The sequence below is a fragment of the Polaromonas sp. genome (assembly GCF_036676035.1).
Lineage (GTDB): Bacteria > Pseudomonadota > Gammaproteobacteria > Burkholderiales > Burkholderiaceae_C > Polaromonas.
Genome location: NZ_JAKFDR010000114.1, coordinates 1 through 55,093 on the forward strand (window position 1 = coordinate 1; position 55,093 = coordinate 55,093).

General features: G+C 64.2%; 57 protein-coding genes and 1 riboswitch (1 of these 58 cut by a window edge). Of the genes, 38 read left to right on the plus strand and 19 right to left on the minus strand.

The genetic code is table 11. The features are described from left to right. Positions 1-159 precede the first annotated feature (159 nt). The 4 genes from V6M61_RS17385 (at position 160) to V6M61_RS17400 (ending at position 3,487) form a co-directional block, all read left to right on the plus strand. Positions 160-1,152: a KpsF/GutQ family sugar-phosphate isomerase gene (locus tag V6M61_RS17385; protein ID WP_332777850.1), complete on the plus strand. Its 993-nt coding sequence runs from the start codon at positions 160-162 to the stop codon at positions 1,150-1,152. A gap of 248 nt (positions 1,153-1,400) precedes the next feature. Beyond that, entirely contained in the window at positions 1,401-2,009 is a 609-nt protein-coding gene (locus tag V6M61_RS17390; RefSeq protein ID WP_332777985.1) for a KdsC family phosphatase, read from the plus strand. Further along, a complete protein-coding gene (gene lptC / locus V6M61_RS17395; protein ID WP_332777851.1) occupies positions 2,006-2,689 on the plus strand; it encodes an LPS export ABC transporter periplasmic protein LptC in 684 nt (227 codons plus the stop codon). Before V6M61_RS17390 ends, lptC begins: the two co-directional genes overlap by 4 nt. Before the next feature lie 21 nt (positions 2,690-2,710). Beyond that, positions 2,711-3,487, plus strand: coding sequence for an SDR family oxidoreductase (locus V6M61_RS17400; protein WP_332777852.1), 777 nt, complete (start codon positions 2,711-2,713; stop codon positions 3,485-3,487). Positions 3,488-3,688: 201 nt separating this feature from the next. On the opposite strand, the gene V6M61_RS17405 is transcribed toward V6M61_RS17400, so the two are convergent. The 3 genes from V6M61_RS17405 to V6M61_RS17415 form a co-directional block, all read right to left on the minus strand. Next, entirely contained in the window at positions 3,689-4,120 is a 432-nt protein-coding gene (locus tag V6M61_RS17405; protein WP_332777853.1) for an RNA recognition motif domain-containing protein, read from the minus strand. A gap of 658 nt (positions 4,121-4,778) precedes the next feature. Next, positions 4,779-4,991 carry a zf-HC2 domain-containing protein gene (locus V6M61_RS17410; RefSeq protein WP_332777854.1) on the minus strand — a complete coding sequence of 71 codons (213 nt, stop codon included), beginning with the start codon at positions 4,989-4,991 and terminating at the stop codon, positions 4,779-4,781. Positions 4,992-5,017: 26 nt separating this feature from the next. Beyond that, on the minus strand, positions 5,018-5,581 hold the full coding sequence (locus V6M61_RS17415; protein ID WP_332777855.1) for a sigma-70 family RNA polymerase sigma factor: 564 nt from the start codon (positions 5,579-5,581) through the stop codon (positions 5,018-5,020). 204 nt (positions 5,582-5,785) lie between these two features. On the opposite strand from V6M61_RS17415, the gene V6M61_RS17420 reads away from it, so the two are divergent. From V6M61_RS17420 to V6M61_RS17440, 5 genes are all read left to right on the plus strand, one after another. Continuing rightward, positions 5,786-6,091: a BufA1 family periplasmic bufferin-type metallophore gene (locus tag V6M61_RS17420; RefSeq protein ID WP_332777856.1), complete on the plus strand. Its 306-nt coding sequence runs from the start codon at positions 5,786-5,788 to the stop codon at positions 6,089-6,091. A 12-nt stretch (positions 6,092-6,103) separates the two neighbouring features. After that, the gene (bufB, locus tag V6M61_RS17425; RefSeq protein WP_332777857.1) at positions 6,104-6,985 is read left to right on the plus strand and encodes an MNIO family bufferin maturase; all 882 of its coding nucleotides are present in this window, start codon (positions 6,104-6,106) and stop codon (positions 6,983-6,985) included. Next, complete coding sequence (locus V6M61_RS17430) at positions 6,982-7,842, plus strand: HvfC/BufC family peptide modification chaperone (RefSeq protein ID WP_332777858.1); 861 nt, start codon at positions 6,982-6,984, stop codon at positions 7,840-7,842. Before bufB ends, V6M61_RS17430 begins: the two co-directional genes overlap by 4 nt. Beyond that, positions 7,839-8,312 (plus strand): DoxX family protein, encoded by a 474-nt coding sequence (locus V6M61_RS17435; RefSeq protein WP_332777859.1) that lies wholly within the window; start codon positions 7,839-7,841, stop codon positions 8,310-8,312. The genes V6M61_RS17430 and V6M61_RS17435 overlap by 4 nt, the downstream gene beginning before the upstream one ends. 152 nt (positions 8,313-8,464) lie before the next feature. Then, positions 8,465-9,853: an esterase/lipase family protein gene (locus V6M61_RS17440; RefSeq protein WP_332777860.1), complete on the plus strand. Its 1,389-nt coding sequence runs from the start codon at positions 8,465-8,467 to the stop codon at positions 9,851-9,853. Between the two features lie 42 nt (positions 9,854-9,895). Here the strand turns inward: V6M61_RS17440 and V6M61_RS17445 are convergent, their stop codons facing one another. Beyond that, a complete protein-coding gene (locus V6M61_RS17445) occupies positions 9,896-11,110 on the minus strand; it encodes an ammonium transporter (protein WP_332777861.1) in 1,215 nt (404 codons plus the stop codon). 445 nt (positions 11,111-11,555) lie between these two features. After that, positions 11,556-11,736: riboswitch (yybP-ykoY riboswitch) on the plus strand. A 3-nt stretch (positions 11,737-11,739) separates the two neighbouring features. Between V6M61_RS17445 and V6M61_RS17450 the strand changes: the two genes are divergently transcribed. From V6M61_RS17450 to V6M61_RS17530, 17 genes are all read left to right on the plus strand, one after another. Beyond that, positions 11,740-12,306 carry a TMEM165/GDT1 family protein gene (locus V6M61_RS17450; RefSeq protein ID WP_332777862.1) on the plus strand — a complete coding sequence of 189 codons (567 nt, stop codon included), beginning with the start codon at positions 11,740-11,742 and terminating at the stop codon, positions 12,304-12,306. A 147-nt stretch (positions 12,307-12,453) separates the two neighbouring features. Beyond that, the gene (gene metX / locus V6M61_RS17455; RefSeq protein ID WP_332777863.1) at positions 12,454-13,620 is read left to right on the plus strand and encodes a homoserine O-succinyltransferase MetX; all 1,167 of its coding nucleotides are present in this window, start codon (positions 12,454-12,456) and stop codon (positions 13,618-13,620) included. Continuing rightward, positions 13,617-14,225 carry a methionine biosynthesis protein MetW gene (gene metW / locus V6M61_RS17460; protein WP_332777864.1) on the plus strand — a complete coding sequence of 203 codons (609 nt, stop codon included), beginning with the start codon at positions 13,617-13,619 and terminating at the stop codon, positions 14,223-14,225. Before metX ends, metW begins: the two co-directional genes overlap by 4 nt. A gap of 291 nt (positions 14,226-14,516) precedes the next feature. Then, on the plus strand, positions 14,517-15,413 hold the full coding sequence (locus V6M61_RS17465; RefSeq protein WP_332777865.1) for a chromate resistance protein ChrB domain-containing protein: 897 nt from the start codon (positions 14,517-14,519) through the stop codon (positions 15,411-15,413). Beyond that, complete coding sequence (gene chrA / locus V6M61_RS17470; protein WP_332777866.1) at positions 15,410-16,786, plus strand: chromate efflux transporter; 1,377 nt, start codon at positions 15,410-15,412, stop codon at positions 16,784-16,786. Before V6M61_RS17465 ends, chrA begins: the two co-directional genes overlap by 4 nt. 55 nt (positions 16,787-16,841) lie before the next feature. Further along, positions 16,842-17,618: a FadR/GntR family transcriptional regulator gene (locus tag V6M61_RS17475; protein WP_332777867.1), complete on the plus strand. Its 777-nt coding sequence runs from the start codon at positions 16,842-16,844 to the stop codon at positions 17,616-17,618. Between the two features lie 224 nt (positions 17,619-17,842). Continuing rightward, entirely contained in the window at positions 17,843-18,739 is an 897-nt protein-coding gene (ltnD, locus tag V6M61_RS17480; protein ID WP_332777868.1) for an L-threonate dehydrogenase, read from the plus strand. Between the two features lie 38 nt (positions 18,740-18,777). Continuing rightward, positions 18,778-19,743 (plus strand): TRAP transporter substrate-binding protein, encoded by a 966-nt coding sequence (locus tag V6M61_RS17485; protein WP_332777869.1) that lies wholly within the window; start codon positions 18,778-18,780, stop codon positions 19,741-19,743. Positions 19,744-19,764: 21 nt separating this feature from the next. After that, a complete protein-coding gene (locus tag V6M61_RS17490) occupies positions 19,765-20,277 on the plus strand; it encodes a TRAP transporter small permease (protein ID WP_332777870.1) in 513 nt (170 codons plus the stop codon). A gap of 82 nt (positions 20,278-20,359) precedes the next feature. Further along, on the plus strand, positions 20,360-21,652 hold the full coding sequence (locus tag V6M61_RS17495; protein ID WP_332777871.1) for a TRAP transporter large permease: 1,293 nt from the start codon (positions 20,360-20,362) through the stop codon (positions 21,650-21,652). A 39-nt stretch (positions 21,653-21,691) separates the two neighbouring features. Next, positions 21,692-22,723 carry a D-erythronate dehydrogenase gene (denD, locus tag V6M61_RS17500; RefSeq protein ID WP_332777872.1) on the plus strand — a complete coding sequence of 344 codons (1,032 nt, stop codon included), beginning with the start codon at positions 21,692-21,694 and terminating at the stop codon, positions 22,721-22,723. Further along, entirely contained in the window at positions 22,723-24,006 is a 1,284-nt protein-coding gene (gene otnK, locus V6M61_RS17505; protein ID WP_332777873.1) for a 3-oxo-tetronate kinase, read from the plus strand. Before denD ends, otnK begins: the two co-directional genes overlap by 1 nt. Further along, complete coding sequence (locus V6M61_RS17510) at positions 24,003-24,695, plus strand: class II aldolase/adducin family protein (RefSeq protein ID WP_332777874.1); 693 nt, start codon at positions 24,003-24,005, stop codon at positions 24,693-24,695. Before otnK ends, V6M61_RS17510 begins: the two co-directional genes overlap by 4 nt. 7 nt (positions 24,696-24,702) lie before the next feature. Further along, positions 24,703-25,512, plus strand: coding sequence for a 2-oxo-tetronate isomerase (otnI, locus tag V6M61_RS17515; protein WP_332777875.1), 810 nt, complete (start codon positions 24,703-24,705; stop codon positions 25,510-25,512). A 149-nt stretch (positions 25,513-25,661) separates the two neighbouring features. Then, positions 25,662-26,525, plus strand: a complete 864-nt coding sequence (gene asd, locus V6M61_RS17520; protein WP_332777876.1) for an archaetidylserine decarboxylase — start codon at positions 25,662-25,664, stop codon at positions 26,523-26,525. A gap of 116 nt (positions 26,526-26,641) precedes the next feature. Beyond that, positions 26,642-28,141 (plus strand): M20 family metallopeptidase, encoded by a 1,500-nt coding sequence (locus V6M61_RS17525; RefSeq protein ID WP_332777877.1) that lies wholly within the window; start codon positions 26,642-26,644, stop codon positions 28,139-28,141. Positions 28,142-28,182: 41 nt separating this feature from the next. Then, positions 28,183-29,079: an alpha/beta hydrolase gene (locus tag V6M61_RS17530; RefSeq protein WP_332777878.1), complete on the plus strand. Its 897-nt coding sequence runs from the start codon at positions 28,183-28,185 to the stop codon at positions 29,077-29,079. A gap of 203 nt (positions 29,080-29,282) precedes the next feature. On the opposite strand, the gene V6M61_RS17535 is transcribed toward V6M61_RS17530, so the two are convergent. From V6M61_RS17535 to V6M61_RS17545, 3 genes are all read right to left on the minus strand, one after another. After that, the gene (locus V6M61_RS17535; RefSeq protein WP_332777879.1) at positions 29,283-30,608 is read right to left on the minus strand and encodes an MFS transporter; all 1,326 of its coding nucleotides are present in this window, start codon (positions 30,606-30,608) and stop codon (positions 29,283-29,285) included. A gap of 129 nt (positions 30,609-30,737) precedes the next feature. Then, positions 30,738-31,508 carry a 16S rRNA (uracil(1498)-N(3))-methyltransferase gene (locus tag V6M61_RS17540; RefSeq protein ID WP_332777880.1) on the minus strand — a complete coding sequence of 257 codons (771 nt, stop codon included), beginning with the start codon at positions 31,506-31,508 and terminating at the stop codon, positions 30,738-30,740. A gap of 85 nt (positions 31,509-31,593) precedes the next feature. Next, positions 31,594-32,820: an aminoglycoside phosphotransferase family protein gene (locus V6M61_RS17545; RefSeq protein ID WP_332777881.1), complete on the minus strand. Its 1,227-nt coding sequence runs from the start codon at positions 32,818-32,820 to the stop codon at positions 31,594-31,596. A 108-nt stretch (positions 32,821-32,928) separates the two neighbouring features. Here V6M61_RS17545 and V6M61_RS17550 point away from each other — a divergent pair, with 108 nt between their 5' ends. The 3 genes from V6M61_RS17550 to rsmA all read left to right on the plus strand — a co-directional run bounded on the left by V6M61_RS17550 (position 32,929) and on the right by rsmA (position 37,760). After that, positions 32,929-35,370, plus strand: a complete 2,442-nt coding sequence (locus V6M61_RS17550) for an LPS-assembly protein LptD (protein ID WP_332777882.1) — start codon at positions 32,929-32,931, stop codon at positions 35,368-35,370. Continuing rightward, positions 35,363-36,781, plus strand: coding sequence for a peptidylprolyl isomerase (locus V6M61_RS17555; RefSeq protein ID WP_332777883.1), 1,419 nt, complete (start codon positions 35,363-35,365; stop codon positions 36,779-36,781). Before V6M61_RS17550 ends, V6M61_RS17555 begins: the two co-directional genes overlap by 8 nt. A 220-nt stretch (positions 36,782-37,001) precedes the next feature. Then, the gene (gene rsmA / locus V6M61_RS17560) at positions 37,002-37,760 is read left to right on the plus strand and encodes a 16S rRNA (adenine(1518)-N(6)/adenine(1519)-N(6))-dimethyltransferase RsmA (protein ID WP_332777884.1); all 759 of its coding nucleotides are present in this window, start codon (positions 37,002-37,004) and stop codon (positions 37,758-37,760) included. Here the strand turns inward: rsmA and V6M61_RS17565 are convergent. Next, a complete protein-coding gene (locus V6M61_RS17565) occupies positions 37,730-38,659 on the minus strand; it encodes a LysR family transcriptional regulator (RefSeq protein ID WP_332777885.1) in 930 nt (309 codons plus the stop codon). The two genes, rsmA and V6M61_RS17565, sit on opposite strands and share 31 nt — an antisense overlap. A gap of 114 nt (positions 38,660-38,773) precedes the next feature. On the opposite strand from V6M61_RS17565, the gene V6M61_RS17570 reads away from it, so the two are divergent. Beyond that, complete coding sequence (locus V6M61_RS17570) at positions 38,774-39,565, plus strand: phytanoyl-CoA dioxygenase family protein (protein WP_332777886.1); 792 nt, start codon at positions 38,774-38,776, stop codon at positions 39,563-39,565. A 250-nt stretch (positions 39,566-39,815) separates the two neighbouring features. Here the strand turns inward: V6M61_RS17570 and V6M61_RS17575 are convergent, their stop codons facing one another. From V6M61_RS17575 to V6M61_RS17605, 7 genes are all read right to left on the minus strand, one after another. Continuing rightward, entirely contained in the window at positions 39,816-40,217 is a 402-nt protein-coding gene (locus V6M61_RS17575) for a barstar family protein (RefSeq protein WP_332777887.1), read from the minus strand. A 53-nt stretch (positions 40,218-40,270) separates the two neighbouring features. Next, positions 40,271-40,684 carry a ribonuclease domain-containing protein gene (locus V6M61_RS17580; RefSeq protein WP_442957807.1) on the minus strand — a complete coding sequence of 138 codons (414 nt, stop codon included), beginning with the start codon at positions 40,682-40,684 and terminating at the stop codon, positions 40,271-40,273. 180 nt (positions 40,685-40,864) lie between these two features. Further along, positions 40,865-43,177, minus strand: a complete 2,313-nt coding sequence (locus tag V6M61_RS17585; protein WP_332777889.1) for an NADP-dependent malic enzyme — start codon at positions 43,175-43,177, stop codon at positions 40,865-40,867. Between the two features lie 234 nt (positions 43,178-43,411). Then, positions 43,412-44,578 carry an FAD-dependent oxidoreductase gene (locus V6M61_RS17590; RefSeq protein WP_332777890.1) on the minus strand — a complete coding sequence of 389 codons (1,167 nt, stop codon included), beginning with the start codon at positions 44,576-44,578 and terminating at the stop codon, positions 43,412-43,414. Continuing rightward, positions 44,575-44,820, minus strand: a complete 246-nt coding sequence (locus V6M61_RS17595; protein WP_332777891.1) for a DUF2061 domain-containing protein — start codon at positions 44,818-44,820, stop codon at positions 44,575-44,577. The genes V6M61_RS17590 and V6M61_RS17595 overlap by 4 nt, the downstream gene beginning before the upstream one ends. 52 nt (positions 44,821-44,872) lie before the next feature. After that, positions 44,873-45,037 (minus strand): rubredoxin, encoded by a 165-nt coding sequence (locus tag V6M61_RS17600; protein ID WP_305634861.1) that lies wholly within the window; start codon positions 45,035-45,037, stop codon positions 44,873-44,875. A gap of 175 nt (positions 45,038-45,212) precedes the next feature. Further along, positions 45,213-45,701 (minus strand): rubrerythrin family protein, encoded by a 489-nt coding sequence (locus V6M61_RS17605; protein ID WP_332777892.1) that lies wholly within the window; start codon positions 45,699-45,701, stop codon positions 45,213-45,215. Between the two features lie 210 nt (positions 45,702-45,911). Here V6M61_RS17605 and V6M61_RS17610 point away from each other — a divergent pair, with 210 nt between their 5' ends. From V6M61_RS17610 to V6M61_RS17625, 4 genes are all read left to right on the plus strand, one after another. Next, positions 45,912-46,262 carry a TA system antitoxin ParD family protein gene (locus tag V6M61_RS17610; RefSeq protein WP_332777893.1) on the plus strand — a complete coding sequence of 117 codons (351 nt, stop codon included), beginning with the start codon at positions 45,912-45,914 and terminating at the stop codon, positions 46,260-46,262. 1 nt (position 46,263) lies between these two features. After that, positions 46,264-46,908, plus strand: coding sequence for an AAA family ATPase (locus V6M61_RS17615; RefSeq protein ID WP_332777894.1), 645 nt, complete (start codon positions 46,264-46,266; stop codon positions 46,906-46,908). A 310-nt stretch (positions 46,909-47,218) separates the two neighbouring features. Further along, positions 47,219-47,806, plus strand: a complete 588-nt coding sequence (locus V6M61_RS17620; protein WP_332777895.1) for a hypothetical protein — start codon at positions 47,219-47,221, stop codon at positions 47,804-47,806. Between the two features lie 115 nt (positions 47,807-47,921). Further along, on the plus strand, positions 47,922-48,500 hold the full coding sequence (locus V6M61_RS17625) for a hypothetical protein (RefSeq protein ID WP_332777896.1): 579 nt from the start codon (positions 47,922-47,924) through the stop codon (positions 48,498-48,500). Between the two features lie 303 nt (positions 48,501-48,803). Here V6M61_RS17625 and V6M61_RS17635 read toward each other — a convergent pair whose 3' ends face one another. Genes V6M61_RS17635 through murU form a run of 4 tightly spaced genes read right to left on the minus strand, consistent with a single transcriptional unit; the run spans position 48,804 to position 51,487 of the window. Further along, positions 48,804-49,088, minus strand: coding sequence for a type II toxin-antitoxin system RelE family toxin (locus V6M61_RS17635; RefSeq protein ID WP_332777897.1), 285 nt, complete (start codon positions 49,086-49,088; stop codon positions 48,804-48,806). After that, the gene (locus V6M61_RS17640) at positions 49,078-49,329 is read right to left on the minus strand and encodes a type II toxin-antitoxin system Phd/YefM family antitoxin (RefSeq protein WP_332777898.1); all 252 of its coding nucleotides are present in this window, start codon (positions 49,327-49,329) and stop codon (positions 49,078-49,080) included. The genes V6M61_RS17635 and V6M61_RS17640 overlap by 11 nt, the downstream gene beginning before the upstream one ends. A gap of 60 nt (positions 49,330-49,389) precedes the next feature. After that, a complete protein-coding gene (locus V6M61_RS17645) occupies positions 49,390-50,778 on the minus strand; it encodes an aminopeptidase P N-terminal domain-containing protein (protein WP_332777899.1) in 1,389 nt (462 codons plus the stop codon). A 7-nt stretch (positions 50,779-50,785) separates the two neighbouring features. Further along, positions 50,786-51,487, minus strand: a complete 702-nt coding sequence (gene murU / locus V6M61_RS17650; protein WP_332777900.1) for an N-acetylmuramate alpha-1-phosphate uridylyltransferase MurU — start codon at positions 51,485-51,487, stop codon at positions 50,786-50,788. 182 nt (positions 51,488-51,669) lie between these two features. Here murU and V6M61_RS17655 point away from each other — a divergent pair, with 182 nt between their 5' ends. The 4 genes from V6M61_RS17655 to V6M61_RS17670 all read left to right on the plus strand — a co-directional run. Next, positions 51,670-52,722: an SPFH domain-containing protein gene (locus tag V6M61_RS17655; RefSeq protein WP_332777901.1), complete on the plus strand. Its 1,053-nt coding sequence runs from the start codon at positions 51,670-51,672 to the stop codon at positions 52,720-52,722. Positions 52,723-52,792: 70 nt separating this feature from the next. After that, positions 52,793-54,307, plus strand: a complete 1,515-nt coding sequence (locus V6M61_RS17660) for a DUF4178 domain-containing protein (protein WP_332777902.1) — start codon at positions 52,793-52,795, stop codon at positions 54,305-54,307. Positions 54,308-54,382: 75 nt separating this feature from the next. Further along, a complete protein-coding gene (locus V6M61_RS17665) occupies positions 54,383-54,604 on the plus strand; it encodes a DUF350 domain-containing protein (RefSeq protein ID WP_332777903.1) in 222 nt (73 codons plus the stop codon). A gap of 127 nt (positions 54,605-54,731) precedes the next feature. After that, positions 54,732-55,093, plus strand: partial view of a polyamine aminopropyltransferase gene (locus V6M61_RS17670; protein WP_332777904.1) — the 5' end (the start) only. Its footprint extends 1,171 nt past the window's final position; only the first 362 of its 1,533 coding nucleotides appear in the window; its start codon is at positions 54,732-54,734; the stop codon falls past the right edge of the window.

Consider the following 55,093-nt stretch of genomic DNA (forward strand, 5'->3'; position numbering starts at 1 on the left):
TGTACTGCGCTGGACGAGTCGCCGCCAGAGGCGACGGCTCTTCAGCCCGTCCAAGCCCGCGCAGGCGGGCTTGGAGCCGCGGGCCTCAGCCCCGAGGGGGCTGTGCTTGCTTGGGGCGGCCCTTCGCTGCGCACGGCGGCCTCTCTATAGAATGCACCCATGAGTATTGATGCCGCCAACTTTGACGCCGGCCAGGCGCTGGCCCTGGCCAAAAAAACCTTTGAGATAGAGGCCGCCGCCGTGCTGGGGCTGGCCGGCCGTGTCGGCCCGGAGTTTGCCCGGGTGGTGCAGGCCATACTGGCCTGTCGCGGCCGGGTGGTCGTCATGGGCATGGGCAAAAGCGGCCATATCGGCCGCAAGATTGCCGCCACACTGGCCTCCACCGGCACGCCCGCCATGTTTGTGCACCCGGCCGAGGCCAGCCACGGCGACCTGGGCATGATCAAGGCGGTGGACGTGGTGCTGGCGATCTCCAACAGCGGCGAAAGCGAAGAGCTCAACGCCATCCTGCCCGTGCTGCGGCGCCTGGGCGTGCCGCTGATGGCGATCACCGGCGGCGCCCAGTCCACGCTGGCCCAGTATGCCGACATCACGCTCGACAGCAGCGTGGCGCAGGAAGCCTGTCCGCTGAACCTGGCGCCCACGGCCAGCACCATGGCCCAACTGGCCATGGGCGATGCGCTGGCGGTCGCCCTGCTCGATGCACGCGGTTTCAAGGAAGAGGACTTTGCCCGCTCGCACCCCGGCGGTGCGCTGGGCCGCAAGCTGCTGACCCATGTCAGCGATGTGATGCGCAGCGGCGACGCGATTCCGCAGGTGAGCCCCGGGACCAGCTTCACCGACCTCATGCGCGAGATGAGCGCCAAGGGCCTGGGCGCGTCGGCCGTGGTCGATGACGCCTGCCGCGTGCTGGGCATTTTCACCGACGGCGATTTGCGCCGCCTGATCGAAAAAGGCGTCGACCTGCGCGCCAGCAAGGCCGGCGATGTGATGCACCCGAATCCGCACACCCTGCGCGCCGGTGCGCTGGCCGTGGAGGCGGTGGCGCTGATGGAGCAGCAGCGCATCACCAGCGTGCTGGTGGTCGATGAGGCAGGCGTGCTGTGCGGCGCGCTCAACACCAACGATCTGATGCGGGCAAAAGTAATTTAATGGCCCCCACGCTTTTCACTTCGTGTAATGCGCTGGACGAGTCGCCGCCAGAGGCGACGGCTCTTCAGCCCGTCCAAGCCCGCGCAGGCGGGCTTGGAGCCGCGGGCCTCAGCCCCGAGGGGGCTGAACTTGGCTTGGGCGGCCCTTCGCGGCGTTCGCCTCCCACGCTCGGCACTGGTGTGTCCTCGCTGCCCCCCGAGGGGGCTAATTTTCCTAGGGGCGGCCCGTCGGAAAATTGCGCATCTTCGCTGAATGCTTCCCCAGGCTCTCCCGCGCTGAACTTTGCGCCGGAGTTGCTGCTGCGCGCCCAGCCGGTCAAGGTCGTCTTCTTCGATGTCGACGGCGTGCTGACCGATGGTGGCCTGTATTTTGGCGAGTACACGCCGGGCGATGCCCGGACCACGCAGCCTCTGGATGCGGCCGCGGCCGGCGAAACCCTCAAGCGCTTCAATGTGCTCGATGGCCATGGCCTGAAGCTGCTGCAAAAGGCCGGCATCACGCCGGCCGTGATCACCGGGCGCGACAGCCAGGTGCTGCGGGCCCGGCTCAAGGCGCTGGGCATTGTCCATGCGCACTTTGGCACCGAAGACAAGCGCCCGGCGGCTGAAATCACGCTGAAGGCGCTGGGGCTGGACTGGAGCCAGGCCGCCGCCATGGGCGACGACTGGCCGGACCTGCCGGTCATGCGCCGCGTGGCGCTGAGCTGCGCGCCGGCCAACGCCCACCTCGAAGTGCGGGCCGTGGCGCATTGCGTGACGCAGGCCCGCGGCGGCCATGGCGCAGTGCGCGAGCTGTGCGACCTGCTGCTGGTGGCCAGCGGCCACTATGCCCGCCTGCTGCAGGAGTACCTGCAATGACCGGTGCAGCCTCCGCCGGCGCGGTGTTGCAGGACGCGTGGGCGCGGGCCCTGCGCTTGTGGGACCGCCTGGCCATGTACCTGCCGCTGGTGCTCATGGGCGCGCTGGCGCTGGGCACGTACTGGCTGGTCCGCAACACCCCGATATTCAGCACCCCCGAGGTGGCGGCCGAGGCGACCCACGAACTGGACTACTTCATGCGCCGCTTCACCGTGAAAAATTTCGACGACGCCGGCCGGCTGAAAAGCGAGATCGCCGGAACCGAGGCCCGCCATTACCCCGATACCGACACGCTGGAAATCGACCAGGCCCGCATTCGCAGCATCAGTGCACAAGGCAAGCTGACCACCTCGACCGCCAACCGCGCGCTGAGCAATGCCGACGGCTCGGAGGTGCAATTGATGGGCAACGCGGTGGTGGTGCGCGAAGCGAGCCGCGACGCCAGCGGCAAGGAAACGCCCCGGCTGGAGTTCCGGGGCGAGTTTTTGCACGCCTTCCTGGACGAGGAACGTGTCCAGTCGCACAAGCCGGTGCTCTTGATACGCGGCAGCGACCAGTTCACCGGCGACAACTTTGCCTATGACAACCTCGAACGGGTGGCCGACCTCAAGGGGCGCGTCAAGGGCTACCTGGTGCCCAGGGCCGCCGGCAAGGCCACTGCGCCGCCGCCCGCGCGCTAGCGAGCCGGGCCGCAGATCCGCATGTCCCCACTCGTTTTCATCACCGGCGCCTCCAGCGGCATCGGCCAGGCGCTGGCCCTGCGCTTTCACCAGGCGGGCTACCGGCTGGCGCTGGTGGCGCGTCGCACTGCGGAGATCGAATCATGGGCCAGTGCCCACAACATCAGCGCCGGCCGCTATCGAATTTATAGCGCCGATGTGTCCATCGCGGACAGCATCGTGGCCGCCGGGCGTGCCTGCATCGCCGCCCAAGGCGTGCCTGACGTGGTGATTGCCAACGCCGGCATCAGCATGGGGGTGGACACCGCCATGCGTGAAGACCTTGACGTGATGCGGCAAACCTTTGCCACCAACAACCTGGGCATGGCGGCCACCTTTCATCCCTTTGTGACGGCGATGACGCAGCGCGGCTCGGGCGCGCTGGTGGGCATTGGCAGTGTGGCCGGCATACGCGGCCTGCCGGGGCACGGCGCCTACTGCGCCAGCAAGGCGGCGGTCATCAGCTACTGCGAGAGCTTGCGAGGCGAGCTCAAACCCAGTGGCGTCAAGGTCGTCACCCTCTGTCCAGGCTATATCGACACGCCGCTGACGCGGCAAAACCGCTATTCAATGCATTTCCTGATGCGGCCCGAGGCCTTTGCCGAGCGGGCCTTTGCGGCGATTGCGGCGGGCGCCAGCTACCGCGTGATTCCGTGGCAGATGGGCGTGGTGGCCAAACTGCTGCGCCTGCTGCCCAATGCCCTGTTTGACAAGCTGCTGTCGGGCCGCCCGCGCAAGCACCGCCAAAACCAGATCTGATCTTTGGGAGCCCCATGTGCACAGGCATGGGTGCTGCAAAAACAATAGCTGTCAGCGTCTTCTCCACAAGGGCCGGAAAGCAAAAAGGCTTCAAAACCTGGGTCTTGAAGCCTTTTAAGCTTTGAAGGCAAACTCCAGCCGGGGCTGGAGTCGCTGGCCCTTAACTATTCGTTATGGGCCAGCAGCTTGGGGTGTAAGGGCTTAGTAGCCGCCGCGACCACCGCCGCCACCGCCACCACTGCGGCCACCGCCGCCGTAGGGGCTGCGGAAACCGCCGTCGCTGCCGCCGCCACCACCGTAGCCGCCGCCACTGCGGCCACCACCACCGTAGCCGCCACCACCGCCGCCGCCACCAAAGCCGCCGCCGCTACGCGGAGGGCGGGCTTCCATGGGGCGGGCTTCGTTCACGACCACGCTGCGGCCGCCCAAAGGCTGGCCGTTCATGCCATTGATGGCTGCTTGCGCTTCCGCATCGCTGCCCATTTCCACAAAGCCAAAGCCTTTGGAGCGACCCGTGTCGCGTTCCATCATGACTTTAGCGCTGGTGACAGCGCCGAATTGGCTGAAAGATTGTTGCAAGTCTTCGTCGCGCACCGAGTAAGGCAGGTTGCCGACGTAAAGTTTGTTGCCCATGAAGGGACTCCTCTAAAACACAAAAACAAAAGCGATGGGGTCCCGAAAGCACAACAAATCTTTAAACGTACCGCTGTAGCGCGCGAAACTGACCGATCACCTAACTTGTGCGGATGCTGCCATCCACACCCTACGCATTATGCGCCAGATACGATAAAAGCATGCAACTATCGTTATTACCAATGCGGCCGGCCGATGCGGCAAAACTGCTTTTAAAGCCGCGCCAGCCCTCACTTTGCGGGCGCCTGGGGTGCCGGCAATGCCACCAGGAACCGGGGAAATCATCGTGAAATCCCGCCTGTTGCCAGGGCAGACCAAGCCCTGATGGGTGCCAAGAGGGTTTCTTCAGATGGTTTTCATGGAGCCTTAAAGTTTGATTTGGTCGATAAAAACCAGATAGTCAGCGCACACATACGCAGTGATGCTAACGGTCTTGAGGCAAGGCCCGAGCGCTGAGCTTCAAGGCCTTGCCACAGCGGGCCGCCTGTCAGCGCTTGCGCAGTGCAGGCCGTCGCCGGCGCCTTGTCAGGCAAGGCAAATATTTACATAAATATTTTCAAGCGCACTGGCTGGCGCATCAAAAAGCAGAGCAAGCAAGCCCCGATTCAAGGGCATTTGGCTAAAAACTGGGGCTTGGCAGGTGCTCGCCTTGGCCGAATCACGGCCCATCGTCAGAATAATGGCGCCAGCGTGCCATGGCTGCGCGTATGGTCAGCACCTGGTTTTCAAAATTGGGGCAGGCCTTGCAAGCCAGCAGATGCAGCTTCAGGGCGACGCGATCGGGCAGGCTCAGCGCGCGGTCTTCGCGCGCGATCAGCAGTGCGACAGCCTGCCGGCAGGTGCGTCTTAGCAAAGTGATGTTCGGTTTCACGCCAAAAGAGCCGATGGGTTATGGGTTTAGGTGCTGTGTTTGCCAAACCAGTGAATGTTCAGGCATTCCTGCAGACGCAAACGGGCGCGGTGCAGCTGGACATAAAGATTGGTCGGGGTCAGGGCCAATTCCTTACACACGTCTTCAGACGACAACTCCAGCCACTCACGCATCAAAAACACCCGGCCCAGCGCGGGCGGCAGGCGTTCCACACAAGCGTCCAGCACCTGGAAAAACTGGCTTTGCTGCAAGGTCTTGTCGGGGTCGCCCCAATCGTTGGGAGGGCTGGCAAAGTGGCCGTCGGCCGTGAAGGCCAGCCGATCCAGCTCATCGCCCTCGTCGTCCATCCCGAGGTCGGGCGTGGCCACTTCACGGGCATGGCTGCGGATCAGGTCAACCACCTTGTGCTTGAGAATGCCGATCAGCCAAGTCTTGAGCTGGGAGCGGTTGCCAAAGCTTTGCGGTTTGGACAGCGCCGCCAGCAAGGTTTCCGACACCGCATCTTCCGCCCAGCTGTCGTTGCGCAGCTGCAGGCGCGCAAAGCGTAGCAGGTAGGCACGGTGTTCGGCGATCTGGTGTTCTAGGGCCATGGCGCTAAGGGGTTTTAAGCGCGCATCATCGCACACGCGCTGGCGAAATGCTGAAAAAACAAGGGTTGCGGCAGCGCCGACAGTTGGCAAAATGTTCAGCCGGCTTGTAAGAAGCGGCCGTTTGGCCAGACTAAGCTTTAACCAGCACCGCGGCATGAGGCGCGGGCTGGTTAACATCCAACCTCAACTTTCAGGAGCATCCAAATGAACCAACAAGCCATGATCGCCGCGGCGGCGGCCTCCCTGCTGTCCACCCTGCTGGTCGCCACGCCCGCCCTCGCGCAGGAAAAGGGCAAGGAAAAATGCTACGGCGTGGCCCTGGCAGGCCAGAACGACTGCGCCAGTTTCTCGGGCCTGCACTCCTGCGCCGGCCAGACCAAGGCCAGCAATGACATTGCCGACTGGAAATACGTGGCCAAGGGCACTTGCGCCGGCATGAAAGGGCTGACTGCCGCCCAGGCCAAGGAAAAAATCGAGATGATGAAAAAAGACGCAGGCAAGAAGGGCTGACCGGAGCCTCCCATGGCAGGCATAGGCTGGCGTCATCCGCACTACGGCGAGCTGCTGGAGCGGGCCGCGGGCCCGCAACGGCCGGCGCTGGACTTTATCGAAGTCCACGCCGAGAACTTCTTTGCCGAAGGCGGCGCGGCGCTGGCCGTGCTGGCCCAGGGCCGCGCGCAGTATCCGGTGAGCCTGCACGGCGTGGGCCTGGCTTTGGGTTCGGCCGCCGGCGTCGATGCCTGGCATCTGGAGCAACTGGCGCGCCTGGTGCAGCGCATAGAACCGCTGCGCGTGAGCGACCATGCCTGCTTTGCCCGCGCGCCTCTCGGCGCTTATGGCGGTCAGACCGTCCACGCCGCCGACCTGCTGCCCATTCCCTTTCACAGCGAGGCGCTGGACGTGCTGGCCGCCAATGTGCAGCGCGTGCAGGACCGGCTCAAGCGTGCGATTGCGGTGGAAAACCTCTCGGCCTACATCGCCTGGAACAACAGCGAGATGGCCGAACCCGAATTCCTCGTCGCCCTGGCCAGTCGCACCGGCTGCGGCCTGCTGGTGGACGTGAACAACATCTATGTGAATGCGCTCAATGCACGCTTGCAGGACGCGGCCGTCGATCCGCTGGCCCAGTGCCGCGACTGGCTGGACGCGATTCCCGCCGCGGCCGTGGCCGAAATCCACCTTGCCGGCCACAAGGACTGCGGCGACATCGTGATTGACGACCATGGCAGCCGCGTGATCGCGCCGGTCTGGGCCCTGTACCGCCATGCGCTGGCACGCTTCGGCCCCGTGCCCACGCTGATCGAGTGGGACACCGAACTGCCCGCGCTGGACGTGCTGCTGGACGAGGCGGCCCAGGCCGACCGCATCGCGAGCGAGCTGGCCGAACCGGAGGTGGCGACATGAGCGCTCTCGCATTACAGCAGCAGACCCTGTTACAGGCGCTGTTCGGTGCACCGCAGGAAGCTAGCAAATTGATAGCTCCTCATGCCCATGGAGCCTGGGCTAGAGGCCTAAAAGCCTATCAAAGCAACGGCCATGCGCTGGCTCAGCGCAGCCTGCAGGCGACTTACCCGGTGCTGGCCCAGCTGCTGGGCGAAGAAAGTTTCGAGGCCCTGGCCTGCGCGCTGTGGCATGCCCAGCCGCCGCCGCGCGGCGATCTGGCGCTGTGGGGCGAGACCCTGCCGGCCTTCGTGGCAGTCAGCGCGCAGCTGGCCGACGAACCCTATCTGGCCGATGTGGCGCGCGTGGAATGGGCGCTGCACCGTGCGGCCAGCGCGGCCGACGCCCAGCCCGAGCTCGCCACGCTGGCGCTGATGACGGCGCACGAGCCCGCGCAGCTGGCTCTGCGGCTGGCGCCCGGCACGGCCGTGGTCGACAGTTTTTACCCGGTGGCCAGCATCGTCACGGCGCACCTGGAGGGCCAGCCCACGCTCGAGGAAGCCGGCCAGCGCCTGCGCGCCGGCCTGGGCGAGGCCGCGCTGGTCTGGCGCCAGGGCTTCAAGCCGCGCGTGCGCGCCGCGCAGCCGGGCGAGGCGGCTTTCGTGGCGGCGCTGCTAGACCCCCACGCTCGACACTGCGTGTCCTCGCTGCCCCCCGAGGGGGCGCAACCCGCCTTGGGGCGGCCCGGCGGCGGCTGGAGCGGGGGCTCGCTGGCGACAGCGCTGGAGCGAGCCGGCCCGCTCGACTTCCCATCCTGGCTGGCGCAGGCGGTGCATAGCGGCCTGTTGCTGGCCGTCACCGCGAATGGAGGCACATCATGAACACCCTGCTGCAACGCGCACTGGACCTCTGGTGCGCCCTCACCCGCGCGCTGGACCGCCTGCAGCCGCCAGCAGCCCTGGCCGCCCGGCTCTACATCGCCCAGGTCTTCTTCCTCTCGGGGCTGACCAAGACCCGCGACTGGGAGACCACGCTGGCCCTGTTTACCGATGAATACCATGTGCCCCTGCTGCCGCCGGCGCTGGCAGCGGCCATGGGCACCACGGGCGAGCTGGGGCTGTCCGTGCTGCTGGTGCTGGGCCTGGGCGGGCGCTTTGCCGCGCTGGGCCTCTCCGTGGTGAACGTGGTGGCCGTCATCAGCCTGAGCGAGATCGCGCCGGCGGCCTTGCAGCAGCATGTGTTTTGGGGTGCGCTGCTGGCGGGCCTGGCGATTTACGGCAGCGGCTCCTGGTCGCTGGACCGGTTCATCGCGCCGCGTCTGCTGAAGCACCAGTCCGGCACCAGGCTTTAAGGAAAAACGCCTCTAGCCCTTATTGGATGGGCGCAATTAGCTATTAAAAGCATAGCTACCCATTGATGCAATGAATCGGCAGATCGCCGGCCCTGACTAGCTATCGCCCACGGGTTGAACTGGCCATAATGAGGCGCAACAGGAGCGCACGCATGGCTGGCTACTCTGGCACACCTTTGGCGAACAGGCTCGCAATCATGGCATGCAGCACGGTGCTGCTGGCGGCGGGCCTGCTGGGCTGCAGCGAGTCACCGCGCCCCGACCTGAAACGGCTCTACCAGCTCAGTACCACCGACGCCGAAGCAGCGCCGGTCATCCTGATCCCCGGCGCCTTTGGCACCCGCCTGCGCGACCGGGTCAGCGGCGAAGAAATCTGGCCGGGGCCGTGGTGGCGCATTCTGTTTTCGTCCTACCCGGAGTTGGCCCTTGACATCGATCCGGCCACCAATGCGCCACGGCCTTCGCCGCTGGAGGCCTCGGGCATTGCCGAGCAGGCGCTGCGGCGCGATTTTTACCGCCCGATTCTGCAAACGCTGACGCAGTTTGGCGGCTACGCGCGGGCTCAGCCCGGCACCCCGGCGCGCAAGGGCGAGCGACGCTACTACGTGCTGTCCTACGACTGGCGGCAAGACACCTTGCACAGCGTGCGGGAGCTGGACCGCCTGATCGAGGCCGTGCGCCGTGACTACGCCGACCCGGCCCTGCGCGTCGATGTGGTGGCGCACAGCATGGGCGGCCTGATCGCGCGCTACTACCTGCGCTTTGGCACCCGCGATGTGCTGGACGGCACACCCCAGCAGGTGAGCATGGCCGGGGCCCAGCGGGTGCGCAAGCTGGTGTTGCTGGGCACGCCCAATCTGGGATCGGTCAGCTCATTGCACGCTTTCATCGGTGGCGAAAAGGTCATCTGGGGCCGTATTTCGCCGCGCACCCTGGCCACCTTTGCCAGCGGCTACCAGCTGTTTCCGCACCCGCTCAACAACTGGCTGGTGGATATCGCGGGCCAGCCGCGCCACGACGACTTGTTCGACGCCAAAACCTGGCAGCGCATGGCCTGGTCGGTTTATGAGCCCAGCCTGGCTGGCGCGGCCGACGCGCCGGTGCGGCAGCGCTACTTCGTTTACCAGCTGGAGCGTGCACGGCGTTTGGCCTGGATGTTGTCCGTGGCCGAACCGGTGTCGCCGGTGCGCTACGTGCTCTTTGGCGGTGGCTGCCATCTGACGCCGGCACGGTTGCTGGTGGAGCAAATCAATGGACGTGACACGGTGCGACTCACGCCATCAGAGATTGCAGCGCCACGGCCCGGTGTGCCCTACGACGAGCTGATGATAGAGCCCGGCGATGGCCGCGTCACCAAACCGTCCCTGCTGGCGCGCGAGACGCTGGACCCCGGCGCGCCGCAGAACGAGGACAGTTTTCTGCCGGTGGCTTATGCCTTCTTCCTGTGCGAGGACCACGCCTTGCTGACCAGCAACATCAACTTTCAGGACAACCTGCTCAACGTGCTGCTGTCACGCCAGCCGTCTCCCGAGGGCAAATAGTGGACTCATGTCGTGCCCTGTTGCACGCCAAGGCCGGTGTTCCTACCAGGTCGCTTCGCGCTCAGATGTGGCGCTGATTTTGTGGACCGACAGGTCGGCGCCGTCAAATTCTTCTTCCTGGCTCAGGCGCAGCCCCATGCTTGCCTTGAGCGCACCATAAACGACAAAGCCCGCCAGCAGTGCCCAGACCACGCCCATGGCACTGCCGATCAGCTGTGCGCCAAAACTTACACCACCCAGGCCGCCCAGCGCCTGGCTGCCAAAAATGCCAGCCGCGATACCGCCCCAAGCGCCGCACAAGCCATGCAGCGGCCAGACGCCCAGCACGTCGTCAATCTTCCATTTGTTTTGCGTCAGCGTGAACATCACGACAAACACGCCCCCGGCCACGCCGCCGGTGACCAGCGCGCCCAGCGGATGCATCAGGTCAGAGCCGGCGCACACGGCCACCAGACCGGCCAGCGGCCCGTTGTGTACAAAGCCGGGGTCGTTTTTGCCAAAGACCAGCGCTGCCAGCGTGCCGCCGACCATGGCCATCAGCGAGTTGACGGCGACCAGGCCGGAAATCTTGTCTATGGTCTGGGCGCTCATGACATTGAAGCCAAACCAGCCGACCGTCAAAATCCAGGCGCCCAGCGCAAGGAACGGGATGTTGGAGGGCGGGTGGGCCGCTATCACTTCCCGCCCTGCGCCATCCTTGCGGTAGCGATTGCTGCGGGCGCCCAGCAGGATCACGGCCGGCAAGGCCAGCCAGCCGCCCACCGCATGCACCACGATGGAGCCGGCAAAGTCATGGAATTCGGCGCCGGTCAGCGATTTGATCCAGCCCTGCACGCCAAAATGCTGGTTCCAGACAATACCCTCAAAGAAAGGGTAGACAAAGCCGACGATGACCGCTGTTGCAATCAGTTGTGGGTAAAAACGGGCGCGTTCGGCAATACCGCCCGAAATAATCGCCGGAATGGCGGCCGCAAAGGTCAGCAAAAAGAAGAACTTGACCAACTCGTAGCCGTTTTTGGCGGCCAGCTGCTCGGCGCCGACAAAAAAGCTGGTGCCATAGGCCACGCCGTAGCCGACCACAAAATAGACCACGGTGGAGACCGAGAAGTCCACCAGAATCTTGACCAGGGCATTGACCTGGTTCTTTTTGCGGACCGTGCCCAGCTCCAGAAAGGCAAAACCGGCGTGCATGGCCAGCACCATGATGCCGCCCAGCAGAATGAACAAGGCGTCCGAGCCCTGTTTTAGTGCTTCCATAGATTCCCTCTTGAATGAAATGTTGTCTTTTGGTGCGTTTTTTGACTGATTTTGAAAATCGCACCAAATACAAGCAATAAATGCGCCAAAAAGTGGCGGCAGGCGGTTTCTCCATCAAGCTTGCGCGCGAAACGCACTTGATAACGGTGGGTATAACTTTTGAGCAAGCCAGGACTTATCCACAGAAAACACTGGCAAACCAAAGTTGTTCATGTTGGGCAGGGGACTTGGCTGGACACTAAACACAAGGTTAAACAATGGTCAAGTGCTTGATTAATAAGGGAAAAATAAGGATATGCACAGAAAGCGACGGTCCTTATTACTACTACTAATTTAAATAAGAAGATTAAAGATAAATACGGAAGAAAGCCTCGCCGCCAAAAAATCTGCCCAGGATCGCGTGACGGCCTTGCCGGGCGAAGCCCAAACGCCGGCGCTTACAATGCGTGCTGTCATTGGGGAGTAGCCAGCCTTTCACGCGTTGAAAGGGGCTTGCGTCAACAGACTTGTCTCGCATGGACATGGCGCAAGCGGTCTTCGGATCACGCGAGACCTTTGACTGCACAGCCTTCCGCTTCAGGCCGGGGATGCCGTGCAGTCATGGGTTTTGTTCCGGCCGGAGTCTTTTCATGCAAGCTTTCCTCGTCTCCACCGGCATCGTTGCCCTCGCCGAAATGGGCGACAAAACGCAACTTCTCGCGCTGGTGCTGGCCGCACGGTTTCGCAAACCCTGGCCCATCGTCCTCGGCATCCTGGTTGCCACCATGGCCAACCACGCCATGGCCGGTGCGCTCGGCGCCTGGGTCACCACCTTCATCGGCCCGCAGGTTTTGCGCTGGATTTTGGGGGCCTCTTTCATCGCCATGGCGTTGTGGATGCTGACTCCTGACAAGCTCGATAGCGACGCTGAGAAGCCGCCGCCCCGTTTTGGCGTGTTCGGCACCACGGTTGCGGTGTTTTTTCTCGCGGAAATGGGTGACAAAACCCAGATTGCCACCGTCATGCTGGCCGCGCAGTATGAAGCCTATGCGGGCGTGGTGGCCGGCACCACCCTGGGCATGATGCTGGCCAATGCGCCGGTGGTGTGGCTGGGTGAGCGGGTCACGCGCCTGCTGCCGCTGCGCGTGGTGCACAGCGTTTCGGCGCTGATTTTTGCCGGGCTGGGTGTCACTGCGTTGCTGCTCAAAGCAGCCTGAGTCAGGAATCTCGGGCCAAGTTGCTATACTTGGCACAGCGCCGATTTGCTCAGCTTGCGGGCGCTTAAAAAGTACAGCTAAAGACGACGCCATGGACCCGGACTCGCTTTAGCGAAGCCGGGTTTTTGTTTTTCTACAGGTGATTTTTTGACTTTAGTCGCAACACCCTTGACCATGCATTTCGCGCAGGCCCTGCCGCTGCAAAGTGGCGCGTCCATCCGTGCCTACGACCTGAGTTACGAGACCTACGGCACGCTCAATGCCGACAAGTCCAATGCGGTGCTGATCTGCCACGCGTTGAATGCCTCCCACCATGTGGCGGGCGTCTACCTGGACGAACGCGGCACGGCCATTAACAAATCCGAAGGCTGGTGGGACACCATGATTGGCCCCGGCAAACCGGTGGACACCGAGCAGTTTTTCGTCATCGGTGTCAACAACCTGGGCTCCTGCTTTGGCTCGACCGGGCCGATGCAGATCAACCCGGACAGCGGTGAAATCTATGGCGCCGACTTTCCCGTGGTCACGGTGCAGGACTGGGTCAATGCGCAGGCGCGCCTGCTGGATGCGCTGGGCATCCAGACGCTGGCCGCGGTGATGGGCGGCAGCCTGGGCGGCATGCAGGCCCTGAGCTGGACCTTGCAGTACCCGGACCGGGTGCGGCACGCCGTGGTGGTGGCCAGCGCGCCCAACCTGACGGCCGAAAACATTGCTTTCAACGAGGTGGCGCGCCGCGCCATCGTGACCGACCCCGATTTTCACGGCGGCCATTTTTACCGCCACGGCGTGCTGCCCAAGCGCGGCCTGCGCATCGCCCGCATGATTGGCCACATCACCTACCTCAGTGACGACGTGATGAATGAAAAGTTTGGCCGCAAGCTCAGAAGCCTGGTGGCGGCCGATGGCACGGTGAGCAACGACGACGATATCCGCTATACCACCCAAGAGGTCGAATTCCAGATCGAAAGCTACCTGCGCTACCAGGGCGACAAGTTCAGCGAGTACTTCGATGCCAACACCTATTTGCTGATCACCCGCGCGCTCGATTACTTTGACCCGGCCAAGGACTTTGGCGGCGACCTGACCCGCGCGCTGGCGGTGGCCCGCGCCAAATTCCTGCTGGTGAGCTTTAGCACCGACTGGCGGTTTTCTCCCGCGCGCAGCCGCGAGATCGTCAAGGCCCTGCTCGACAACCAGCACGATGTGAGCTACGCCGAGATCGATGCGCCGCACGGTCATGATGCCTTTTTGCTCGATGACCCCCGCTATCTGGGCGTGGTGCGCTCCTATTTTAAGAGCAAGGTGGCCGCATGAACCAGTCTGTTGAAATTAACGCACAGCCCTCGGCGGCTCTGCTGTCCATCGCCCGGCTGGTGCCGCCCGGCTCGCGCGTGCTCGATCTGGGTTGCGGCACCGGCGAGCTGCTGGCCCACCTGATCCGCGAGCGCGGCTGCTCGGGCTATGGCATCGAGATCAACGATGCCAATGTGCAGGCTTGCGTGGCGCGCGGCGTCAACGTGATCCAGCTCAACCTCGACGAGGGGCTGAGCATGTTTGGCGATGACTCGTTCGACGTGGTGCTGCAGATCGATACGCTGCAGCACCTGCGCAATGCCGAAATCATGCTGCGCGAAACCGCCCGCGTCGGGCGCATCGGCGTGGTGGCTTTCCCCAACTTCGCCCACTGGCCGAACCGCCTGGCCGTGCTGCGCGGGCGCATGCCGGTGACCAAGGTGCTGCCCTACCAGTGGTACGACACCCCCAATATCCGTGTCGGCACGCTGCAGGACTTTGAAGCGCTGGCGCTGCAAAACCAGCTGCAGATCCTGGACTCGTTTGGCCTGCAGGATGGCCGGGAGATCCGCTTCTGGCCGAATGCCCGTGCCAGCCGCGCGGTCTTCAAGTTCCGCCGCGCTTGATGCCGTCATTCGGGCTGGCGCCGCGAAGGGCCGCCCCGAGCAAGCACAGCCCCCGAGGGGCTGACGTCCGCGGCTCCAAGCCTGCCTGCGCAGGCTTGGACGGACGGAAGAGCCGCTGCGTCTGGCAGCGGCACGTCCAGCGCATTACACGAAGTGAAAAGCGTGGGGGCAGGGGATGGCGGACCGTCGGCGCTGGTGCTACTATTCGGGCATCGGGATTTCAGCCTCCCGACTCTTCACAGATAGACGGTGTCCCGTCCAAGCGCTGGCAATTGACTTGGAGTATTTTCCGTGGACACCTCTTTCATTCCTGTTTCTTCTCTTCCGCTTTCTATTTCACCGCAAGAGCTCGCCGTCCGCATGGGCCGCGCGGATGCCCCGTTGCTGCTCGATGTGCGACGCGAGGCCAAATTCCTTGAAAGTCGGCACCTGCTGGCTGGCGCGCGACGTTGCGCACCCGAAGACGTGGCGGCCTTTGCGGTCTCACAGCCGCCTTGCGAGGTGGTTGTTTACTGTGTCTATGGCCACAATGTCAGCGCCGATGCCGTGGCCATACTGCGTGCGGCGGGCTGGAACGCACGCGCGCTGGCCGGTGGCATAGCGGGTGGCGAAGACGGCGTGGATACACCGCAAGACATCGCGCAGTGGCGTGCGCATCGCCTGCCCACCGTGCTCAAGCGGCCCGATTGGGGCGTCACCGGTGAGCAGGCTTCGCGCTGGATCACGCGCGAACGCCCCAAGATCGACCGCATCGCCTGCCCCTGGTTGATACGCCGTTTTATCGATCCGCGTGCGGAGTTTTTCTATGTGCCCACGGCCAAGGTGTTTGAAGAGGCAGCGCGTCTGGGAGCGGTGGCTTACGACATTCCGGGCGCGCCGGTCTCGCACGAGGGCGAGCTGTGCAGCTTTGACACCCTGCTGCGGGCGTTTGAGTTGAGCGATCCGGCATTGGGGGCGCTGGCTGGCATTGTGCGCGGCGCAGACACCGACAGGCTGGAACTGGCGCCGCAATCCGCCGGCTTGCTGGCCTTGTCGCTGGGCTTGTCGCGCCTGCATGAGGACGACCACGCCATGCTGCAGGCGGCTCTTCCGCTGTATGACGCGCTGTATGCCTGGTGCCGGGACGTGCAGGCCGAGACGCACAGCTGGAAGCCCGAGACCATGCAAGTGAAAGGGTACGCAGCGTGAGCGATAGCCCTCAAACCGTCCTCGCCCCTTCTGTGGTGAGCTTTGCGCAGGCGTTCAGGTTCTGGCTCAAGCTGGGCTTCATCAGCTTCGGCGGGCCCGCCGGGCAAATTGCCATCATGCACCGCGAACTGGTGGAGCAAAAACGCTGGATCTCGGAAAAACGCTTTCTGCATGCGCTGAACTACTGCATGCTGCTGCCCGGACCCGAGGCGCAGCAGCTGGCCACCTACATTGGCTGGCTGATGCACCGCACCTGGGGTGGCGTGGTGGCGGGCGCCCTGTTTGTGCTGCCCTCGCTGTTCATTCTGATCGCGCTGAGCTGGATCTACGTGGCCTTTGGCGACGTGGCGCTGGTTGCCGGTCTGTTCTACGGCATCAAGCCGGCGGTGGCGGCGATTGTCTTGCAGGCAGTTCACCGGATAGGCGGCAAGTCATTGAAAAATCCGGCCAAAGCCCCCATTCCCTGGGCGGTGGCAGCTATCAGTTTCATAGCAATTGCGGCGCTGCACGTGCCCTTTCCGTGGGTTGTTTTGGGTGCGGCGCTGACCGGCTGGCTGTGCGCGAAGTTCGCGCCCGGGCAGTTTGCCGCCGGGGGCGCGCACGGGACGGCGCAGGCGGCGCACAGCCCGGCGCTGATCGACGACCACACCCCCACACCCGAGCATGCACGCTTCAAGAAATCGCGGCTGGCCACGGTGCTGGCGATTGGCGCCGTTCTTTGGCTGGCCCCAATGGGCGTGCTGCTGGCCGCGCAGGGCTGGAACGGTACGCTCACGCAAATGGGCTGGTTCTTCACCAAGGCGGCGTTGCTGACTTTCGGCGGAGCCTACGCGGTGCTGCCCTATGTTTACCAGGGGGCGGTGGAGCAGTTCCAGTGGCTCACCGGTCCACAGATGATCGACGGCCTGGCGCTGGGCGAAACCACGCCCGGCCCGCTGATCATGGTGGTGGCCTTTGTCGGTTTCGTGGGCGGCTGGGCCAAGCAGGTGCTGGGGCCCGAGGCGCTGTTCCTTGGCGCGGCGCTGGCGGCCACGGTGGTGACCTGGTTCACCTTCCTGCCTTCGTTTCTGTTCATCCTGGCCGGCGGGCCGTTGGTGGAGTCAACCCACGGGAAGCTGCATTTCACGGCGCCGCTGGCCGCCATCACCGCCGCGGTGGTCGGGGTCATTGCCAGTCTTGCTCTGTTTTTCATAGCGCATATCGCTTTCAAAACGGGGGCTGCAGCCGGTTTTCTTTCCAATGTGGAGTGGCCCGCGCTGGCCATCATGGTGGCGGCAGGCGTCGCGCTGCTGCGTTACAAGGTGGGGGTGATTCCGGTGATTGCGGGCTGCGCGCTGGTTGGCTTGGCGCTGCGGCTGTCGGCTTGGGCTTGAGCCAGGAGTTTGCCCGGCCGGTGGGTTAAAGTTGTATGATAAATTTCGATTTCATATGACTCGCCACTTCAAGTCCATCACGCCCGGCGCCCATCTCTCGGACCGGGTTGCCGATACGCTCGCCGCAGAGATTCGCGCGGGCCGCCTCACGGTGGGCGACAAGCTGCCGACCGAAGCCGTGCTAGGCGAGCAGTTTTCGGTCAGCCGCACGGTGGTCAGGGAGGCGGTTTCGCGGCTGAAGTCGCTCGGGCTTGTTGACTCGAGGCAGGGCAGCGGCGTGTACGTGAAGGACGCGGGCTTTTCGCCGCTGAACTTCGACGCCCGCTACGCGGTGTCCAAGCAGGCGGTGATCCAGATGGTCGAAGTGCGACGGGCGCTGGAAGCCGAGGTCGCCGCACTCGCCGCCCAGCGGCGCACGCAGGCCGACGTCAAGCGCATTCGCCAGGCTATCGCCGCGCTGGAAAAGGCCGTGCACGCCGGCGGCGACGGTGTGAACGAGGACGTCAAGTTTCACCGCGCCATCGCCGAGGCGGCTCGCAATCCCTTCCTCATCGGCACGCTCGAGTACCTGGGCCAGTTTCTGCAAGGGGCCACGCGCGTCACCCGGGCCAACGAAGCGCGGCGCGCCGACTTCGCCAAGCAGGTGGCCGACGAGCACGAACAGATTTCCCAGGCGATCGAGGCCGGCGACGTCGCCGCGGCGCGGCGATCGGCGGCGCGCCACATGGACAATGCCATCAAGCGCATCGAGCAGGCCGACCCGGCCTTCTGGCCCGAGGAGGGCGTACAGCTGGCGCGCCCGCTGGTCACGGGCCTGCGTCCCAGCGCCTGAAGCGCGCCAGGCGCCCGCCGCCGCCATCGGGGAAAACCCCGAGAGGGATGGTTCCGTAAATTTGTATGATAACCATACGAATTTAGACAACGGAAGCGGTTTGCGAAACGCTGCCAACGACAGGCGAGGCCATGAAAAAAATCAGCCCGCTGATCCTGGCCGCCAAAGCAGCCACCTGGCGCAAGGCAATGGCCTTCGCCAACATCAAAACGGATTGAGAACCAATGAACAAGACCAACGTGGGTGTCATCGGCCTGGGCGCGATGGGCCGGGGCATCGCCCAGACTTTGAGGAGCGCCGGCTATGCGGTGCATGTGTGCGATGTCCGTGCGCAGGCGGTGCAAGACTTCGTGGCCGAAGGCGGCGTGGCCTGCAGCAGCCCGGCGCAGTTGGCCGCGGCCTGTGAGGTCGTGGTTTCGGTGGTGGTCAACGCCGCCCAAACGGAAAACGTGTTGTATGGCGAGCAGGGCGCCGCGTCCGCCATGAAGCCGGGCAGCGTGTTCGTGATGTGCTCGACCGTCGATCCCCATTGGTCGATCGCGACGGAGGCGCGGCTTCACGAGCTCGGCATTCATTACGTGGACGCCCCGATTTCCGGCGGCGCGGCCAAGGCCGCGGCCGGCCAGATGACCGTCATGAGTTCAGGCCGGCCCGCCGCGTATGAACGGGCCGGCGACGTGCTCGACGCCATGGCCGGCAAGGTTTATCGCCTGGGCGACTGCGCAGGCGCGGGCAGCAAGGTCAAGGTCATCAACCAGCTGCTGGCCGGCGTGCACATCGCCGCCGCGGCCGAAGCCATGGCCCTGGGGCTGCGTGAAGGCGTGGACTCGCAGGCGCTGTACGAAGTGATCACCAACAGTGCCGGCAACAGCTGGATGTTCGAGAACCGCATGGCCCACGTGCTGGCCGGCGACTACACGCCGCTGTCGGCGGTGGACATCTTCGTCAAGGACCTGGGGCTGGTGCTCGACATGGCACGCGCCAGCAAATTTCCTTTACCCTTGTCGTCCACCGCGCACCAGATGTTCATGCAGGCGTCCACCGCAGGCTTCGCGCGTGAGGACGACAGCGCGGTGATCAAGATTTTCCCGGGCGTCGAGCTGCCGCCACCCAGGCGCTGAGCGAACGTCCATTTTTTTAACCACAGGAGACATTCACCATGAAGATCAAAACCTTGGCCGCCGGGCTGGCCGCCGCCGCACTGTGCGCCGCGCAGGCGCAAACCGTTGTGAAAATCGGCTACGCCACCACGGCGACGTCGCACTATGGCGTGGGCACCAACGCCTTTTGCGAAGAGATCGACAAGGGCTCCCAGGGCCGCTACAAGTGCCAGCAGTTTCCCAGCGGCGCGCTCGGCGGCGAACGCGAAATGGTCGAGGCGGTGCAGTTGGGCACGCTGGACCTGGTGAACACCTCCACCGGCCCCGTGGGCAACTTCGTGCCCGAGGTCAAGGTCGTGGACATCCCCTTCCTGTTTCGCGACTACGAGCATGCACGCAAGGTGCTCGACGGCCCGATCGGGCAGGATCTGCTCACCAAGTTCCCGGCCAAGGGGCTGGTGGCCCTGGCCTGGACCGAAAACGGCTTTCGCCACATGACCAACAACAAGCGGGCCATCGTGAAGCCGACCGATGCGGCCGGCCTGAAGATGCGCACCATGGAGAACAAGGTGCACATGGAGGGCTACCGCGCCTTCGGCATCCAGCCCACGCCCATGGCCTTCCCCGAGGTGTTCGGCGCACTGCAGCAAGGCACGGTGGACGGCCAGGAGAACCCGATTCCCGTGATCCTGGCTTCCAAGTTCGTGCAGGTCCAAAAGCACCTGTCGCTGACAGGCCACGTCTATTCCCCGGCCCTGATCATCACCTCGCCGCGCCTGATGGCCAAGCTGAACGAGGCTGACAAGAAGGTGTTCTACGAAGCGGCGAAGAAGGCCGCCGTGGCGCAGCGCAGGAAAGTGAACGAAGACGAGGCCAACGGCATCGCCCAGCTGGAAAAGGACGGCATGAGCGTGGTCAAGTCGGTGGACGGCCAGAGCTTCCGTGACGCGCTCAAACCCGCTTATGCAAGCTATGCCAAGGAATTCGGCGCCGACAACATCCGCCGCATCCAGGACTTCAAGTAAAGCAGGCCAGTGCCGCGCGCCATGAAAACCTTCGAACACTACTTCCTTGCAAGCAACCGCTGGCTGCTGATCGTGACGCTGGCGGTGATGGCTGTCATCATCTTCGCCAACGTCGCGCTGCGCTACCTCACCAGCCAGTCCATCGAATGGGCCGAGGAAGTGGCGCGCCACCTGATGATCTGGCTTACCTTCCTGGGCTGCGGCCCGGTGCTGCGCTACGGCGGCCACATTGCCGTCGAGAACCTGCAGGACGCGCTGCCGCCCCGGGCGGCGGTGGCGCTGCGCGCAGCCATTGCCTTGCTGCTGCTGGGCTTTTTCATCTTCTTCATCTGGTTCGGCATGGACTACATGGAGCGCACCCAGTACCAGCAGACGCCCGCCACCCAGATCTCGTTTGCCTGGATTTATGCCGCCTTGCCCGTGGGCGCAGCGCTGATGCTGATCCACTGGCTGCTGATGGCGCGCGGCTACATCCTGCGCCGTGAATTCGCCGCCGACGCCCATTTTGACGCCAACGCGAGTGCTTCACTATGAGCGCCGCGCAGAACCGCTTCAAGCAAGCTCGCGCCCCCTCGGGGGGCAGTGCAGCCGCCCCGGCGGCAAACGTGGGGGCCTTATGAGCGCCAGCGCTGTTCTCCTTATTACCGCCTGCATCTACCTGGCCGTCGGCGTGCCGGTGGCCTTCGCGCTGGGCCTGTCCACGGTCACGGCCCTGCTGCTCACGGCCCAGTTCCCGATGCTGGTGATGCTGAAGGAAACCTTCACCGGCATCGACAGCTTTCCGCTGATGGCCGTGCCGTTTTTCATCCTGGCGGCCGAGCTCATGAGCGGCGGCTCGCTCACCGATGTGCTGCTGCGCTTCGCCGGCCAGTTCGTCGGCCACCGGCGCGGCGGGCTGGGCTACACCAACGTGGTGTCGCTGACCTTCTTTTCGGGGATCTCCGGCTCGGCGCTGGCCGATGCGGCCGGCCCCGGCTCGATGCTGATCAAGATGATGGACAAGGCCGGCTACGACCGCTCCTACGCGGCGGCGCTGACGGCCTCCACCGCCATCGTGGGCCCCATCATCCCGCCGTCCATCATCATGATCATCTATGCGCTGGCGGACGACAACGTCTCGGTCGGGGCGCTTTTCGTGGCCGGGCTGGTGCCCGGCCTGCTGATCGCCGCGGCCATGTGCGTGGTGAACTGGCATGTCTCCAAGCGTCGCAACTACCGCGGCGATGGCGAGCATCCGTCGATGAGCGAGATCCTGCGCACCACCTGGAAGGCGCTGCCGGCCATCCTGCTGCCGGTGGTGATCCTGGGCGGCATGCGCGCCGGCTGGTTCACGCCGACCGAGGCTTCGGTGGTGGCGGTGTTCTACGCCCTGCTCTGCGGCAAGTACGTGTACCGCACGCTCGAATGGAAGGCCGTGCCCGACATCCTGGCGCGCTCGGCGCTGCTCACCGCCTCGGTGCTGATCATCATCGCCATGTCGGCCTCGTTCGCCTGGGTGCTCACCATCGAGGGCATGCCGCAGCTGGTGGCCAACTGGATCGCCGACATGCACCTGGGCGTGTGGGGCTTCCTGATCGTGGCCAACATCTTCCTGCTGCTGTTCGGCATCTTCATCGAGCCGCTGCCCGGCGTCATGGTGCTGGTGCCCATCCTCGCGCCGGTGGCGGCCAAGCTCGGGGTCGACCCGATCCACTTTGCAATGATCGTGATCTACAACCTGACGCTCGGGATGATCACGCCGCCGGTGGGCGGGCTGCTGTTCGTCACCTCCAACGTCTCGCGTGTGCCGCTGGCGGACTTGACGCGCGAACTCAAGCCTTTTCTCTGGGCGCATGGCGTGGTGTTGATGATCCTGACCTTCGTGCCGGCCGTCAGCAACTGGCTGCCCCATGCCCTGGGCTTCAAGTAGCCGATGCCGGCTTTGCTTTGCATGAAAGACAACCATCCCATGAACATCCTGATCACCGGCGGCTGCGGCTTTCTCGGCGCGCGGCTGGCGCGCACCCTGCTGGCCCAAGGCACGCTGTCGCTTGCGGGCGCGGCTGCCCAGCCCATCACGCGCATCACGCTGGCCGACCGCGTGCCGCCGCCCGACGACCTGGCCCAGGACCCGCGCATTGCCTTCGCCGGCGGCGACCTCAATGAGCAGCTGGAAAAGGGGCAACTGCCCCTTGCCGGCACCGCGCTGATCTTTCACCTGGCCGCGGCCGTCAGCGGCGAATGCGAGGCCGATTTCGACCTGGGCATGCGCAGCAATCTGGACGCCACGCGCGCACTGCTCGAAGGCTGTCGCGCGCTCGGCACCAAGCCGGTGCTGGTGTTTTCGAGCTCGGTCGCGGTGTTCGGCAATTCGCCCGAGCAGCCGCTGCCGGCCGTGATCGAAGACACGACCCTGCCCACACCGCAGGGCAGCTACGGCGTGCAGAAATTCATGGGCGAGCAGCTGGTGGCCGATTACACGCGCAAGGGCTTTGTGCAGGGCCGCAGCGTGCGGCTGATGACGGTGTCGGTGCGCCCGGGCCGGCCCAACGGCGCGGCGTCGAGCTTCCTGAGCGGCATGATCCGCGAGCCGCTCGCGGGCGTGCGGGCCACGGTGCCGGTGCCGCCGGATACGGCGGTGGCGCTGTCCTCGCCGGCCAACACGGTGCGCGGCCTGCTGCGCGCCGCCCAGGCGAGCGGCGCCGAATGGGGCGCCCGCACGGCCGTCAACCTGCCGGCGCTGACCACCACGGTGCGCGAGATGGCCGCGGCGCTGGAGCGCGTGGCCGGGCCCGCCGCCACGGCGCTGCTTGACTGGGACATCGACGAAGGCATCAAGGCCATCGTCGGCAGTTGGCCCAGCCGGGTCGAAACGGCGCGTGCCCAGGCGATCGGCCTGCAGGCCGACACCGGGTTCGAAGCCGTGATCCGCGACTATGTGCGTGAAAACCCGGGCGCCGTGAAGCTGGCGCTGCAACCAGGGCTGCAACAAGAATTGTGATGAGCAAGATTCTTCTCGGCTGCATCGCCGACGACTTCACCGGCGCCACCGACCTGGCCAACAACCTGGTGCGCAGCGGGATGCGCGTGGTGCAGGCCATTGGCATCCCATCGCAACCCATCGCTGCCGATGCCGACGCTGTGGTCATCGCGCTGAAGTCGCGCACCATCGCGAAAGCCGAAGCGGTGGAGCAGTCGCTGGCCGCGCTGCGCTGGCTGCAGGACCAGGGTGCGCAGCAAATCTACTTCAAGTACTGCTCCACCTTCGACAGCACACCGGCCGGCAATATCGGCCCGGTGACCGAGGCCTTGATGGACGCGCTGGCGAACGTGGAAGGTGGGGACTTCACGATCGCCACGCCGGCCTTTCCCGACAACCAGCGCAGCGTGTTCAAGGGCCACCTGTTCGTGGGCGAGACGCTGCTCAGCGAGAGCGGCATGCAGAACCATCCGCTCACGCCGATGACCGACGCCAACCTGGTGCGCGTGCTGCAGGCGCAATGCGAGCGCAAGGTGGGCCTGATCGATTACCGCGTCGTGGCCCAGGGCGAGGCCGCGATCCGCTCGCGCATAGCCCAGCTGCGCGGCGAGGGCGTGGGCCTTGCCGTTGTCGATGCACTCTCCAACGACGACCTGCTGCGGCTGGGCCCGGCGCTCAAGGGCATGCCGCTGGTGACGGCCGGCTCGGGGGTGGCGATCGGCCTGCCGTCCAACTTCGGCATCGCGCCGTCCTCCCATGCCAGCGAGCTGCCGGCCGCCACGGGCCTGCAGGCCGTGGTGTCGGGCAGCTGCTCGCTGGCCACCAACCGCCAGGTGCTGGCCTTCATCAAGGCCGGGCGCCCGGCGCTGGGCATAGACCCCTTGCGCATCGCGGCCGGCGTAGACGTTGCCGCCGAAGCGCTGGCCTGGGCCGAGCCGCTGATTCAGAAAGGTCCGGTGCTGGTCTATTCCACGGCGGACTCGAACGCGGTGAAGTCGGTGCAAGGCCGCCTGGGCGTCGAGGAAGCCGGCGCCATGGTCGAGCGCACCGTCGCGGCGATTGCGCGCGGCCTGGTGCAGCGCGGTGTGCGCCAGTTGGTGGTGGCCGGCGGTGAGACCTCGGGCGCCTGCGTGCAGGCGCTGAACATCACGCAAATGAAGATCGGCCCGCAAATCGATCCCGGCGTGCCCTGGTGCCATGCGTCGTCCGAAGCGGCTGCCGGAGAAGGTGTGCACATCACCTTGAAGTCGGGCAACTTCGGCAGCGACGACTTCTTCACCCAAGCCTTCACAATGCTGCAATGACTGAAAACCAGGCCCGCGAAGAAATCTGCCGCATCGGCCAAAGCCTGTTCGAGCGCGGCTATGTGCACGCCACGGCCGGCAACATCAGCGTGCGGCTGGACGATGGTTTCCTGATCACCCCCACCGATGCCTGTCTGGGCTTTCTCGACCCGGCCAAACTGGCGCGGCTGGACGCCAGCGCCAAACAGTTCAGCGGCGAACCTGCTAGCAAAACCATAGCGCTTCACGCAGGTATTTATCGGGCTGCGGCCCGATTTGATGCACAGACAAGCTGCGTGATCCACACCCACAGCACGCACTGCGTGGGCTTGAGCCTGCAGGCCGCGGGTGCCGAGCTGCTGCCGCAGGCTGACAAACAGCGGGAGTTGTTGCCCGCTGTGACGCCTTATTTCGTGATGAAGGTTGGCCATGTGCCGCTGATTCCCTATCACCGCCCCGGCGACCCGCAGGCGGCGGCCTTGGTGGCGCAAACCATAGTCCGCTATGGCGAACAAGGCGCACCGATCCGCGCCGTGATGCTGGAGCGCCTGGGTCCCAACGTCTGGCACCAGACGCCGGCCGCGGCCATGGCCACCCTCGAAGAACTTGAAGAAACCGCCAGGCTCTGCTTGCTGGCCCACCCGAAACCCGAGCCGCTGACTGAAACCCAAATCGACGAACTGCGCCAGACCTTTGGCGCGCGCTGGTGAAAACACAATGCCTCAATTTGCCGCCAACCTCTCCATGCTCTACCCCGAGCTGGACTTCCTCGACCGCTTCGAAGCCGCCGCCAAGGACGGTTTCAAGGGCGTGGAGTACCTGTTTCCCTACGCCTGCGACCAGCAGGAACTCGCTGCGCGCCTGAAAGCCCACGGCCTGCAGCAGGTGCTGTTCAACGCCCCGCCGGGCGACTGGGACCAAGGCGAGCGCGGCCTGGCCTGCCTGCCGGGGCGCGAGGCCGAGTTCCGCGAAGGCATGGCCAAGGCGCTGGCCTACGCCGCCGCGCTGAGATGCCCGCGCGTCCATGTCATGGCCGGCCTCGTGCCCGCCGGCGTGGAGCGCGATGCGGTGCGCCCGACCTATGTGAGCAACCTGCGCTGGGCTGCGGCCGAGGCCGCGAAGCAGAACGTGGACTTGCTGATCGAGCCGATCAACACCCGCGACATCCCGCGCTTCTTCCTGAACCGGCAGGACCATGCGCATGAACTGATCGCCGAGATCGGCGCGCCCAACGTCAAGGTGCAGTTCGACCTCTACCACTGCCAGATCGTCGAGGGCGATGTGGCGATGAAGATCCGCCAGTACCTGCCCACCGGCCGCGTCGGCCATTTTCAGATCGCCGGCGTGCCCGAGCGGCACGAGCCCGACGTGGGCGAGATGAACTACCCCTACCTGTTCAAGCTGATCGACGAGGTCGCCCGGCAATGCGGCTGGACCGGCTGGGTCGGCTGCGAATACCGGCCCGCGCGCGGCGCGCAGCCCGGCGGCACCTCGGCGGGCTTGGGCTGGTTGAAGCCCTGGCGCTGATTTGGGTGGACTCTGGCGGGCGCTCGTCTCGGGCTTCATTCCCCTGTCATCAATGAGCTGCCGCATGGATTCCCGCCTTCGCGGGAATGACGGGGGGTTTGGAGCGCCCCGATAGAATCGCGCTATCTTTTTCACTACCGGTAGCGCCCGTGTCAGACCGTTTAGCCGCCCTGCTCCAATACTTCATCCCCAAGCTGGCGCTCACGGCGTTTGCAGGCTATGTGGCCGGGCGTGAGCGCGGCTGGGTCACCACTGAAATCATTCGCCGCTTTGTCGCCAGGTACCAGGTCAACATGGACGAGGCGCTTGAGAGCGACATCGCCCACTACGCCACCTTCAATGACTTTTTCACCCGCGCCCTGAAACCCGGTGCGCGGCCCTTGGCGGCGGCCGACCTGATTTGCCCGGTGGACGGTGCCATCAGCCAGTTTGGTGCGATTGAGCACGACCAGATTTTTCAGGCCAAGGGCCATAGTTATTCCACGACTGCGCTGGTCGGCGGTGATGCGGCGCTGGCGGCGCAGTACCAGGACGGCAGCTTTGCCACGCTCTACCTGAGCCCCAAGGACTACCACCGCGTCCACATGCCTTGCGACGGGCGCCTGACGCGCATGATCCATGTGCCGGGCGAGCTGTTTTCAGTCAATCCGCGCACGGCGCGCGGCGTGCCCGGCCTGTTTGCGCGCAACGAACGCGTGGTCTGCGTGTTTGAGTCCGCGCGCGGCCCGTTTGTCCTGATTCTGGTGGGCGCCACGGTGGTCGGCAGCATGGCCACCGTGTGGCACGGCGTGGTCAACCCGCCGCGCGTGAAGGACATGCGCGACTGGCGCTACCAGGATGCCCAGGATGCACCCGTGACCCTGAAGCGGGGCGAGGAAATGGGGCGCTTCCTGCTCGGCTCCACCGTGGTGATGCTGTTCCCCAAGGGGCCCTTGCAGTTCAACCCCGCCTGGGCGCCCGGGCGGGAGATACGGCTCGGCGAAGCCATGGCCAGCTATAGCGCTGTGACCTGACCCGCGCGGCCGTGGGCGGTGGCGCAGCGCCTGTTACAAGGGTACAGTACGCGGTGATAGAAAAAACCAGGACGGGCCGCGTCGCGCCTGTGCCTGCCCAACTGCCGGAGTCCCTCATGAACGCCCCCTTGCACCGCGAAATTCCCGCCAGCATCCTCAATGCCGCCCAGGCCCTCTCGGAAGTCACCGCCAAGTGGGACGGCGATATCGTCAGGCAGCTCACCGACTACATTGCCGTGCCGGCCAAGTCGCCCATGTTCGAGAAAGACTGGGCCCAGCTGGGCTATCTGGAGCGCGTGCTGCGCACCGCAGCGGACTGGGTCAAGGCGCAAAACGTGGCGGGACTGACGCTGGAGATCATCCAGCTGCCGGGCCGCACGCCGGTGCTGTTTTTTGAAGTGCCGGCCTCCTCAGGCGCGACGGAGGGCGCAACGCCGGCCAGCAGCACGCAAACTGTGCTGATGTACGGCCACCTCGACAAGCAGCCCGAGTTCAACGGCTGGCGCAATGACCTGGGCCCCTGGACCCCCAAATACGAAGACGGCAAGCTCTATGGCCGCGGCAGTGCCGACGACGGTTATGCGGTGTACGCCAGCATCGCCGCGATCCAGGCCCTCAAGAGCCAGAACGTGGCGTACCCGCGCATCGTCGGCCTGATTGAAACCTGCGAGGAAAGCGGCTCCTACGACCTGCTGCCCTATGTCGACGCCTTGCGCAGCCGGCTCGGCGACGTGGCGCTGGTGGTGTGCCTGGACTCGGGCGCCGGCAACTACGACCAGCTGTGGCTGACCACCAGCCTGCGCGGCAATGCGGCCGGCGTACTGAAGGTTGAAATTCTCACCGAGGGTGTGCACTCGGGCGACGCCAGCGGGCTGGTGCCCTCGAGCTTTCGCATCATGCGCCAGGTGCTGGACCGGCTGGAGGACAGCAAGACCGGGCGCCTGCTGCCGCAAAGCTTTCACTGCGAGATTCCGGCCGAACGGCTGGCGCAGGCGCAGGCCACCGCGCAAATCCTGGGCGACGAGATTTACAAGCGCTTTCCGTGGGCGCACTACGACTGCGAAGGCGCGGGCTCTTTTGCGCTGCCGACCACCACCGACCCGGTGGAGGCGCTGCTTAACCGCACCTGGCGACCGACGCTGAGCGTGACCGGGGCCGAGGGCTTCCCGGCGCTCAAGGATGCCGGCAATGTGCTGCGGCCCTACACCGCCTTCAAGCTGTCGCTGCGCTTTCCGCCGCTGGTTGACGCGGCCCAGGCGGTGCAGGAGCTCAAAACCCTGCTCGAAGACAACGCGCCCTACCAGGCCAGGGTCACCTTCGACGGCGTCAGCGGCTCCACCGGCTGGAATGCACCCAGCACCGCCCCGTGGTTTGAAAAAGCCCTCAACGACGCCTCGCAGGCCTGCTACGGCGCGCCCTGCGGCACCATTGGCCAGGGCGGCACGATTCCGCTGATGAGCATGCTCAGCAAGGGTTTCCCCAAAGCGCAAATGATGGTGTGCGGCGTGCTGGGCCCCAAGAGCAATGCCCATGGGCCCAACGAGTTTTTGAACGTGCCTTACGCCAAAAAACTTACCGCTGCCGTGGCGCATGTGATGGCCAGCCTGCCCGGCTGATCCCAGGATTCCGCCCTTTTTCAATCTCACCGCCCGAATTCATGAACGCTACGGTCCTGGCCCCCTTCACCGCTCGCGATGGCGAGAACCTGGCCATGTACGAGTGGCCGATTGATACCTGGGAAGAGCACGGCGCACCGCCGCCGCGCGGTGTGGTGCTGATTGTTCACGGCCTGGGCGAGCACGCCAGCCGCTACGAGCATATAGCCCGCCAGCTGCTCGACTGGGGCTTTGCCGTGCGCGCCTACGACCAGCGCGGCCATGGCGAATCGGGCGGCACGCGCGGCGCCCTGCCCAGCGACGCGGCCTTGCTCGACGATCTGGCGGAAGTAGTCGATGACACGCGCCTGCGCTGCGCGCGCCTGCCGCAGGTGGACCCGGCGAAACCCCTGCCCTTCATCCTGCTGGGGCACAGCATGGGCGGCCTGGTGGCGAGCCGTTTCGTGGCGCTGAACATGCGGCCGGTGGACGGGCTGGTGATGTCCTCGCCGGCGCTGGATGCGGGGCTTAATCCGCTGCAAAAACTGCTGGTCGCGACGCTGCCCCACATCGCGCCCAATCTGTGCGTCAACAACGGGCTCGACGCCCGCTATTTGTCGCACAAGGCGCAAGTGGTTGAAAAATACCTGGCCGACCCGCTGGTGCACAGCAAAATCTCGTCGCGGCTGGCCCGCTTTATCGCCACCGGCGGCCCGGCCACGGTGGCCGCGGCCGCTCACTGGCGCACGCCCACACTGCTGATTTATGCGGGTGCCGACAAACTCGTCAACCCCGCTGGCAGCCGCGCTTTTGCGCAGGCCGTGGCCCGCTCGGCGAGCGTCAAACCCGGGACCGTGACCACCAGGTGCTTTGACGCGCTGTACCACGAGATCTTCAACGAGGTCGACGCGACGCCCGTGTTTGCCACGCTCAAGGCCTGGCTGGATGCGCGCTTCTAGTTTTGAAGTAAAAGAAGGCCGTTACCCGGCGTGTATTGTGCGCCGACAGCTGTTTACTCAGCAGTCCGAAAGTAGTGTGCGACATACTTTGTCATCCTGAGCGCAGCGAAGGATCTCGGCATGCTGGCCAAGATTCTTCGCGTTGCTCAGAATGACAGCATGGGTGGCGTCGCCTTCGTGACGGACTGCTGAGTAAGTGACGGTCAAACGTTCTGCGGCCTGCGTTGCCCCATGGCAAACCAGCCCAACGCCAGAGCGGTCAGGCCCAAAGGCAGCAGCGCGCCCAGGTTGAGCAGTGCCCAGCCCTGCGTGGTGACCAGCACGCCCGAGGCCAGTGAGGACAGGGCCAGCACGGCGAACACGCAGAAGTTCAAGGCGCCCTGTGCCCGGTCTTTTTCTTCCGGGCGGTAGGCGGTCAGCGCCAGCGTGGTGCTGCCGGTGAACAGGAAGTTCCAGCCCAGGCCCAGCAAAAACAGCGCCAGCAGAAACTGGTGCAGGTCCACGCCCGACAAGGCAATGAGCACGCACAGCACATTGAGCGCCAGGCCGACGGCCATGATCGTCAGGGCTCCCCACTTCTTGATCAGATGCCCGGTGAAAAAACCCGGTGCAAACATGCCGATCACATGCCACTCCAGCACCAGTGCCGTATCCGAAAACGACAGCCCGCAGACCTGCATGGCAATCGGCGTGGCCGCCATCAGCAGATTCATCACGCCAAAGCCCAGCGCGCCCGCGGCGGCGGCCACCAGGAACACGGGCTGGCGCATGATCTCGGCCAACGGCCGGCTTTCATGCGCCCCCACGCTCGTCACTTCGTGTACTTCGCTGGACGTGCCGCTGCGAGACGCAGCGGCCCTTCCGCCCGACCAAGCCTGCGCAGGCAGGCTTGGAGCCGCGGGCGTCAGCCCCGAGAGGGCTGGCCTTGCTTGGGGCGGCCCGGCGCGGCGGCCGTGGCCACCGCCGGATTCGGCCGGCGGAAAATGGATGAATGCCAGCAAGCCCATGGACAGCAGCGCCACGGCGCTGAGGGCCAGGTAGGCGCCGGCAAACGGCACGTCGGTCAGGCTGCGGGTGTGCGCGGCCAGGTTCGGGCCGGCGACCGCGCCGATCAGGCCGCCGGCCATCACCAGCGAGACCGCTTTTTCACGAAATGCCGGCGCGGCCAGCTCGGCCGCCGCAAAACGGTACAGCTGTGCATTGGCGTTGTAATAGCCGGCCACCACCGTGGCGGCCACCAGCAGCCAGAAGTTTTTGCCGTAGGCCGCATAGGCGCACAGCCATGCCGAGGCGCAGGCCACAGCCAAGCCCAGCTGAAACGAGATTTTGCGCCCGAAGCGGCTCTGGGTTCTGGCCACCAGAGCGGTCGACAGCGCGCCACCCACCACATAAGCCATGATGGGCAGCGTGGCCATCCAGCCCAGCGGCGCCAGGCTCAGGCCCACCAGCCCATTGATGGCGATGAAGGTGACGTTGTTGGTGAGAAACAAGCCCTGGCAGATGGCCAGGAGCCAGAGGTTACGGTTCATGAAGCTTTGAATGGTCGCGGGATTTAGCCGGCGACCAGCCCGCCCGCTTTGACATCTCGACGCATGGCGCCCAGCACATCTTACGTGAGCGCGGTGACGCTCAAGCGTTGCTCACCGGTTGACAGCCGCTCAGGGCGGGGTCAGGACCAGCAGGGACAAGCCGGCCAGCGGGGCGGTTTCGGCGCGCAGCACGCGCGGGCCCAGCGTGACGGGCGCAAAGCCGCCCGCCATGGCAGCGTCTTCTTCCGCCGCCGACAGGCCGCCTTCCGGGCCGCTGAGAAAGGTCACCGGGCCGGCGGCGGGGTGGGCAGGCAGAAGCTGTGCCAGCGGCTGGGTGCCTGGCCGCAGGGACAGCAGCAGCCGGGTGGCGGCGGGGCTCTCAGGCTGAAGGGCGGCGGCCCACTGCGCGAAGGCAAGCGCTTCATGAATCACCGGCACGCGGTTGCGGCCGCACTGCTCGCAGGCGGCAATCGCCACGCCGCGCCAGTGCGCGAGTTTTTTGGCGGCCCGCTCGCCCGTCAGGCGCAGCACGGAGCGCTCGGCCATCAGGGGCTGGATGCTGGCCACGCCCAGTTCGGTGGCTTTTTCCACCAGCCAGTCCATGCGTTCGTTGGCCGGCATGCCCAGCACCAGGTGCACCGCACGGCCGGCCTCGCGCGCGGTGGCGCTGTAGGCCCCGACCAGGACCTGCACCTCGCTGCGGCCCATGCGCTCAATCGTGGCTTCAAACTCGCCTTCGGTGCTGTCATCGCCCAGGCCCTGGCCCCCCAGCCCGTTGAACAGCGTGATGCGCTCGCCCGGCTGCAGGCGCAGCACCTGCACATGGCGCGCCGCGTGGGCGGGCAGGCTCACGGAGGCACCCGGGTGCAGCGGCAGGTCGGCGTAGAAGCGGGCGGGCATGGGTTTGAAGGGGCGGGCCGTTGTTTTTGCTATTGATTTAATAGCTGATTGTGCGGGCGTTGCATGGGCTGGAGCCCTATTTGGCTTAAAAAGTGTAGCCGACCCGGGTTTCGTCGCCTTCGATCTGGTCGAGCAGCACCATCAGCGGCCCGAGCTGGCGGTAGCGCGCGGCGGTGCTGCGGGCGTATTTGATGAAGCGCGGCGTGTCGGCCAGGTACTTGGGTTTGCCGTCGCGCAGCGTCAGGCGCGCAAAAATGCCCAGCACCTTGAGGTGGCGCTGCAGCCCCATCCACTCGACTGCGCGGTAAAACTCGCCAAAGTCATCACCGACCGGCAAGCCCACCTGGCGCGCCTTCTGCCAGTAGCGCACGGTGACGTCGAGCACGAAATCTTCTTCCCAGCTCAAAAAGGCGTCGCGCATCAGGCTGGCAATGTCGTAGGTGATGGGGCCGTAGACCGCATCTTGAAAGTCCAGGATTCCCAAGGCCCCCACGCTTGTCGCTTCGCGTACGGCGCTGGACGTGCCACTGCGAGACGCAGCGGCCCTTCCGTCCGTCCCAGCCTGCGCAGGCAGGCTTGGAGCCGCGGACGTCAGCCCCTCAGGGGCTAATTTTCCTAGGGGCGGCCCGTCGGAAAATTGCGCCACCATCAAGTTCCTCGGCATGAAGTCGCGATGCACGTAGACCCGCGCGCCGCCCAGGGACTGCAGGTTGCTGGCCTTGATCTGGGTAAACAGCGCCTCGAGCTTGCCGTGCAGCACGGTGTCGCCGGCCAGGCCGCGGTGCTGGTTCACGTACCAGTCGGGAAACAGCGCCAGTTCGCGCGACAGCAGGGCGTCGTCATAGGGCGGCAGCACATCCGGCCTGGAGGCCAGCTGCCAGGTGATCAGCGCCTCCACCGCGTCCATGTACAGATCGTGGCAGGCCTGGGCGTTGGTGGCGGTGGCCAGGGCCCCGGCCGGTGGGTTGATCACATCGAGCAGGGTCTGGTGGCCCAGGTCGCTGAGCAGCATGAAGCCCTGCGCTTCGTCCCAGGCCAGCACACGCGGCGCGTTCAGGCCGGCGTCGGCCATCAGGGCCGCCACTTTCACAAAGGGCTTGCAGTCTTCCTGCGCCGGTGGCGCATCCATGATGATGCGGCTTGAATCACCGGCCGCCGTGTCGACCCTGAAATAGCGCCTAAAGCTGGCATCGGCCGAGGCCAGCCGGACGGTTTCGGGCTGCAGCGCGTGCGTGAGGGCGGTGGCGTCCAGCCAGCGGGCAAAAGCGCTGGCGCGGGCGGGGTCGGCCCAGGCGATGGTGGCATTGGTCATGGTGGCGGGCGTCTGCCTGCGGCAAAGGCTTCAGGCCGCGGGCTGGTGGGGTGGGTGGTCATGGATAATCAGGCCTGATTTTACAAACGGGTTTATCTCATACCAACGATGCGCCGTGCATCCCGCTCGCTTTTTCTTCTTTCCCCGGTAAGCCACGCCGTGTTCAGTCTGGTGTCCTGCGCCGCGCTGGGGCTGGGGTATGGCGGGTCGGCACACGGGCAGCCCCTGCCCTCCGAGTTGAACACCCCAGCCGCCGGGCCGGCCGGCAACGGCCCGGTCAGGCTCAAGGGCTCGGCCATGCTGGCCGAGCAGCCGCCCAGCGGGCCCGGCAACGAGCTGCCGACCTTTGTCTTTGGCGACCGGATCTCGGGCCGCCCCAACCTGGAAACCATCATTGACGGCAACGCCGAGCTGCGCCGCGGCGCGACGTCGATACGCGCCGACCGGCTGGAGTATTACCAGCCCACAGATACGGTCAAGACCCGCGGCAATGTGCGCATCAACAATGCCGGCAACCGGTTCCGCGGCCCCGAGCTGGAGATCAAGCTCGACACCTTCGAGGGCTTTTTCAGCCAGCCCGAGTACCAGTTTCTGGTCAATGGCGGCCATGGCCGGGCCGACCGCGTCGACTTCCTTGACGACAAGCACCTGGTTGCGCGCAATGCCACGTTCACCACCTGCGAGCGTGGCAACGAGGCCAGCTGGGAGCCGGCCTGGGTGATGCGGGCCCGGAGCATCAAGTTCGATCTGGAAGAGGAAACCGGCGAAGCCACCGGAGCGGTGCTGCGCTTCAAGAATGTGCCGATCCTGGCCTTCCCCACCATGAGCTTTCCGCTCAGCGACAAGCGCAAATCCGGGGTGCTGCCGCCGACCTTCGATCTGGACAGCACCAGCGGCACCCTGGTCACGGTGCCGTATTACTTTGACATCGCGCCCAACCGGGACGCCACGTTGTCACCGACTTTCATGAGCAAGCGCGGCGTTGATCTGGGTGCGGAGTTCCGCTATCTGGAGCGGGACTACAAGGGCGAGCTGCGCACCAGCCTGATGCCCGGCGACCGGCTGCGCGACCGCAACCGCTGGACCTATGCCTTGCAGCACAGCGGCACCTATAACACCGGGTTGTCCAGAATTGGCAATGTCGGTTTCAACCTCAACCTGAACCGGGCCAGTGACAACAACTACTGGCGGGATTTTCCCCGCAGCAGCAGCTCGCTGACCCAGCGCCTGCTGGCCAATGACGGCAGTGTGAGCTGGAGCCAGGGCTTTTTCTCGACCTCGGCGCGGGCGCTCAAGTGGCAGACGCTGCAGGATGTGAGCTCCCCCATCACGCCGCCCTACGACCGTCTGCCCCAGCTCACGGCGAGCTACACCCGCGTCAATGCACCGCTGGCCGGCTTGGCGAATCTGGGCGGGTTCGACTGGTCGCTGGACGGGGATTACACGCGCTTTTCCTCCGTCAGCCGCCTGACGGGCCAGCCCAACGCCGACCGGGCCTTTGCCCGCGCGCAGATCAGCCGTCCCTGGATCACGCCGGGCTGGTACATCACGCCCAAGCTGCAGCTGCATGCCGCCAGCTACCAGTTTGATGCACCGCTGGCCAATGGCAGCCGGTCGGCGTCGCGTGCCGTGCCGACCTTCAGCCTGGACAGCGGTTTGCAGTTTGAGCGCGACACCCGCTTTTTCGGCCGCAATTTCACCCAGACGCTGGAGCCGCGGGCTTTTTACGTGCGCACGCCCTACCGCGACCAGAGCCTGCTGCCCAACTACGACTCGGGCGCCAACGACTTCAATTTCGCCACGGTGTTCACCGAAAACGCCTTTGTCGGCAACGACCGCATTTCGGACGCCAACCTGCTCACGCTGGGCCTGACCTCACGCCTGCTCGATCCGGCGACCGGCGCCGAAGCCGTGCGCCTGGGCGTGGCGCAGCGCCTGCGGTTCTCCGACCAGCGGGTCACCCTGCCGGGCGGGCAGCCGGTGGTGGACCGCTTCAGCGATGTGCTGTTCGGCGCGTCGCTGAACTGGGTGCCGCAATGGTCGTTTGACGGCACCACCCAGTACAACCCCAAAACCGGCCAGTCGGAGCGCACCACGCTGGGCGCGCGCTACAGCCCCAGCAATTACCGTGTGATCAGCGCCGCCCTTCGCCGCCAGCGCAACGTCAGCCAGCAGTTCGATGTCGGCTGGCAATGGCCCATCAACGACTTGTGGGGCGACAAAGGCCAGGACCTGGGCGCCGGGCGCGGCCAGGGCGGTGGCCGCTGGTACAGCGTGGGCCGCTTGAACTACAGCGTGCCCGACAAAAAGCTGGTTGATGCCGTGATCGGCTTTGAGTACGATGGCTGTTGCTGGATTGGCCGGGTCGTGATGCAGCGCTCCCAGAGCAGCACCGCCACGGCCAACACCCGCATTTTGTTCCAGCTGGAATTCGTCGGTTTTTCCCGCCTGGGTGCGAACCCCCTGCAAACCCTGAAATCAAACATTCCGCGCTACCAGTTCCTGCGCGACAAAACCGATCCGCCTAGCCGTTTCACCACTTATGACTAACTATCCCTTCTTCGCCCGTCTTTTTCCGGGTCGCCAGATCACCCTGGCTTTGCTGCTGGCCTTGCCCGCCGCGCTGGCGCAGGCCCAGGGCCTCAAGCCGGCCGGCCAGCTGGGCCCGTTGCGCCAGCCGGAACTGCCCGCCAGCAATGCCGCAGTGGCCGGACTCGGCAAGGGCGTACAGCGCCAGGCGGATTTCATTGTGGCCGTGGTCAACTCGGAGCCCGTGACCAACAACGAAGTGCGTCTGCGGCTGATCCGTGCCGAGCAGCAGCTGACCCAGCAAGGCGTGCCCTTGCCGTCCCGCCAGGAATTGGCGCGGGACGTGCTGGAACGCCTGATCAACGACCGGGCACAACTGCAGCAGGCCCGCGCCTCGGGCGTGCGGGTGGATGACAATGCGGTTGACGAGGCGGTGGCGACGGTGGCCCGGCAAAACCAGGTGTCCATTGCCGAACTGCGCCGCCGTCTCGCGGCCGATGGCATTGCCTACAGCCGGTTTCTGTCAACCTTGCGTGATGAGCTCATGCTGGTCCGTGTGCGGGAGCGCGAGGTCGAGCAGCGGGTGCGCGTGAGCGAGCAGGACATCGACGAGTTTTTGCGCGAGCAGGAAGGCCAAGCCGGATCGGCCGCGCCGGAAATCAACCTGGCCCAGATTCTGGTGGCCGTTCCTGAAAATGCCAGCCCGGCACAAATCACGGCGCTGCAGGCCAAGGCGCAGGCGGCGCTGGAGCGTGCCCGCGCGGGCGCCGACTTTGCCGCACTGGCCCGTGAGGTTTCCGAGGCGCCCGACCGCGCGGTCGGCGGACAGCTGGGCCTGCGCAGCGCAGACCGCTATCCGGCGCTGTTCGTGGAAGCCACCCAGAATCTGCAGGCCGGTGGGCTGGCCGGGCCGGTTCGCAGCGGCGCCGGCTTTCATGTGCTCAAGGTGATTGAAAAGAAACAGGGCGGCGCGCCGGGCGCCAACATCGTGCAGACCCGGGCCCGCCATATTTTGCTTCGGCCCAGCGCCCAGTTGAGCGAAGCCCAGGCCCAGGCGCGCCTGGCCGACTTCAAGAAACGCCTGGCTGCCGGCCAGGCCGACTTTGCCGCTCTGGCCCGCGAGAACAGCCAGGACGGCTCGGCCCAGGAGGGCGGCGACCTGGGCTGGGCCAACCCCGGCATGTTTGTGCCCGAGTTTGAGCAGGTCCTGAACACCCTGGCGCCCGGCCAGGTTTCCGACCCGCTGGTCTCGCGTTTTGGCGTGCACCTGATCCAGGTGATGGAGCGGCGCCAGGCCCAGCTGTCGCAACGCGAACAGCGCGAGGTCGCACGCAGCCTCGTGCGCGAGAAAAAACTCGACGAGGCCTATGTCGTCTGGGCGCAGGAAGTGCGCGGCCGCGCTTATGTGGAATACCGCGAGCCGCCGCAGTGAATGTAGCCCCCACGCTTGTCACTGCGTGTACTGCGCTGCCCCCCGAGGGGGCCGCTGCGCCTGCGGTCTGGCAAAGCCAGTCCCGCGGCCCCTGCTGGGATGAAGAGCCCCCACGCTCGCTCACTGCGTGTAGCTCTCGAGGCCTTGCAGGCCGCGGCTCGCCAGAAAATTGCTTGAACCTGTCGGAGAGCGGCCCCAACTTTGGCGGGCGCAACTGATCGTGAAACATATCCCGCGCAAGCGCTTTGGTCAGCATTTTCTGATTGACCAGGGCATCATTGAGGGCATTGTGCAGGCGATTGCACCTCGGGCAGGTCAAGCCGTGGTGGAGATCGGCCCGGGACTGGCGGCCCTGACCCAGCCCCTGGTCGAGCGGTTGGGGCACTTGACAGTGATCGAGCTGGATCGCGATCTGGCGCAGCAGCTGCGCGGGCACCCGCAATTGACGGTGGTCGAGTCCGATGTGCTGAAGGTGGACTTTGTGGCGTTGGCAGGCGTAGGGGCGCAAAAACTGCGCGTCGTTGGCAACCTGCCCTACAACATCTCCACGCCGATTCTGTTTCATCTGCTCGATGCCGTCGATGTGATCGAAGACCAGCATTTCATGCTGCAAAAGGAAGTGATAGACCGCATGGTGGCGTCGCCCGCCACCAGCGACTATGGCCGGCTCAGCGTGATGCTGCAATGGCGCTACGCCATGGAGAACGTGCTGTTTGTGCCGCCGCAAAGCTTTGACCCGCCGCCGCGGGTCGACAGCGCCGTGGTGCGCATGGTGCCGCATGCGCAGCCGGCCCCGGTCGATTCGATGCTCCTGAGCGAAATTGTGCGGGTGGCCTTCAGCCAGCGCCGCAAGCTGTTGCGCCACACGCTGGGCCGGTGGCTGGAAGCGCGCCAATGGTCTGGCGTCTTCGATTTGCAGCGGCGTGCCGAGGAGGTGCCGGTTGACGATTACCTGGCACTCGCGCTGAAACTGGGCTGAACCGGCGTGCCGTGGCCCTGCTCAGTGAGCCATTGCACGAAGGCCTGCGCCACTGGCGAGGGCCGCATGGCCGGCGAGCTTGCGAGCACCACGCGCTGTGGCGTGACCGCTTCCTGCAAGGGGCGGCATGCAATCGGCAGGCCGTCGTAGCTGTGATCCCCGGCGGGCCGGGTGCAGGACAGTGCGACGCCATAGCCATGCGCGACCAGGCCGCGCTGCATTTCGAAGCTCTGGGTGTACTGGTGCCGCTGCGGGTGCAGGTCGTGGGCCCAGAATAGCGAGAGGAAGTACTCTCGCGTTTGCGCAATGTCTTCGAGGATCAGGTTCTCCTGCGCGAGCTGCGACAGGCTGACCTGCGGCTGCGCCGCCAATGGATGGGCTGGCGGCAGCAGGGCGTAGGGACGCAGCTCGGCCAAGGCCCAGCGTGTGGTGCGGGCATCGAAACCCAGATCATAGGTGAGCGCCAGCTCCGCCTTTCCAGCATTCAGGCTGCGTTGGACCGTGGCCAGGTCCGCCTCAAACAGCGTGACGGACACGTCCGGGTGCCGGGCCCGGAAGCCGGCCAGCAAGCGCGGCACATAGTAGGGCCCCAGGTCCTGAAAACAGCTGAGCGAGAGCTGGCCCGACAGGCCTGCCACAGGGCCTTCATCCGCAATGCCGGCGGCCAGCGCCAGGATGTCGCGGGCCCGGCCCAGTAGCCGATGTCCGGTCGGGGTCAGGGCCAGGCCGCGGCTGACCTGGCGTCGAAACAGGGGCTCGCCCAGGGTCTGCTCAAGCTGCGCAATGGCCAGGGAGACCGAGGGCTGCGACACATGGCGCGCCCGCGCTGCGGCGCTGATGCTGCCGTGCTCGGCGGCGGCAATGAAGTACTCGAGCTGGCGAAAGGAAAAAGCAATCATGAGTTTTATCTATATTGAATCATAAGAAATATATGCTTTTCCTATTTTCTTGGGCCACGGATACTTGCTTCCACAACGTTCGACAACGCCTCTGAACGAAAAAAGGAACGCTCCATGGAGATCAAGCCATCCGACATCGAAACCTACCAGCGCGACGGTGCGCTGGTGCTGCGCGGCGCCTTCACCGACTGGGTGGACCGCCTGCGCGAGGGCTTCGAGCAAAACCTCGCGCAGCCCGGCCCGTTTGCCATTGAAAACGTGGGCGCCGGCGAAGGCGGCCGTTTTTTCGAGGACTACTGCAACTGGCAGCGCATCGCGCCATTTGGCGAGTTCATCCGGCAGTCGCCGGCGGCGGCCATTGCCGGGCAAATCATGCAGGCGCGCCAGGTCCAGGTGTTTCATGAGCACATCCTGGTCAAGGAGCCGGGCACGAGCAAGCCCACGCCCTGGCACCAAGACCTGCCCTACTACTGTGTGGACGGCTTGCAGACCGCGAGCTACTGGATTCCGCTCGACCCGGTCACCCAGGCCAACACGCTGCGTGTGGTGCTGGGTTCGCACCGCTGGCCCAAGCTGGTGCGCCCCAAGCGCTGGGCCAGCAACGAGAATTTTTATGCCGGTGACGACGCCTTCATGGAAATGCCCGATGTCGAGGACGGCAGCCACGCCATCCTGGTCCCCGAACTCGCGCCGGGCGATGCGGTGGTGTTCGACTTTCGCACCGTGCATGGGGCCGCGGGCAACACCGGCACCAGCCGGCGGCGGGCCTTTTCGGCACGCTTTTTGGGCGAAGATGTGCGCTACCTTGAGCGGCCCGGCCGCACCTCGCCGCCGTTTCCGGGGATTGGCCTGAGCACCGGCCAGCCCATGCGCCAAGACTGGTTCCCGGTGGTCTGGCGTGCCTAAAGCCTGCACCACAACCGGGTTGCGGGTGGCAGCCGCATAAAAAAAGCCCGTCATGTGACGGGCTTTTTTGAGCAAGTGCGCTGCGTTTACGCCGCTGCGAGCCAGTAACCCGCGTTGAACGGACTGCTCATGCGCAGGGCTAGCGGCGACACGTCTACCAGTTTGTCGGTAGGCATGGGCTCTTCACCTTCTGCAACTGCTTGCTGGGCCTCATTCGCCCGATCCCCTTGGCCAATGTCTGGGGAGCGGGCTACAGAAAAGAATAGAAACATCTGAACTGGATCTTTCGATCCGCCCAGTAGTCCGCGGCATCCCTGAAGATGTCGAGCAGCTGCTCGCGTGCTTCTTTGTCAAACTTGGCGTTGGCCGGAATCTGCTCCAGCACAACGATAAAACCGGGCTGCGGGCCGGATTTGTGCACCAAATCCGTCATGCAGTCGTACAAGGCATCAAAGTTTTTGCCAAAGTGGGCCGGGAAGGTGTACTGCGCCGCAATCATGTCCAGCACATCCTGCTTGCTCTGGGCGTTGCCCAGGTTGGCGTACAGGAAATGCTGGCCCAGCTGCGTGGCGGCCTCCTGCAAATCCTGCACGCGGAACGCGCGTATGGATTGCACGATATTGGGTCTCACAGTACGAAGTGACATGTCCATCTCCGCGTCTCTTTCTTAAGTCAACATCTCAAAATTGACAATCACAGTTCAAGTTATTGAACGATTTTGCGAAAACTCGCATAGTGATCGTCGGTGTAATAACAGGCATCCGGCGCGGCAGGCTTGAGGCCACCGCACACGATGCGCCGGGCTCCCCGGCTGCGCTCACCGGGCGTTTTGACGGTGTATTCGCGGTAGTAGCCGCGATTATTGGCGGGGAGAATTCGCTCCCGATTGCCAAACACCGTGCCATCCTTGTCATACCTGAACGGCCCACCCTGGTAAATCAGCGTCAACATGTCGCGCCCTTGCGCGGGCAATTGGGTGCTTGCAATCGTGTCAAGCTGGGCCGCCGCAGCGGGGCCCTTGGCTTGCACCAGGCTGGGGTTTAACCCGGTTAAGCCGGCTGATATGGCTAGCAACGCGATCGCGCCAGCCAGACGCCAAGCCCCCCACCCCTTGCGCAACATGAAAACGCCTTTCTTGAACCCGGGTCGACCTTCTGGTTAACCCTTAAATTTCAAGTCGGCTAGTGTGACGCATGTGGCCGAAAAACGCAAGTATTTGCTGAAAAACTAAGCAGAAATAGCAGGGCTTAGAGGGCTTGCAAGGCGCTAGTAAGCTAGCACTAGCTATCTGAAATGACCTTATCGTGCGGCGTTGGCATCGGCGACCGTGAGGGCCGTCATGTTGACAATCCGGCGCACCGTGGTGCTGGCTGTCAGGATGTGCACCGGTTTGCTGGCGCCCAGCAACACCGGGCCAATGGCGATATTGCCGCCGGCCGCCGCTTTGAGCAGGTTGTAGGCAATATTGGCGGCATCGATGTTGGGCAGGACCAGCAAATTGGCTTCGCCCGCCAGCATGCTGTGCGGCATGACGCTGGCGCGGCCTTCAGCGTCCAGCGCCACGTCGCCGTGCATTTCGCCATCGACTTCCAGCCAGGGCGCTTTTTCACGCAGCAGCGCCAGGGTGTGGCGCATTTTCAGCGCGCTGGGCTGGTTGGAGGAGCCAAAGTTGGAGTGCGACAGCAGGGCGGCTTTGGGCTTGATGCCAAAGCGCATCATTTCCTCGGCGGCCATGGTGGTGATTTCGACCAGCTGCTCGGCCGTCGGGTCGTAGTTGACGTGGGTGTCCACCAGGAAAATCTGGCGGCCCGGCAGCAGCAGCCCGTTCATGCAGGCGTAGGTGTTGACGCCGGCGCGCTTGCCAATGACATCGTCCAGGTAGTTCAGGTGGATGGCGGTGGTGCCCCAGGTGCCGCAGATCAGGCCATCGACGTCGCCCTTGTGCAGCAGCATGCCGCCAATCAGCGTCAGGCGGCGGCGCATTTCAATCTTGGCCATTTGCACTGTGACGCCCTTGCGCTCCATCATGCGGTGGTAGGTCTGCCAGAAGTCGCGGTAGCGGTGGTCCTGCTCGACGTTGACCACGTCGTAATCGAGCTCTTCCTTGAGGCGCAGGCCGAATTTCTCGATGCGCTGGGCAATGATGGCGGGCCGGCCGATCAGGGTCGGGCGGGCCAGGCACTCGTCAACCACGATCTGGCAGGCGCGCAGCACGCGTTCTTCCTCGCCCTCGGCGTAGGCCACGCGCTTTTTGGCGGCTTTTTTGGCGGCCGCAAAAATCGGCTTCATCGTGGTGCCCGAGGCATAGACGAAGCTCTGGAGTTTTTCGCGGTAGGCATCCAGGTCTGGAATAGGCCGCAGGGCCACGCCGCTGTCGGCCGCGGCCTGGGCCACGGCCGGCGCAATCTTCATCATCAGGCGCGGATCGAACGGCTTGGGGATCAGGTAGTCCGGTCCAAACGCGAGTTTTTCACCGACGTAGGCGGCGGCCACGACCTCGCTCTGCTCGGCCTGCGCCAGCTCGGCGATGGCATGCACGGCCGCAATTTCCATCTCGATGGTGATGGTGGAGGCGCCCGCGTCCAGCGCCCCGCGGAAGATATAGGGGAAGCACAGGACGTTGTTGACCTGGTTCGGGTAATCGGTGCGGCCGGTCGCCATGATGGCGTCGTCGCGCACGGATTTCACGTCTTCTGGCGTGATCTCCGGATTGGGGTTGGCAAGGGCCAGGATGATGGGCTTGGCCGCCATCTTCTTGACCATCTCCTTTTTGAGCACGCCGCCGGCCGAAAGGCCCAGGAAGATGTCGGCGCCTTCGATGATTTCACTCAGGGTGCGGGCCGAAGTTTTTTGGGCAAACTGGATCTTGTCTTCATCCATCAGCTCGGTGCGGCCTTCATAGACCACGCCGGCCAGGTCGGTCACGTAAATGTTCTCGCGCGGAATGCCGAGTTTCACCAGCAGTCCCAGGCAGGCCAGTGCTGCCGCGCCGGCGCCCGAGGTCACGAGCTTGATCTTTTTGGGGTCCTTGCCCACCACCTTCAGGCCGTTGAGGATGGCCGCGCCGACCACGATGGCCGTGCCGTGCTGATCGTCGTGGAAGACCGGGATCTTCATGCGCTCGCGCAGCTTGCGCTCGACATAAAAGCAGTCGGGCGCCTTGATGTCTTCCAGGTTGATGCCGCCAAAGGTCGGCTCCAGCGAGGCAATGATGTCAACCAGCTTGTCGAGGTTGTCTTTCTCGTTGATCTCTATGTCGAACACGTCGATACCGGCGAATTTCTTGAACAGCACGCCCTTGCCTTCCATCACCGGCTTGGAGGCCAGCGGGCCGATGTCGCCCAGGCCCAGCACGGCCGTGCCGTTGGTGATCACCGCGACCAGGTTGCCGCGGCTGGTGTATTTGAAGGCCGCATTCGGGTCCTTGACGATTTCCTCACAGGGAGCTGCCACGCCGGGGGAATAGGCCAGGGCCAGATCGCGCTGGTTGATAAGTTGCTTGGTCGCTGCAATGGCGATTTTGCCGGGCGTTGGAAACTCGTGGTATTCCAGGGCCTGGCGGCGCAGCTCGTCGCGTTTTTCCTGGCTCTTGTCGAGGGGGGGCGTGGGCATCAACAGGTCTCCTGCGGTAAACGGCCAGCATGACCGTCAATTTTTTGTAAGGTCAGCGATTGTAGGCCGTTCAAGGGGAAAACCCTAGTAAGTGAATCTACTCAAACAGGTGCGTCGCTTTTGACTTTTTTGCAAAGATTGGCAGGGGGTTTGGAAGGTGTCCGCCAGCAAGCCTTCTTTTGAGCTCAATAAGGGCAGTTTTGGCGGCTATTGACGATTTTTCGGTGCCCAAGCTTAGAGCGCCACCTGTTTGGACTGCGCCAGGCGCTGCGAGGTCTGTGCGCCTGAAAGTACAAAGCCGCGTTGCCGGCCGGCATCGTCCAGCCATTGCCACAGGCCGGCCTCGGGGGCCAGCCACTGGCCGGTGCTGCCGGGCGGCGGCGGTGCGATCACCAGCGGCAGGGCCGGCGTCTTGACGGACACCGGCATCAGCGGGAAGGTCAACTCGGCCGGCTGGCCGGCCAGCGTGGCAGCCAGTACCTTGGCGCTGCTCATGATGGGCATCACAAAGGGCAGCGTGGCGCCATGGTGGTATTGAGTGCAGTCGCCCAGGGCATGGACGGCGGGCGCGCTGGTCTGCAGTCGGGCATTGACCACGATGCCCCGCTCCACGGCCAGGCCGGCGGCTTTGGCCAGCACGGTATCTGCTCTCAATCCGATAGCGCTCAAAACCCTGTCGGCGCGGACCAGCTGGCCATTTGACAAGGAAATGTCGAGTGCGCCCATATCGGAGCGGCCGGCATTGACGGCGCGCACGGTGCTGCCGAAGTGAAACGCTACGTCCAGCTGCGCCAGCGCCTCGCGCAGTTGCGCGCTGGCGGCTTCGGGCAACAGGGCGGCCAGCGGGCGGCTGCCCGGATCGACCAAACTGACGCGGTAGCCGGCGCTGGCCAGATCGTTGGCAAACTCGCAGCCAATCAGCCCGGCGCCCATGATGAGCACGTGCGGGCGGCGGCCATCCACGTGGTCATTGACGGCCTGAAGCTGGTCATGGAAGGTGCTGAAGTCCTCCAGCGAGTTGACGCTCAGGACCTGGTCGGCCGCGTCGCCTTCGACTGGCACGCGGATGGGCTGGGCGCCGGTGGCCAGCACCAGCTGGCTGTAGGCGATGACGCCTGCAGACGTGGTGACGGTTTTTGCAGCCGTATCAAGCGTCTGCACGCGGGTTTGCGGCAGCAGCGTGACGCCCAGGGTTTCCGCCATCCTGGCCGCCGGCGTGTTGACCAGTTGGGCCGGGCGCTTGCCCTGCGCAAAGGCGTTGGACAGCGAAGGCTTGGCGTAGAAGTCGCCGCTGTCGGCCGTGACCAGCACCACCGGGGTCTGGGTGTCGAGCTTGCGGAACTCGCGCACCGTGGTCCAACCGGCCAGACCGGCGCCAATGACGACCAAGGGCTGCGTCATGCCACTACTCCGGTGGATGCGCTGGCCGCAGCGGCGGGCCGGCTGCCCCAGCGCTGCCAGGCCTTTTCGTGGAAGAAGAAGGCAACCGCCTGCACCGTGGGTTCGAGCAGGCTCAGCGTGATGGCCAGCAGGAAGTTGCCCGTGACCGCATAGGCCACCAGCGCCGCCACCGTGACGTGAACCACGTAATAGCTGGCGGTTTTTTGAAGAGTGGGCAAATTGCTGCGGACAAGCTGGGCCATGGTCTGACTCCTCGGGGGTAGTGACAAGAAGGGGGGCGGGGTTGTGGCAGGTTTAAATCTCGACCACTTCAAAGTCGGCCTTGGCCACGCCGCAATCGGGGCAGGCCCAGCTTTCCGGCACATCGGCCCAGCGGGTGCCGGCGGCAATGCCGTCTTCGGGGCGGCCCGCCGCTTCGTCATACACAAAGCCACAAACAATGCAGAGATAGGTTTTCATGGGGTTTCCTTCGGTTTTATAAGTAAAAAGAGGTGAATGCCGGCGTCAAATATGCGTAAATAGCTATCAAAACAATAGCGAAAGACCGAGCGGCCGGGTTGCCTGCCGCTCCGCTGTCCATGAGTCGGGGCCATGGCGCACACCTTACAGCGTGCGTCTGTGTTCGCCTGTGTTGTCAGGCCGCAGCCACGACTTGGTCGAGCTGGGCCTGGTAGTGTTTGGCGTGGCGCTCTTCCACTTTGGCCAGCGCCGCAAAACGCTTCTGGGCTTTTTCCAGTGTGGCCCTGAACTGCGCGGCATGCACTTTGGATTCTTCAATCTGCTCGTCCATCTCGGCAACCGCTGCTGCGTTGCCCTCGGCTTCGGCGGTGGCGCGAAAGCCCGGGTACATCTCGGTGTACTCGTAGGTTTCGCCGTCAATCGCGATTTGCAGCGTCTTGGCGGGCGTCATGGTCGCTTTGGGGTAGAGCAGATCCAGGTGACCAAAGGCGTGCATGACCTCCTGGTCGGCGGTTTCTTCAAACGTGCGCGCCGTCGCCTCATCCCCGGCTTCGCGGGCCAGCTTGGCGAAATAGCGGTACTTGATGTGGGCCATGGATTCGCCGGCAAAAGCCGCTTCCAGGTTGGCCAGGGTCTTGATTTCGGGGCGTTTCGTCGTGCTCATCGGGACTCCTTTTATGAATAGCTAAAAATTATCAGAACGTAGGAAATGATATTTATTGACTATTGAGTTGGCCAATTGGTTTTGGCTAATTGATTGATAGTTGCTATCGACGGCTGGCGTGAGTCCTTGCGTGGTGGGCGCTGAACAAGACCCATGCGCGCTTGCAAAATGAGTCTTTATGGAGCAAAATGCGCCATAAAGGAGTCAATCATGACCACCCCCAGCAACTTTGCTTCCGTCAAACTTCCCGCCAGCCTGGTGCAACAAGCGCGCGAGGCCGCCCAACCCCTGCGGCGCTCGGCTGCCGGCCAGATCGAGTACTGGGCCACCCTGGGCCGGGTGGTCGAGCATTCCGGTTTGACGGTGCAGGAGGCGCAGACGGCGATTGAGGTTTATGAGGCGGCTGCGCGCAAGGCGCGGCCCAGCACCCAAACGAACGATGGGCAGGCCGATGAGCTGATTGCGCGTTTCATGGCCGTAGAGGCTGATGGAAGCCTCGCGCAGCGAGTGCGCGACGTGATTCTTGATAACCGCAGCAAGGCACGCAAGGCATCTGCCTGACATGGGGCAGGCCACGCCATTGCGTTCACGGCGGCGCAAGGCCAAACCGGTCTTCTACTTGCTGGCAGGTCCCAATGGCGCCGGTAAGTCAACCTTGTACAAGGCGCTCGTGCAGGCCGGCACCATCCCTGTCAGTGCCGAATTCGTCAACGCCGACCTGCATGAGGCTGCCAACTTGCAGCACATTGCCGATCCGCAGGACAGATCAGAACACGCGCGACAGTGGGCAGATGCGCGGCGTGCCGAACTGCTCAGGGCCGGCAAGTCGTTTGTCAGCGAAACGGTGTTCTCCCATGAATCCAAACTCGCGCTGATGGAAGAGGCTCAAAAGCAGGGGTTCTTCGTCATGCTTCTCGTCGTGTGTCTGGACGATCCGCAGCGTCTGCTGGCACGCGTGGCCGGTCGTGTCGCCGAAGGCGGGCATGCCGTCCCGCCCGACCGAATACTCGCCCGCTACCCTCGCACCCTGGCCAATCTCGCAGTGGCCGTGCGTCTGGCCGATCTTGCCATTCTGTACGACTCGCAGGACGTGACGCCGGGAACGCATACTGCGGTGGCCATCTGCAAGCGTGAATGGACTCAGGAGAAAGTCAGCCCACTGCCGAAATGGGCACAAAGGGTGATGCGTGGCCCGGGGATGGGTTGATTGCGGTCTCGGCTTTATGCGCGGAGCGGTTAGTCATCATCTCCTCTTTGACCGCAATGCAGCGAGACCAGACACTCGGGTTCTTAGGGACTGGTTCATCCAAACAAACCCGTCGGCCGGCGGTCGGCGCCTTTGTCGATTTCAATATACCTGTCAATTTTCTCCACTCGATGAGGTAAGCTCTTGAAAAGTATGAGGAATTTCATAGAGCTCTAGCGCCGTTATTTTGCAGGTCGCCATGTTATTCCACCGTTGTGCGGGATACATCAAAGTTAAGCCCAGCTAAATTCAACACTTAGAGATCAGCGCCATGAGAAACCTTCGCGCATCCGCCGTAAAGTGGACATGGGCTATCGGCATGTCTTTGTCAGTTTGCACATCGGCTGTGCTCGCACAAGCACAACCGTCTGAGCTTGGCTCAGACGAACTCATGAAAAGGATTGTTGAACTAGGCGGCAACGTCGAGAAGCGAAGCATGTTCGAAAGCTACATGCAGGAACTGATGACGCGTGCAAAAGCCCGGCAACCTTCCGCCATGTTCAACTTCGGTTGGTATCGCTACCAACTTTGTGGCTCCATGAAGCAGCAGGGTACTGATGTCAGTAATGCGCCTATGTGCGTGCAAGCGCTGGATGACTTAAAAGCCGTTGCAGAGAATCCGAAGATCAGCATTTTGTTCATCGCGCCAGCTTCTATGAGCATGCTGGGAGAAATGTGCCGCGATGGCATCGGCACAAAACCTTCTCGGTATCTAGCCGCCGACTGGTTTGTCAAATCAGCGAAGCAAAGGAATGCAAACGGCGATCGAGAGGGGGCCATTCGCGCAATGGAAGATGCCCTCAATGCCGTCCCCGAGCATCCAGCCGCTATGGAACTCCGCGCAACGCTGTTGCAGTAGGAGAGCTTCTTGACGAGATTTGCACATGAGTACCCTCGGCCTAACATTGCGTAGCACGCGGGCGGGCATGCTGCGCATTGCCGCCGATGAACTTGGGCGTTAGCCCCAACAAGCCATGACGCAAGTCGAGATGACAGAGCTGCTTCATTTCTTGGGCACATTCAGCCTTGGCGCTGTAGTCGCCGGTGTAATTGGATTCCTGCTTATGAAGTCATTTGTGCCTTCTTATCTGAAGCAGAAGGCAGAAAATCTCGCCACGCGAGAAGACATCGGAAAAATCACACATGAAATCGAAGGGGTTCGTGCTGAATACGCAGCGATGCTGGAGGCATTGAAAGGAAGACAGCAGCTACGAATCGCAGCCCTTGATAGGCGCTTACAGGCCCACCAAGAGGCATACCAGCTTTGGCGCGAGATTAACGGCGCATTGGGACGGCCTGAGCTGCAAGAGGTCGCGGGTAAATGCAGCAAATGGTGGGGCGACAATTGCCTCTACTTAGAACCAGAAGCTAGAGCTGCGTTTCTTGCTGCCTTCGTTGGCGCGCGCGATCTTGATTGGTATAGAAGCAACCAGGATGCTGCTGACCTCGTCTCAAAGGTCCAGCGAGAAATTAACGATGCCGGTGGAGTCATCGAAAAGTGTGTAGCGCTACCAAACTTGCGAGAAATGGAAGTTGCGCAAAAAAGGGGCTAACAACAGGTTGCAGCCGACAGCACCGTCTTCGGCGGGTCTGCGGCTGAACTTGGGCGTTGAACGACCGCATCCAGTCTTCTGCGGTCGGTTAACGCAATCCCTATAGCGTCTGTAAATTGACCTCCAGCACCCCTCACCCCGCATCAGCGCCTCAATTTCATCAGCCTTCACCGGCACGCCGCGCGTCATCAGCTCACAGCCTTTGGCGAGTCGCACGTAAAGGCCGGGCTCGACGGGGGTCACCATACCGGGCTTCAAAACACGGCGCGGCTTTTTATGACGTCGCCCGGCAGCGGCTTGTTTTCAGCTATGACGCGAATGCAGCAATGCGTACACGTCATCTCGTGTGCTGACCGCAAGGATGGTGACGCATCGCTTTGCATCGTTGACGTGATACGCCAGTCGAAATTGCGGCGTCGTGATCTTGATCTTGTAGACGTCTTGCAGGCCGTGCAAAGCATCTTTGGCGACGCGCGGGTTTATCAACCGCTCATTCTGGAGTTTCTGCCTGAAGCGCCGTTTAACGGTTTCATCCAGCTTGGCCCACTCCCGTTCGGCGTCGGGGTGGATGGCAAGCTCATAGCTCATTCAGCGTGATCTTGCGTGCCTTGCCGAGCGACGCCATGCGGTCACGGGCCTTGTCGGAAATGACCCGATCAGCCAATTGATCCATGATGCGGGCCATCAGCGCTGGCGAAACAATGTAGCCGGCCGGCCGGTTGTGGTTGAGAACGACAACCGCCTCGTCGCCCGCCTGTTCGAAGGCGCGGGCGGGCGCTTCGCGCAGATCGGAAATGCCGATGCTGTGAAGGGAAAGAATGGAGTCCATGGTCTGATTTTAACAGAATTTCGACGAAATTTCGTCGAAATATGGGGTGTGGTGACCCGATCACCCCCGCATCAAGGCCTCAATCTCATCGGCCTTCACCGGCACCCCACGCGTCATCAGCTCGTAGCCCTTGGCCGTGACCAGCGCGTCGTCTTCAATCCGGATGCCGATGTTCCAGAACTCCTTGGGCACGTTTTTGGCCGGGCGCACGTAAATGCCGGGCTCGATCGTCAGCACCATGCCGGGCCGCAGGATGCGGGCGGGCTTGCGCATCACGCTCTGGCCCAGCGCGTCTTTTTCTTCGCGCGGCTTGCTACCGGGCTCGGTGTAATCGCCGCAGTCGTGCACGTCCATGCCCATCCAGTGGCCGGTGCGGTGCATGTAGAACTGGCGGTAGGCGCCCGACTCGAGCACGTCGTCGACCTTGCCGTGTTTGGCCTTGGGCAGCAGGCCGGTGTCGAGCATGCCCTGGGCCAGCACGCGGGTGGCCGCGTCGTGCGGGTCGGTAAAGCGCTTGCCGGGCCGCGTCGCCTTGACGGCGGCGTCTTGCGCGGCCAGCACGAGGTCGTACAGCGTGCGTTGCGCCGGGGTGAACTGGCCGTCCGCAGGGAAGGTGCGGGTGATGTCGCTGGCATAGCCGTCGAGCTCGCAGCCCGCGTCAATCAGGCAGAGTTCACCCGGCTTCAGTTCGGCGTGGCCCGCACGGTAGTGCAGCACGCAGGCATTGGCGCCGGCGGCCACGATGCTGCCGTAGGCGGGCGCCTGCGAGCCGTGGCGGCGAAATTCGTGCAGCAGCTCGGCTTCGAGGTGGTATTCGCGCAGGCCGCCTTTGACGCCCTGGCGCAGCAGGGCGGCCGAGGCCTGCATCGCGCGCACATGGGCAGCTGCAGAAATCTTGCCGGCGCGCCGCAGGATGGCGACTTCGTGGCTGTCCTTGAACAGCCGCATTTCGTCGAGCAGCCGGCACAGGTCGTGCTGGCTTTGCGGGCACTCGGCGCCAAAACGCACGCGGGCGCGGATTTGGCCCAGCCAGCCGTCCATGCGTTCCTGCAGCCCGGCATGGGTGGCAAACGGCCACCAGACCGCTTTCTGGCTGGTCAGCAAGGTCGGCAGCTGCTCATCGAGCGCGTCCACGCTGAAGGCGGCGTCCACGCCCAGCTCTGCCGGGGCCGCTTTGGGTCCGAGCCGAAAGCCGTCCCAGATCTCGCGCTCCAGGTCCTTGGGGCGGCAAAACAGGGTGCTGCGGCCACTGGCCTCAATCACCAGCCAGCTGCCCGGCTCGCTGAAACCGGTCAGGTAGTAAAAGTAGCTGTCATGCCGGTAGGGGAAGTCGCTGTCGCGGTTGCGCGGCACCTCGGGGGCGGTGGGCAGCAGGGCGACGCCGCCGCCGGCGGCTTTGAGGGCGCGTGCAATCGCGGCGCGGCGTTTCTGGTAAATCGTGGTGGTCATGGTGGGGTCAAGACTTTCGGTGTGTTTGATTCAATTCTTCCAGCCGTTCGGGCGTGCCTACGTCGGCCCACGGCCCTGAATATAGCGCCGCGCTGACCTGGCCCATTTGCATGGCCTGGCGCAGCAGCGGTGCCAGCGCCGCTTTCTGGCCGGCGGGCGTGTTTTTAAACAGCGCCGGGCGGTATAGGCCCAGCGTGCTGTAGGTGAACTGTTCACGGGCCTGCGAAAGTGCCAGGCCGTCGGCCGAGATGCCGAAGTCGCCCTGGGGGTGGTGCGGCGGATTGGGCACCAGGTAAAGGTGGGCCAATGCATCCGACGCGGCGAACCGTGCGGCAACGGCGGGCGAAAACTCAAACCCGGGCATGTAGACATCGCCCGCCATCAGCCAGAACGGCGCATCGGCCAGCAGCGGCAAGGCGGTGGCAATGCCGCCGGCGGTTTCCAGCGCGCCGCCAAAGCGCGCGCCTTCGTGCGAGTAGCGGATGCGCAGGCCCCAGGCGCGGCCATCGCCGAGCGCGGCGGGAAACTGCTCCTCCAGCCAGGCGGTGTTGATCACCACGTCGGTCACCCCGGCGCGTGCCAGGTCTTCAAGATGCCAGACGATCAGTGGTTTGCCCTGCACGGTGAGCAAGGGCTTGGGGCAGCGGTCGGTCAGCGGTCGCATGCGTTCACCGCGGCCGGCGGCCAGAATCAGGGCTTGGGTTGTCATACAGGCTGTGATTATGGCTTTTTTAAAAGCCAAATCGGGCCTCAGCCGCCGGTACAACTGCGCAAACAGCTATTGAATCCATAGCAAAAATGCGGCGGAACCCATGAACGGCAAATGGACGGGGCCGGCCGCAAGGTTATTATCTTGCGACAACTGACAACTCACCTGGACGGGAGCACAGCATGGCCTTAATGGACTTCATCAAGAAACAGTTCATCGACATCATCCAGTGGACCGAGAGCGACGACGGCACACTGGCCTGGCGCTTCCCGATGCGCGATATGGAGATCCAGTACAGCGCTTCGCTCACGGTGCGCGAGTCGCAGATGGCGGTGTTCGTCAACGAAGGCAAGGTGGCCGACGTCTTCGGCCCCGGCATGCACAAGCTGACGACGCAGACCATTCCGGTGCTGACCTACCTGAAGAACTGGGACAAGCTGTTCGAGTCACCCTTCAAGAGCGATGTGTACTTCTTCAGCACACGCCAGCAGATCGACCAGAAATGGGGCACGCCGCAGCCCATCACCATTCGCGACAAGGACTTCGGCGCGGTGCGCCTGCGCGCCTTTGGCAACTACAGCTTTCGCGTCGCCGACCCCAAGCTGTTTTACACCGAAATCTCGGGCACCCGCGACAGCTACGGCGTGGCTGAGCTTGACGGCCAGCTGCGCGGCCTGATCCTGCAGCACCTGTCGGACGCCATCGCCTCCAGCGGCATCCCCTTCCTGGATCTGGCGGCCAACCAGATGGAATTTGCCAAGGCGCTGTCGACCGAGCTCACGCCGGCGTTTGCGGCCGTCGGCCTCCAGGTCGAAGGCATGACGGTGCAAAACGTCTCGCTGCCCGAAGACCTGCAGAAAATCCTCGACCAGAAAATCGGCATGGGCATGGTCGGCAACGACATGGGCAAGTTCATGCAATACCAGACGGCACAGGCCATTCCCGAAATGGCCAAGGGCGCGGCCGGTGGTGGCGGCAGCGGCATCGCCGGCGACGCCATGGGCCTGGGCGCCGGCATTGCCATGGGCCAGGTGCTCGCGCAAAACCTGCAACAGGGCCTGCAAAGTGGCGCGGCCGCCAGTGCGGCGCAGGCCGCTGCGGCAGCGGCTGCCACCGTGAAGCCCGGCGATGTGATGGCCACGCTGGAAAAGCTGGGCGAGCTCAAGGCCAAGGGCATCCTGACGCAGGAAGAGTTTGACGCCAAGAAGGCGGAACTGCTCAAGAAGCTGGTTTGAACCTTTCCCGTTCGGCCTGAACCTGTCGAAGGCTTCGACAAGCTCAGCCTGAACGGGGGTGTTGCACGACGTGGCGAACCCTTCCCCCCAACGCGCCTACCGCGCCCCCTGCCCTGGCTGCGGCGCGCCGGTTGAATTCCGCAGCGCGCAGTCCACGCACGCGGTGTGCGGCTACTGCCAGAGCACCGTGATGCGCGACGGCGACACGCTGTCGCGCATCGGCAAGATGGCCGAGGTCTTCCATGACTTCAGTCCGCTGCAGCTGCTGGCTTCGGGCGTCTTCCAGAAGCGCCCTTTCACCCTGGTGGGCCGCCTGCAGTACAAATATGGCAAGGGCACCTGGACCGAGTGGCATGCCTTGTTCGACGACGGCAGCACGGCCTTTCTCAGCGAAGACAACGGCGCCTACGTGTTCACCGTGCCGACCAGCCTGCAGCGCGAGGTTCCGGCAGCGGCGCAGTTCCGCGTCGGAGTCACCACCGCCATCAACGCCAAGCCCTTCAGCGTTGCGTCCAACGAGCAGGTGTCGCTGCTGTCGGCGCAGGGCGAGCTGCCCCGCCTGCCGGCGCTGGGCGTGCCTTTTGCCATGGTGGAGTTGCGCAGCACCGAAGGCGAGGTGCTGAGCATTGACTATGGCCCGGCCCTGGCAGGGGCCGCGCCGGCCTTGTCGCTGGGCCGCGCGGTGCTGCTGGATGACCTCCAGCTCACCGGCCTGCGCGATGAGTCGGCCAAGGAAGAAAAAGGCCGGCAGTTCAGCTGCCCCAACTGCGGCGCGCAGGTCGAGGTCAGCCTGGCCACCAGCAAAAGCATCACCTGCAAAGCCTGCAACAGCCTCATTGATCTGTCGCAAGGCCTGGGCGCCGGGCTCAAGCACGCCATCCAGCACGAGCCCGTCAGCCCCCTGATTGCGCTGGGCAGCACCGGCCAGTTGCAGGGCGTGGCCTGGCAGGTCGTCGGCTTTCAGCACCGCATGGGGCATGAGCCCGGCGACAGCGACGAACACTTCGGCTGGGACGAGTACCTCCTGTACAACCGCAAGCGCGGCTTCGCCTTTCTGGTCGATGCCGAGGATGGCTGGAGCATGGTCAAGCCCACGACCGGCGCGCCCACGCTGAAGACCGGCGAGCAAAGCGCCAGCTACCTGGGCGCGAGCTACCAGCTGCAAAGCAGCTACCATGCAGAAACCAACTACGTGGCGGGCGAGTTTTACTGGCGCGTGGAGCGCGGTGAAAAAACCTTCAACCGCGACTTCGCCAGCGGCAAGTCGCTGCTGTCCCAGGAGGAAGCGGCCAGCGAAGTGACCTGGTCCAGCGGCAGCAGGCTCGAAGGCGATGCCGTGGCCAAAGCCTTCAAGCTGGACGGCAAAGAGGCGCTGTTCAAGCGGGCGGATGCCCAGCCCCTGAGCAGTGCGTCGGGCATGGGTTGCGTCACCGTGATGGTTGTGATCGTGCTGATTCTGGTCTTCCTCCTTCTGATCGGCCGCTGTTCCCGCTGCGATCCGAATGTGGAAAACTGTTCATCGTCGGGCAGCCGCACCTCGGGCGGCTCCTATGGTGGTTTCTCCGGTGGCGGAGGGCACAAGTGAAACCAGTGACGCAAATAACGCAAATAACGCAAGCAAGGCACCGATCGGTATCAACGTTTTTTTCTGGAGATCATCATGGGACTTGAATGGCTCAAACCCGCCGCTTTCCTCGGCTCCATCCTGTTCGCGCTGATAGGCGTGGCCGTGTTCTGGCTGAGTTTTGTCATCATCGACAAGATCACGCCCTACAAGCTCTGGGAAGAGCTGGTTGAAAAACAGAACATGGCGCTTGGCCTGGTGGTGGCGGCCATGAGCTTGGGCATCTCCATCATAGTAGCCGCCGCCATCCACGGTTAGAGCTACTGCGCGGGCCGGGGGCTGCGTTGGTCCGGTGCGCGGAATCCTCACGTACCCGAAGGTACGCTCCGGTTCCTGTGCTCCGTCCGCCTTGCCCGCGGCCCGCTCGCTACGCCCTAATATCGCTTTGACTTCCCAGGACTCCTCACCACCCCGCCCGCTCGAAGTCGCGCTGCTCGCCAGCGTCTTCGTGGTGGCGGCCTGCGGCCTGCTTTACGAGCTGGCGGCGGGGGCCATCGCGTCCTACCTGCTGGGCGACTCGGTGCTGCAGTTTTCCACCATCATCGGCACCTACCTGTTTGCCATGGGCGCCGGCTCCTGGCTGTCGCGGTTTTTCGAGCGCCAGTTGCCCGCCCACTTCTTGCGCATAGAACTGCTGGTGGCCCTGGTGGGTGGTGCGCTACCAGCTATTCTTTTTATAGCAAATGCCTACGCGCCGGGGGCTTTCCGGTTTCTGCTGTACGCGCTGGTGCTGGCGGTCGGCACGCT

What these genes read in the sequence shown, in the direction of transcription:
- V6M61_RS17635 (WP_332777897.1), bottom strand. Translation starts at nt 49,088, where the DNA reads ATGAGCTATGAGCTTGCCATCCACCCCGACGCCGAACGGGAGTGGGCC.
- V6M61_RS17450 (WP_332777862.1), top strand. Translation starts at nt 11,740, where the DNA reads ATGCAAGCTTTCCTCGTCTCCACCGGCATCGTTGCCCTCGCCGAAATG.
- V6M61_RS17385 (WP_332777850.1), top strand. Translation starts at nt 160, where the DNA reads ATGAGTATTGATGCCGCCAACTTTGACGCCGGCCAGGCGCTGGCCCTG.
- V6M61_RS17575 (WP_332777887.1), bottom strand. Translation starts at nt 40,217, where the DNA reads ATGGACATGTCACTTCGTACTGTGAGACCCAATATCGTGCAATCCATA.
- V6M61_RS17545 (WP_332777881.1), bottom strand. Translation starts at nt 32,820, where the DNA reads ATGACCAATGCCACCATCGCCTGGGCCGACCCCGCCCGCGCCAGCGCT.
- denD (WP_332777872.1), top strand. Translation starts at nt 21,692, where the DNA reads ATGAACATCCTGATCACCGGCGGCTGCGGCTTTCTCGGCGCGCGGCTG.
- V6M61_RS17525 (WP_332777877.1), top strand. Translation starts at nt 26,642, where the DNA reads ATGAACGCCCCCTTGCACCGCGAAATTCCCGCCAGCATCCTCAATGCC.
- V6M61_RS17625 (WP_332777896.1), top strand. Translation starts at nt 47,922, where the DNA reads ATGACGCAAGTCGAGATGACAGAGCTGCTTCATTTCTTGGGCACATTC.
- V6M61_RS17510 (WP_332777874.1), top strand. Translation starts at nt 24,003, where the DNA reads ATGACTGAAAACCAGGCCCGCGAAGAAATCTGCCGCATCGGCCAAAGC.
- V6M61_RS17665 (WP_332777903.1), top strand. Translation starts at nt 54,383, where the DNA reads ATGGGACTTGAATGGCTCAAACCCGCCGCTTTCCTCGGCTCCATCCTG.
- V6M61_RS17445 (WP_332777861.1), bottom strand. Translation starts at nt 11,110, where the DNA reads ATGGAAGCACTAAAACAGGGCTCGGACGCCTTGTTCATTCTGCTGGGC.
- V6M61_RS17620 (WP_332777895.1), top strand. Translation starts at nt 47,219, where the DNA reads ATGAGAAACCTTCGCGCATCCGCCGTAAAGTGGACATGGGCTATCGGC.
- murU (WP_332777900.1), bottom strand. Translation starts at nt 51,487, where the DNA reads ATGACAACCCAAGCCCTGATTCTGGCCGCCGGCCGCGGTGAACGCATG.
- V6M61_RS17655 (WP_332777901.1), top strand. Translation starts at nt 51,670, where the DNA reads ATGGCCTTAATGGACTTCATCAAGAAACAGTTCATCGACATCATCCAG.
- V6M61_RS17550 (WP_332777882.1), top strand. Translation starts at nt 32,929, where the DNA reads ATGCGCCGTGCATCCCGCTCGCTTTTTCTTCTTTCCCCGGTAAGCCAC.
- V6M61_RS17420 (WP_332777856.1), top strand. Translation starts at nt 5,786, where the DNA reads ATGAACCAACAAGCCATGATCGCCGCGGCGGCGGCCTCCCTGCTGTCC.
- lptC (WP_332777851.1), top strand. Translation starts at nt 2,006, where the DNA reads ATGACCGGTGCAGCCTCCGCCGGCGCGGTGTTGCAGGACGCGTGGGCG.
- V6M61_RS17610 (WP_332777893.1), top strand. Translation starts at nt 45,912, where the DNA reads ATGACCACCCCCAGCAACTTTGCTTCCGTCAAACTTCCCGCCAGCCTG.
- V6M61_RS17405 (WP_332777853.1), bottom strand. Translation starts at nt 4,120, where the DNA reads ATGGGCAACAAACTTTACGTCGGCAACCTGCCTTACTCGGTGCGCGAC.
- V6M61_RS17565 (WP_332777885.1), bottom strand. Translation starts at nt 38,659, where the DNA reads ATGATTGCTTTTTCCTTTCGCCAGCTCGAGTACTTCATTGCCGCCGCC.
- V6M61_RS17640 (WP_332777898.1), bottom strand. Translation starts at nt 49,329, where the DNA reads ATGGACTCCATTCTTTCCCTTCACAGCATCGGCATTTCCGATCTGCGC.
- V6M61_RS17540 (WP_332777880.1), bottom strand. Translation starts at nt 31,508, where the DNA reads ATGCCCGCCCGCTTCTACGCCGACCTGCCGCTGCACCCGGGTGCCTCC.
- V6M61_RS17430 (WP_332777858.1), top strand. Translation starts at nt 6,982, where the DNA reads ATGAGCGCTCTCGCATTACAGCAGCAGACCCTGTTACAGGCGCTGTTC.
- V6M61_RS17495 (WP_332777871.1), top strand. Translation starts at nt 20,360, where the DNA reads ATGAGCGCCAGCGCTGTTCTCCTTATTACCGCCTGCATCTACCTGGCC.
- V6M61_RS17475 (WP_332777867.1), top strand. Translation starts at nt 16,842, where the DNA reads ATGACTCGCCACTTCAAGTCCATCACGCCCGGCGCCCATCTCTCGGAC.
- V6M61_RS17570 (WP_332777886.1), top strand. Translation starts at nt 38,774, where the DNA reads ATGGAGATCAAGCCATCCGACATCGAAACCTACCAGCGCGACGGTGCG.
- V6M61_RS17590 (WP_332777890.1), bottom strand. Translation starts at nt 44,578, where the DNA reads ATGACGCAGCCCTTGGTCGTCATTGGCGCCGGTCTGGCCGGTTGGACC.
- V6M61_RS17535 (WP_332777879.1), bottom strand. Translation starts at nt 30,608, where the DNA reads ATGAACCGTAACCTCTGGCTCCTGGCCATCTGCCAGGGCTTGTTTCTC.
- V6M61_RS17435 (WP_332777859.1), top strand. Translation starts at nt 7,839, where the DNA reads ATGAACACCCTGCTGCAACGCGCACTGGACCTCTGGTGCGCCCTCACC.
- V6M61_RS17555 (WP_332777883.1), top strand. Translation starts at nt 35,363, where the DNA reads ATGACTAACTATCCCTTCTTCGCCCGTCTTTTTCCGGGTCGCCAGATC.
- V6M61_RS17595 (WP_332777891.1), bottom strand. Translation starts at nt 44,820, where the DNA reads ATGGCCCAGCTTGTCCGCAGCAATTTGCCCACTCTTCAAAAAACCGCC.
- V6M61_RS17415 (WP_332777855.1), bottom strand. Translation starts at nt 5,581, where the DNA reads ATGGCCCTAGAACACCAGATCGCCGAACACCGTGCCTACCTGCTACGC.
- bufB (WP_332777857.1), top strand. Translation starts at nt 6,104, where the DNA reads ATGGCAGGCATAGGCTGGCGTCATCCGCACTACGGCGAGCTGCTGGAG.
- V6M61_RS17585 (WP_332777889.1), bottom strand. Translation starts at nt 43,177, where the DNA reads ATGCCCACGCCCCCCCTCGACAAGAGCCAGGAAAAACGCGACGAGCTG.
- V6M61_RS17600 (WP_305634861.1), bottom strand. Translation starts at nt 45,037, where the DNA reads ATGAAAACCTATCTCTGCATTGTTTGTGGCTTTGTGTATGACGAAGCG.
- V6M61_RS17400 (WP_332777852.1), top strand. Translation starts at nt 2,711, where the DNA reads ATGTCCCCACTCGTTTTCATCACCGGCGCCTCCAGCGGCATCGGCCAG.
- V6M61_RS17490 (WP_332777870.1), top strand. Translation starts at nt 19,765, where the DNA reads ATGAAAACCTTCGAACACTACTTCCTTGCAAGCAACCGCTGGCTGCTG.
- V6M61_RS17530 (WP_332777878.1), top strand. Translation starts at nt 28,183, where the DNA reads ATGAACGCTACGGTCCTGGCCCCCTTCACCGCTCGCGATGGCGAGAAC.
- V6M61_RS17440 (WP_332777860.1), top strand. Translation starts at nt 8,465, where the DNA reads ATGGCTGGCTACTCTGGCACACCTTTGGCGAACAGGCTCGCAATCATG.
- metW (WP_332777864.1), top strand. Translation starts at nt 13,617, where the DNA reads ATGAACCAGTCTGTTGAAATTAACGCACAGCCCTCGGCGGCTCTGCTG.
- otnK (WP_332777873.1), top strand. Translation starts at nt 22,723, where the DNA reads ATGAGCAAGATTCTTCTCGGCTGCATCGCCGACGACTTCACCGGCGCC.
- V6M61_RS17485 (WP_332777869.1), top strand. Translation starts at nt 18,778, where the DNA reads ATGAAGATCAAAACCTTGGCCGCCGGGCTGGCCGCCGCCGCACTGTGC.
- V6M61_RS17645 (WP_332777899.1), bottom strand. Translation starts at nt 50,778, where the DNA reads ATGACCACCACGATTTACCAGAAACGCCGCGCCGCGATTGCACGCGCC.
- V6M61_RS17615 (WP_332777894.1), top strand. Translation starts at nt 46,264, where the DNA reads ATGGGGCAGGCCACGCCATTGCGTTCACGGCGGCGCAAGGCCAAACCG.
- V6M61_RS17605 (WP_332777892.1), bottom strand. Translation starts at nt 45,701, where the DNA reads ATGAGCACGACGAAACGCCCCGAAATCAAGACCCTGGCCAACCTGGAA.
- otnI (WP_332777875.1), top strand. Translation starts at nt 24,703, where the DNA reads ATGCCTCAATTTGCCGCCAACCTCTCCATGCTCTACCCCGAGCTGGAC.
- ltnD (WP_332777868.1), top strand. Translation starts at nt 17,843, where the DNA reads ATGAACAAGACCAACGTGGGTGTCATCGGCCTGGGCGCGATGGGCCGG.